This is a genomic window from Butyribacter sp., from assembly GCF_056818865.1.
Map to the genome: position 1 here is coordinate 1 of NZ_DBLYGC010000024.1, position 42,389 is coordinate 42,389.

General features: G+C 36.7%; 36 protein-coding genes. 6 read left to right on the forward strand and 30 right to left on the reverse strand.

Going from position 1 to position 42,389, the window contains the following annotated elements; all coding sequences use genetic code 11:
* Nucleotides 1-135: 135 nt before the first annotated feature.
* From ACZLXV_RS10965 to ACZLXV_RS10975, 3 genes are all read right to left on the reverse strand, one after another.
* Nucleotides 136-534 carry a hypothetical protein gene (locus tag ACZLXV_RS10965; RefSeq protein ID WP_482383451.1) on the reverse strand — a complete coding sequence of 133 codons (399 nt, stop codon included), beginning with the start codon at nt 532-534 and terminating at the stop codon, nt 136-138.
* Between the two features lie 206 nt (nt 535-740).
* Nucleotides 741-1,691, reverse strand: coding sequence for an L-lactate dehydrogenase (locus ACZLXV_RS10970; protein WP_022223454.1), 951 nt, complete (start codon nt 1,689-1,691; stop codon nt 741-743).
* 198 nt (nt 1,692-1,889) lie between these two features.
* Nucleotides 1,890-2,522: an endonuclease III domain-containing protein gene (locus ACZLXV_RS10975; RefSeq protein ID WP_022223453.1), complete on the reverse strand. Its 633-nt coding sequence runs from the start codon at nt 2,520-2,522 to the stop codon at nt 1,890-1,892.
* A gap of 242 nt (nt 2,523-2,764) precedes the next feature.
* Here ACZLXV_RS10975 and ACZLXV_RS10980 point away from each other — a divergent pair, with 242 nt between their 5' ends.
* Both ACZLXV_RS10980 and bioB read left to right on the forward strand, forming a co-directional pair.
* Nucleotides 2,765-4,111, forward strand: a complete 1,347-nt coding sequence (locus tag ACZLXV_RS10980; protein ID WP_022223452.1) for an MATE family efflux transporter — start codon at nt 2,765-2,767, stop codon at nt 4,109-4,111.
* Between the two features lie 229 nt (nt 4,112-4,340).
* On the forward strand, nt 4,341-5,315 hold the full coding sequence (gene bioB / locus ACZLXV_RS10985) for a biotin synthase BioB (RefSeq protein WP_482383452.1): 975 nt from the start codon (nt 4,341-4,343) through the stop codon (nt 5,313-5,315).
* 2 nt (nt 5,316-5,317) lie between these two features.
* On the opposite strand, the gene ACZLXV_RS10990 is transcribed toward bioB, so the two are convergent.
* The 3 genes from ACZLXV_RS10990 to ACZLXV_RS11000 all read right to left on the reverse strand — a co-directional run bounded on the left by ACZLXV_RS10990 (nt 5,318) and on the right by ACZLXV_RS11000 (nt 7,993).
* Complete coding sequence (locus ACZLXV_RS10990; RefSeq protein ID WP_482383453.1) at nt 5,318-5,530, reverse strand: hypothetical protein; 213 nt, start codon at nt 5,528-5,530, stop codon at nt 5,318-5,320.
* A 279-nt stretch (nt 5,531-5,809) separates the two neighbouring features.
* Nucleotides 5,810-6,799, reverse strand: a complete 990-nt coding sequence (locus ACZLXV_RS10995) for a nucleotidyltransferase family protein (RefSeq protein ID WP_482383454.1) — start codon at nt 6,797-6,799, stop codon at nt 5,810-5,812.
* A 27-nt stretch (nt 6,800-6,826) separates the two neighbouring features.
* Complete coding sequence (locus ACZLXV_RS11000) at nt 6,827-7,993, reverse strand: class I SAM-dependent methyltransferase (RefSeq protein ID WP_482383455.1); 1,167 nt, start codon at nt 7,991-7,993, stop codon at nt 6,827-6,829.
* A 180-nt stretch (nt 7,994-8,173) separates the two neighbouring features.
* Here ACZLXV_RS11000 and ACZLXV_RS11005 point away from each other — a divergent pair, with 180 nt between their 5' ends.
* Nucleotides 8,174-8,998, forward strand: a complete 825-nt coding sequence (locus ACZLXV_RS11005; protein WP_482383456.1) for a DUF4866 domain-containing protein — start codon at nt 8,174-8,176, stop codon at nt 8,996-8,998.
* Here ACZLXV_RS11005 and ACZLXV_RS11010 read toward each other — a convergent pair.
* The 5 genes from ACZLXV_RS11010 to ACZLXV_RS11030 all read right to left on the reverse strand — a co-directional run bounded on the left by ACZLXV_RS11010 (nt 8,966) and on the right by ACZLXV_RS11030 (nt 14,753).
* Nucleotides 8,966-10,294, reverse strand: a complete 1,329-nt coding sequence (locus ACZLXV_RS11010; RefSeq protein WP_022223446.1) for a threonine/serine exporter family protein — start codon at nt 10,292-10,294, stop codon at nt 8,966-8,968. The genes ACZLXV_RS11005 and ACZLXV_RS11010 overlap by 33 nt on opposite strands.
* Before the next feature lie 55 nt (nt 10,295-10,349).
* Nucleotides 10,350-11,180 (reverse strand): NYN domain-containing protein, encoded by an 831-nt coding sequence (locus ACZLXV_RS11015; protein WP_022223445.1) that lies wholly within the window; start codon nt 11,178-11,180, stop codon nt 10,350-10,352.
* A gap of 29 nt (nt 11,181-11,209) precedes the next feature.
* The gene (locus ACZLXV_RS11020; RefSeq protein WP_022223444.1) at nt 11,210-12,562 is read right to left on the reverse strand and encodes a uracil-xanthine permease family protein; all 1,353 of its coding nucleotides are present in this window, start codon (nt 12,560-12,562) and stop codon (nt 11,210-11,212) included.
* A gap of 30 nt (nt 12,563-12,592) precedes the next feature.
* Nucleotides 12,593-13,177, reverse strand: a complete 585-nt coding sequence (locus tag ACZLXV_RS11025) for a xanthine phosphoribosyltransferase (RefSeq protein WP_022223443.1) — start codon at nt 13,175-13,177, stop codon at nt 12,593-12,595.
* A 220-nt stretch (nt 13,178-13,397) separates the two neighbouring features.
* Nucleotides 13,398-14,753, reverse strand: coding sequence for a L,D-transpeptidase family protein (locus ACZLXV_RS11030; protein ID WP_482383457.1), 1,356 nt, complete (start codon nt 14,751-14,753; stop codon nt 13,398-13,400).
* A 300-nt stretch (nt 14,754-15,053) separates the two neighbouring features.
* On the opposite strand from ACZLXV_RS11030, the gene ACZLXV_RS11035 reads away from it, so the two are divergent.
* On the forward strand, nt 15,054-16,403 hold the full coding sequence (locus tag ACZLXV_RS11035; protein ID WP_482383458.1) for an MATE family efflux transporter: 1,350 nt from the start codon (nt 15,054-15,056) through the stop codon (nt 16,401-16,403).
* A gap of 44 nt (nt 16,404-16,447) precedes the next feature.
* On the opposite strand, the gene ACZLXV_RS11040 is transcribed toward ACZLXV_RS11035, so the two are convergent.
* From ACZLXV_RS11040 to ACZLXV_RS11075, 8 genes are all read right to left on the reverse strand, one after another.
* Entirely contained in the window at nt 16,448-17,521 is a 1,074-nt protein-coding gene (locus ACZLXV_RS11040; RefSeq protein ID WP_482383459.1) for an FUSC family protein, read from the reverse strand.
* 39 nt (nt 17,522-17,560) lie between these two features.
* Nucleotides 17,561-18,910, reverse strand: coding sequence for a putative ABC transporter permease (locus tag ACZLXV_RS11045; RefSeq protein WP_482383460.1), 1,350 nt, complete (start codon nt 18,908-18,910; stop codon nt 17,561-17,563).
* A gap of 233 nt (nt 18,911-19,143) precedes the next feature.
* Nucleotides 19,144-20,019, reverse strand: coding sequence for a TPM domain-containing protein (locus ACZLXV_RS11050; protein WP_367335486.1), 876 nt, complete (start codon nt 20,017-20,019; stop codon nt 19,144-19,146).
* A gap of 13 nt (nt 20,020-20,032) precedes the next feature.
* The gene (locus ACZLXV_RS11055) at nt 20,033-21,106 is read right to left on the reverse strand and encodes a TFIIB-type zinc ribbon-containing protein (protein ID WP_482383461.1); all 1,074 of its coding nucleotides are present in this window, start codon (nt 21,104-21,106) and stop codon (nt 20,033-20,035) included.
* 8 nt (nt 21,107-21,114) lie between these two features.
* Nucleotides 21,115-22,509 (reverse strand): SPFH domain-containing protein, encoded by a 1,395-nt coding sequence (locus tag ACZLXV_RS11060; RefSeq protein WP_482383462.1) that lies wholly within the window; start codon nt 22,507-22,509, stop codon nt 21,115-21,117.
* 82 nt (nt 22,510-22,591) lie between these two features.
* Entirely contained in the window at nt 22,592-24,715 is a 2,124-nt protein-coding gene (locus tag ACZLXV_RS11065) for a SulP family inorganic anion transporter (RefSeq protein WP_482383463.1), read from the reverse strand.
* A 35-nt stretch (nt 24,716-24,750) separates the two neighbouring features.
* On the reverse strand, nt 24,751-24,876 hold the full coding sequence (locus tag ACZLXV_RS11070) for a response regulator (RefSeq protein WP_482383464.1): 126 nt from the start codon (nt 24,874-24,876) through the stop codon (nt 24,751-24,753).
* A gap of 222 nt (nt 24,877-25,098) precedes the next feature.
* Nucleotides 25,099-25,371: a hypothetical protein gene (locus tag ACZLXV_RS11075; protein WP_482383465.1), complete on the reverse strand. Its 273-nt coding sequence runs from the start codon at nt 25,369-25,371 to the stop codon at nt 25,099-25,101.
* 260 nt (nt 25,372-25,631) lie between these two features.
* Between ACZLXV_RS11075 and ACZLXV_RS11080 the strand changes: the two genes are divergently transcribed.
* Nucleotides 25,632-26,426, forward strand: a complete 795-nt coding sequence (locus ACZLXV_RS11080) for a Cof-type HAD-IIB family hydrolase (protein ID WP_482383466.1) — start codon at nt 25,632-25,634, stop codon at nt 26,424-26,426.
* Nucleotides 26,427-26,500: 74 nt separating this feature from the next.
* Here ACZLXV_RS11080 and dsdA read toward each other — a convergent pair whose 3' ends face one another.
* Complete coding sequence (gene dsdA, locus ACZLXV_RS11085) at nt 26,501-28,261, reverse strand: D-serine ammonia-lyase (RefSeq protein WP_482383467.1); 1,761 nt, start codon at nt 28,259-28,261, stop codon at nt 26,501-26,503.
* Between the two features lie 187 nt (nt 28,262-28,448).
* On the reverse strand, nt 28,449-30,179 hold the full coding sequence (locus ACZLXV_RS11090; protein ID WP_482383468.1) for a glycoside hydrolase family 2 protein: 1,731 nt from the start codon (nt 30,177-30,179) through the stop codon (nt 28,449-28,451).
* Between the two features lie 233 nt (nt 30,180-30,412).
* On the opposite strand from ACZLXV_RS11090, the gene ACZLXV_RS11095 reads away from it, so the two are divergent.
* Entirely contained in the window at nt 30,413-31,219 is an 807-nt protein-coding gene (locus ACZLXV_RS11095) for a helix-turn-helix domain-containing protein (protein ID WP_482383469.1), read from the forward strand.
* 20 nt (nt 31,220-31,239) lie between these two features.
* Here ACZLXV_RS11095 and hcp read toward each other — a convergent pair whose 3' ends face one another.
* The 9 genes from hcp to ACZLXV_RS11140 all read right to left on the reverse strand — a co-directional run bounded on the left by hcp (nt 31,240) and on the right by ACZLXV_RS11140 (nt 42,278).
* Nucleotides 31,240-32,922: a hydroxylamine reductase gene (gene hcp, locus ACZLXV_RS11100; protein ID WP_482383470.1), complete on the reverse strand. Its 1,683-nt coding sequence runs from the start codon at nt 32,920-32,922 to the stop codon at nt 31,240-31,242.
* A gap of 230 nt (nt 32,923-33,152) precedes the next feature.
* Entirely contained in the window at nt 33,153-33,371 is a 219-nt protein-coding gene (locus ACZLXV_RS11105; RefSeq protein ID WP_022224603.1) for a hypothetical protein, read from the reverse strand.
* A 1-nt stretch (nt 33,372) separates the two neighbouring features.
* Nucleotides 33,373-33,606 (reverse strand): hypothetical protein, encoded by a 234-nt coding sequence (locus ACZLXV_RS11110; RefSeq protein WP_022224604.1) that lies wholly within the window; start codon nt 33,604-33,606, stop codon nt 33,373-33,375.
* 243 nt (nt 33,607-33,849) lie between these two features.
* Nucleotides 33,850-36,735: a leucine-rich repeat domain-containing protein gene (locus ACZLXV_RS11115; protein WP_482383471.1), complete on the reverse strand. Its 2,886-nt coding sequence runs from the start codon at nt 36,733-36,735 to the stop codon at nt 33,850-33,852.
* A 275-nt stretch (nt 36,736-37,010) separates the two neighbouring features.
* Nucleotides 37,011-37,262, reverse strand: a complete 252-nt coding sequence (locus ACZLXV_RS11120; RefSeq protein ID WP_482383472.1) for a heavy-metal-associated domain-containing protein — start codon at nt 37,260-37,262, stop codon at nt 37,011-37,013.
* Nucleotides 37,263-37,333: 71 nt separating this feature from the next.
* Nucleotides 37,334-39,580, reverse strand: coding sequence for a heavy metal translocating P-type ATPase (locus ACZLXV_RS11125; protein ID WP_482383473.1), 2,247 nt, complete (start codon nt 39,578-39,580; stop codon nt 37,334-37,336).
* A gap of 34 nt (nt 39,581-39,614) precedes the next feature.
* Complete coding sequence (locus ACZLXV_RS11130; RefSeq protein ID WP_482383476.1) at nt 39,615-39,944, reverse strand: metal-sensing transcriptional repressor; 330 nt, start codon at nt 39,942-39,944, stop codon at nt 39,615-39,617.
* A 279-nt stretch (nt 39,945-40,223) separates the two neighbouring features.
* Entirely contained in the window at nt 40,224-41,429 is a 1,206-nt protein-coding gene (pncB, locus tag ACZLXV_RS11135; protein ID WP_482383474.1) for a nicotinate phosphoribosyltransferase, read from the reverse strand.
* Nucleotides 41,430-41,861: 432 nt separating this feature from the next.
* Nucleotides 41,862-42,278 carry a YhfC family glutamic-type intramembrane protease gene (locus tag ACZLXV_RS11140; RefSeq protein WP_482383475.1) on the reverse strand — a complete coding sequence of 139 codons (417 nt, stop codon included), beginning with the start codon at nt 42,276-42,278 and terminating at the stop codon, nt 41,862-41,864.
* Nucleotides 42,279-42,389 lie beyond the last annotated feature (111 nt).

Consider the following 42,389-nt stretch of genomic DNA (forward strand, 5'->3'; position numbering starts at 1 on the left):
CAACGATTTCAAGCATTGTAGATTCTCGTGTGTTGCACTGATAAACCCTTTTTCTGCCGCCGAAAAGACTTTTTCGTAGACTGGAAGTGGCATTTTTTTATTCTGTGAAAGCACGGCAGCTTCCACAGTAAAGTATCATTTTCTGATTTCTCCTGTACTACCGTCACGGACATCAGAAATTGCTTCCATTTTCGGACTGCATGGTTTGGTAATATCAGAATTATCAATAACAATAACTGCATTTTCCTCGTTTATCTGTTTCTTAACCACCGAGATATAGTTTTTCATAACCGTTTCCTTTTGCTTAAAGGCAGACAAATTTCTTGAAAGTCTGTCAATGGTTTTCTTGAGTGTAATATTTTCGTTTAAAGAGCGGGCAATTTCGCTCAAATGAAGTTTGTTTCCTGCTAAAATACCATAAAGCATCTGTAAAAGAAATTTGCTTTGTGGTTGTTTCAATCCGTTTGAAATTTTTTCTGAGAAATTTGCTAAATTCCGTTTAATTTCATATCCTAATCTGTTATAATTAATCATGCAAAAACACTCCTTTGTTTTATTTGTTTTGTCGTGATTTAATTATAACATTAGTGCAGTGTTTTTGCTTTTTTATTTTGCAGATGATTTAGTTTCTCAAAAAAATGGGGAAACTCAAAATAACATTATATATACTATTGCTGTCTGCGTCTTAGACACAAACAGCAAAATACCATTAATATATGACAGTCACCGACATTTCTTATCTACTCAGCCTGTTCTAAAACTTCCTTAAGTGTTTTTGCAGAGTCTTTAAGCCTTTCTACTTCATCACTGCTCATGCTTATCGGAACCAATGTTTCGACACCATCTTTGCCGACTATTGCCGGCATACTCAGAACGACATCATCAATTCCGTATATACCATGTATCATACTTGATACAGGAAGTATTGATTTTTCATCTCTTACTATAGCTTCACAAATTCTCTTTACAGCCATTCCTATACCATAATAGGTAGCTTTCTTCTTTTCAATTATCTCATATGCACTGTTTTTAACCTGCTCGGCTATTGCACGCATATTTTTATCATGATTTATATGACCTCTCATCTCGCAGAAATCGTCAACTGCAATCCCCGAAACATTTGCACTGCTCCATACTGCAATTTCACTGTCACCATGTTCTCCTACGATAAATGCATGTACGCTCCTACTGTCAACAGAAAGATGTTCTCCAAGACGATATTTAAGTCTTGCACTATCAAGCACTGTTCCTGAACCAATTACTCTGTTCTCAGGAAATCCACTTGCTTTAAGTGCAACATTTGTAAGCACATCCACTGGATTTGATACTATTAGTAAAATTCCCTGACAATTCTGCTTTTTAATCTCTCCTATTATTGATTTCATAATTGCAGTATTCTTTTTTACAAGGTCAAGTCTTGTTTCTCCCGGCTTTTGAGCTGCACCTGCTGTAATAACAATAATTGCCGCATCCGCAATATCACTGTAATCTCCTGCATATATATTCATAGGTTTTGTAAACGGAAGACCATGCTTTATATCAAGTGCTTCTCCCTCGGCTCTCGCCCTGTCCGCATCTATAAGAACCATCTCCGAAAAAAGACTGCTCTGCATCAATGTATACGCAGACGTAGAACCAACAAAACCACAGCCGATTACTGCCACTTTTCTTATATTTACTTCTTTTACCATGATAAACCTCCTGTCATGCACACATATGTATGCATTTGCTGTTTTTATTAGTATTTTCATTAAACGAAAATAAAATACTAAATTTTTATCACCTGCATCATAGTAATACCACATTTTTCCTGTAATTTCCGTAACAAATGTTACTAATGATAAAAAATAACTATTTTGAATAAAAAAACACCGCAAATTTGCTACTTATTAAATCTTTTTCTTGCAAATATCTTCCAACACACATCTTTCACAATGCGGCATTGTCCTTGCCGTACAAATCTCACGACCATGCCATACAAGTCTGTGGCAAAAGTCACTCCCCTCTTCTCCCGGTATTATTTTCCACAATTCCATTTCAACCTTTTTAGGCTCTTTTATTCCGTCAACAAGTCCCATCCTGTTTACAAGGCGTATGCAATGTGTGTCAGTAACTATAGCAGGTTTCTTAAATACATCACCCATTATCAGATTCGCACTCTTTCTTCCAACCCCCGGAAGTTTTAAAAGCTCATTAAAATCATCAGGAACTTTACAATCATAATCGTCACGCAGCATTTTCATACATGCACTTATATCTCTCGCTTTGCTTTTTCCAAGACCACATGGTCTTACTATATCTTCAATATCTGAAACTTCCGCATCCGCAAGTGCTTCTACACTCGAATATTTTTCAAAAAGTCCTTTTACAACCACATTCACTCTAGCATCTGTACATTGTGCGGCAAGCCTTACACTTACCAGCAATTTCCATGCCTCATTATAATCGAGTGTACAGTCCGCATCAGGATACTCTTTTTTTAATCTGTCTATTATCTCTAAAGCACGCTGCTTCTTAGTCATTTGTTTTCCTCCGCTGTTACTGTTTTATATTAGAATATCTCAATTTTAGATAAGTATAATTCATTGAAAAATTACAGTCAACCGCATAATATATATTTAGATTTTCAAAACCAAATCTTGAATCCTGCTAATAATAATGTTAATATACTAATGCCACGGATTGCTTCATTATACTTATATTACATTCAGACAGAGTTTCAAAATTTGAAGCTCTTTTAAATTGCTTTTTAGGAGGTTTTATAATGACAAAAGATATGACTGAAGGGAACATATGGAAACATCTTTTTAGTTTTGCCATCCCACTGCTTCTTGGCAATCTTTTTCAACAGACATATAATATGATAGATACCGCAATTGTCGGACAATATCTCGGAGAAGAAAAACTTGCCAGTGTAGGAGCATCTTCAAGCGTTCAGTTTCTCGTGCTCGGTTTCTGTATGGGAATCTGCTGTGGTTTTGCAATTCCGGTATCCCAACATTTTGGTGCAAAAAATATTCAGAAAATGAAAGAAGCCATTTTTCATGCAGGCTTTCTCTCAATACTTTTCGCAGCGGTTATAACAACCGCCTGTGCTATTCTTTGTCCAAACATATTACATATTCTGTCTACTCCTGAAAATATTTTTGCCGATGCATATTCATATCTTTTCATTATATTTTTAGGAATACCTTTTACAATTTTATATAATCTCTTATCAGGACTGTTAAGAGCTGTCGGTGACAGTAAAACACCATTCCTTTTTCTTGTTTTCTCAAGTATTTTAAATATAATACTTGACCTTACGTTTATCATTGTTTTTAAACTAGGTGTATCAGGTGCGGCACTCGCAACAATAATGTCACAGGGTGTAAGCGGACTTCTCTGCCTTGTATATATAATAAAGAAATTTCCCATTTTGTGTATATCTAAAGAACACTGCCGTATAAAGTCAGATACAACAAAACAGATGATAGTGATGGGTGTTCCGATGGGACTTCAATATTCCATCACCGCTATAGGCAGCATGGTTATGCAGTCTGCAAACAACGGTCTTGGAAGTACATATATCTCCGGATTTACGGCAGGTATGCGTATCAAGCAGTTCCTTATGTGTCCTTTCGATGCGATTGCAACAGCAGCATCTACATTTTGCAGCCAAAACTTCGGTGCCGGAAATCTTAAGCGAATTAAAGAGGGTCTAAAAAAAGGTGTAACGATAGGTGTATGTTATGGGCTTATTTCAGGATGCATACTCATTCTTTTTGGAAGGACATTATCTTTATTGTTTATAAGCCGTAATGCAACAGCAGTTTTGGATGCATCGGGCAAATATCTTGCATGTCTCGGATGTTTCTTCTGGGCACTTGGAATACTAAATGTCTGCCGAATGAGTGTGCAGGGTCTTGGATATGCAGGCAGAGCTGTTTTTTCCGGTGCTGTTGAAATGATTGCGCGTATATTTGTAAGTCTCGTGTTCGTACCGATTTTCAAATTTAATGCAATATGTTTTGCCGACCAGACCGCATGGATTTTTGCCTGCCTGTATATTGTACCAACATGCCTAATATGTCTGGGAAAAATAGAAAAAAATCTTAAATCGGCTGAGTAAAAATATTATTACCGTTTACTGTTTACCATACAGTGTGATAATCAACCTTTTCCAAGCCTGTGTCAACCTTTTATTTTTAAAGGTTGACATTTCTTTTTGCTACCTATATAATAACACTTGTTACTGCTCTGATTTAATACTTTTCAAGCAGTACTCTAACTCACAAAAGAGCAGACTTTCTCTACAGTTTGCTCTATTTATTATTAAGACAAAAGAAAAGAGGCACATTATGGATTTAAAAAAACTTGCTGATGACATAATTAACGGAAAAAGGCTTACAAGAAAAGATGATTTGTCATTTTTTATCGACTGTGAACTTGATGCTCTTTTAGAAGGAGCTGATAAAATACGCGAATATTTCTGTGGCGATAAAGTTGACCTTTGTACGATAATCAACGGACGAAGCGGCAGATGCGGCGAAGATTGCAAATACTGTGCGCAGTCTGCTCACAATCACACAAATTGTGAAGTATATGACTTTCTTCCAAAAGAAAAAATACTCGCTGAGGCTCTTGCAAACGAAAAAGAAGGTGTTGACCGCTTTGCTATCGTTACAGCAGGAAGAAGCCTTTCTGGTGAAGATTTTGAAAAAGCTATAGATGCATATGAAACAATGCACAAAGAATGCAAACTTGATTTATGTGCTTCTCTTGGCTTTCTCACTAAAGAACAGTTCCACAGACTCCATGAAGCTGGCGTTACAAGCTACCATGACAATATAGAAACATCACGAAGGAACTTTCCGAATATATGTACAACTCATACATATGATGAAAAAATTGCAACTATCAAAGCTGCTCAGGAAGAAGGCTTTTGTGTCTGTTCAGGAGGCATAATCGGTATGGGTGAGACTTGGGAAGACAGACTTGATATGGCAGTTTCACTTGCCGAATTAGGTATCATGTCTATTCCTATCAACGCTTTGATGCCAATCCCCGGCACACCGCTTGAAAATCTTGAACAGCTCTCAGAAAATGACATATTAAGAACAATTGCATTCTTCAGATATATAAATCCTGAAGCAAATGTCCGTCTTGCTGCCGGACGTGCACTTATCACAAATGATGGTGAAGCTGCATTCTCTGGTGGAGCAAGTGCAACAATTACAGGAAATATGCTCACAACATCTGGTTCTACCATAGAAAGTGACAAAAAGCTGCTCTCAGGCATGGGAAGAGATGTCACACCTGAATACATGAAATAAAATCATTTTAACTTTATAGACATATAAACTTTTATCAAAATAGTAAAAAATTTAATATCCAAAAAGACAAAAAAGACCGTATACCCTCTACTTAAAAGGTATACGGTCTTTTTATTAACATCACCAAACATTCCCCACCAGCCATTGTCCCAGTGAATATTTATAATGACATACATCTCATCATTTAAACAATACTTGTCAACTTCCTTTGCCACAACTTTCACTTTTGTCTGAATGGTTTTTGATGTATACTTTTTAGCTCCTTTAACCTGATTTTTCTTGTAATCCTGCCCTTAAGTGCAAGTGTTTTGCCCTCCTACACAGTATAAGCGGCACTTTTAAAACTTACCCCTGCCTTTTTCGCCGCTGCAGCGGCCTGTTAATTTTTTATAGTTACTGAAACTAAACCTGTAATCATCATAGCTGTCGCTATAAAAATCGACAGCATCTTTTTAGAACTTCCTTTTCTCATACACTATCTTCTCCTCTCCTTTTTAACTTCTCAGGTCATTTTGAAACCTCGACAAATGCTCATACGGAAGAATCTGTCTTCCTCGATAAAGACCGCAGCCATCATTTATAAGGCTATTATTTACAGCTGCAAACATATTCACATCAAGTTTTGAAAGTTCAAGCTGCTGAAGTTTCATACCTCTTTCATAAGCCTCATCAAAATAAATACATTCACCTTTTGGAATCATGTCCCTTCTTGCTCTTTCATGCTCCTGCTTTTTTTCATATCCCAAATGATTTGCCGGTCCTATCTCTGCATTGTCGTCCATAGTTTTTGTTCTAAGCTGTACTTCCATAAAACAGCGTGCAATGTTATCAAAAAATGTGATGTGAAGTGATTGGTACTCACTGCTTTTGTCATCTGATATATAATCTCTGTAATATGGTCTTACGTCATCGTCAAGCAGTTTTGAATGACTCACTGCCACACCTCTTGCTGGTTCTGCCGTAAAACCTCTTTCCTCCAAAAAACCAAGAAGAATATTTGCTATCTCATACAAAATTTTTATCTCTTGTTCATCCTTATCCTCTCCCTGCTTCAAATGACATTTAGGCATTGAAATAACAATTCTGTACGCTATTATATCCCTAAAACAGCTTAATTTGTTTTTGAGGTCCGAAACAGGCGGAAATTTCCTGTTTTTCATATAATAATCATAAATATACTCAACAATATAACCGTTGAACTTTTCCTCGGCACGAATCAAAGACTTTATACGACCTTTAAATGTAAAGGCAAGATATGGATACTCCTTTGCCATGTACATATAAAAGTCTCTTATCTTCTGTGACTGTACCGTCAAAAATTCATTGTGTTCAAGAAGCTCCAAAATCTGTACAAGAAAATTGCAATGCATCATATCTACTTCATTGCGTGTTTCTTTCGCATCTTTTCTCAAATCTTCAATATACTTCTGTATTATACGAAAAACCGTATCTCCTGAATACAAATAATCATTTAATGTAATCATTTTATCCTCATTTCCACCTTATAAAAATCAGTACCACCTTGTCATTGGTAATTCGTTATTTACATCATTTGTAAATACAATCTGATGCAGGTCTATTATACCATTCATAAAGGTTGCGGCACAAGCACAAAGATAAAGTTCCCACATTCTTGCAAACTTTTCGTCAAACATTTCAACAACTTCTGCTCTGTGCTTTTGAAAATTTTCATTCCAGCAGAGAAGTGTTCTGTTATAATGTCTTCTAAGACTCTCAACATCAACAGTATAAAATCTCTGCTCTCCTGCAATCTGAATAATCTCTCTGAGGCTTGGAATAACTCCGCCCGGGAAGATATATTTTTTAACCCATGCATCTCCAGGATATTCCTTTAATGCACTGATAAAATGCAAAACGAAAATTCCACCCGGTTTTAAAACACTCTTGACGCACTGCATAAATTCCTCATAGTTTCCTCTTCCAACGTGTTCTATCATTCCAACACTTACAACCCTGTCAAATTTTTTATTAAGTTTCGGTAAATCCCTGTAATCAAGCAGTTTTACCTCAAGTCTTTCTGAAAGTCCCTCATCTTTGATACGCTGTTCAAATTTTGCCTTCTGTTCTTTGCTAAGTGTTATTCCAACGCCTTTTATCTTGTATTTCTTTGCAGCCTCTATAAGAAGAAATCCCCATCCGCATCCTATATCGCACAATGTCATATTCTCTGAAAGATTAAGTTTTTCCAATATTCTGTCAACTTTATTGCACTGTGCCTGATACAAGGTATCATTATCATTTTTAAAATATCCACATGAATAACTTAATGTTTCATCAAGCCACATTTTATAAAAATCATTACCTATATCATAATGTGAGGAAACTTCCTTTTTCTGATTTGCCTTTGATTTTGATGTAAATATAATATTTTTCAGCTTTTTCTTATCTGTAGAGAATTTCCCCATCTGTCCCAAAAACATATTGAGAGCCGTATATAAATCGCCTTCAATCTCTATATCGCCATTCATATACGCCTCTCCTAATGTAATTGATGTACTTGTAAGCATATCCGTCATTTTGGGTACCTTGTTTATCTTTACGGTAAACACAGGTTCACCATCTCCAATCATATGCTCCCCATCTTCCAAAATAATCCTGAAAGGGTTCGCATCAAACTTCTCCATAAATTTAATAAATTCATTTTCTACAAGCTTCATAACTTTTTCCTCCTATTGATTATTTCAAAAAAAAATTCTATCACTACAAAATTTGAATTTCAAGTCTTTTCACATATATACCATATACATATTCGTTATATAATATATACTTTTTACATATATCCTATACTCAATTATACTTAATATAGATATATTTTATTTTTAAAGGAGGCTGTTACTATGTCAAAAAAAATAAACACTATTAAAAAAATTCCAAAAGAAGAAGCCGTTGAACAGATTTTTGAAAAAATTTTATCATCTCCAATCGCCTGTGAAAAATTAAGTGATGTTTTTTATGAACATATATCTATGGATAATCTTACGATTGATGAAAATTCACAGAGGTTTACAAACATACTTTTCTCTTCATATAAAACAGGTGACATTAGCGGTCTGCTGCTTGAATTATGCCAAAGAAGCATGCTTGATCTGCTCCGTGAAGCCTACCTCATCCCAAAAAGATTTCACGGAAAAGCCGGAAAAAATCCTGCATTACTCACAGATGCTGATGGTATGCTCTTAAAAAACATAAAATCAGATATTTCACATCATGAATTTTCAAAATTTCAGGAAATCCAAAAGCAGCACATCCTTGCCCCACGTTCAAAACTTTTTCTTGCGGATGGCTATGATATTGAAAGAACTTATACTGATAATATGGAAATTGACGAAAAACTTGCCAATGGCAAAAGAGGCATTCTTATATTATATGCTCTTCCTGACACAGCTGCATTGGGTCTTAAAGAAGCAGAAGCATATGCAATCATATGGGATACTTTTCAGGAAATTCAAAAGTGTGCCCCTACCGCTATGGTCTACTACGGACAGGAAACAGGACTTAAAAATGAGCAAAAATATGATGAATTGGGTGTTTTGCTTCCAATTCATCAATTTAAAAACCATATGCTGCATCATCTTGAATGTATTGACGGAATTGTACTTTCATGTCGTGAAAATATGTTTAAAAATTCATCATGTACAATACCTGAAGGTTTTATCAGTTAATATTCTAGCAAATATAAGTCCAAGCGGCAATGCAAGTATAATTAGCATGGCTGATGCAAACCATGATGCCGATGTTACAAGCGACATTATTCCAAGATTATAAACCGCACGATACAAATAAAGTCCCGGTACCATTATAACAATAGACGGTACTGTTATGGATATTCTCGGATATCCAACTCTATTCTTTAAAGCAGATGCCAGAATTCCGGCACAAAATGCTCCGATAAACGCTGCAGCTGCCGGAGGCATACATGCCAAATCAACAAGTTCAAGACGAAGTGTATTTGATATTGCTCCAATAACAGCCGCTGCTGCTGCAAGCACAACCGGACTGTTAAACATTATTGAAAATCCAAAGACACCGCAAAAACTCATTATCAATCTAAGGAAAAGATGCAATCCCACAGACATTTTGAGCACTGGAAAATCAATCGGTTTAAGATTTAGCAGCAATGCCATTATCCATGCCGTAATCGTAGCAACAATAATTATAACCAGTGCATATACAAGTCTTTCAATTCCCGACCTCATATCAAGCTTTGCCAAATCAATTCCACTTGTAATAAACGGAAATCCCGGAATTATAAAAAGCATGGAACAGATATATCCAGCCTGATGCTGAAGTGAAATATTAAAAATCTCTTCTGCCACTCTCAACATTCCCGTATAAACAAGGCATGCTGCTGCCACAGATGAAACAATACAAAGGAATAAAGTAAAATGATGTTTTGCGAGTTTGCATCTTAAAAAATTGCCAACACCTGCTCCCAAAAAAGCTAAAAGCATTTCAACAGGTCCGCCGCCAAGTAAAAATGTAAAAGCACTGCATGCCAATGCCGCAGCAAATCCAAGTGCAACAGGCGAATAAAGTCCATGAAGCTTCTCTATTTCATCAAGATGTGCATGAAGTTCTTCACCTGTCATATTCTCACCTTTTTTTTCAAAATCAATTACAAAATGCTCAAGTCTGTTCAATTTTGAAGTATTTACCCCTGTATTTGTAAGACATAATGACTGTGAAAAACAGTCATGACCATCAAAACAGGTATAATCAATCGACATAAGTCCAATATTGACTGTACATGTTATCCCAAGTTTCGTAGCTATTGTATTCATAGAACTTCTGACACGCCATGCACCGGTTCCGCACGAAAGCAGCATAAGACCTGTTCTTCCTATTACAGACGCTTTTTCTGTAAGACTTGCATTTACAATAGGTGTTTTTCCCATACTGCCTGCATAATCATGCCAATATATCTCCATATGATTTGATGGAATACTTTCTTTTGACATAAACTCACTTCCTCTTTTATGTAATTATTTCTTCACAACTTCTCAAAAATGTGCACTATTTCTTTTCATCAAGACTTATATAAACAACTTTATGTACACCGTCAGGTGCATTCTCTGATTCTACCCTGAATCCGTCAATTTTCCGCATCATCTGTGTCATATTGCTAAATTTATAATTTCTTGCATCAAATCCTGAAAATCTTTTCTTAAGTACATTGCCGAGTGTCGCAAGATTTACTCTCTCACTGTCCAATGTTTCAATGTAAGAGGATATATATGAAGAAATTTCCGACAACTCAGGAATGCTTATCTCACTCTCATCAATTTCTTCTTCGTCCTCATCATCCAAAAATTCCTCTTCATAAAGTTCTTTTTCTAATATATTTTTATTTGGCTTTTTATCGTTCTTTGCATCTTCAACATTACTTTCATCAGGCTTTGAAGTTTCCTCTTCCGTCTGATAAATAAGATTCAGTATCTTAAATTCATCACAAGCCTTTGCAAGAGCTTCTTTAGTCTTTGACTCACCCATCCCGATAACTATCTTTCCGGATTCTTTAAGCCTGTATACAAGTTTTGTAAAATCACTGTCACTTGATGCAATGCAAAATATATCAATACTGTCCGAATGAAGCAAATCCATAACATCTATAGTCAGAGCCTGATCTGCTATACTTTTGCCGCTTGCATAGGAAATCTGCAAAACAGGCATTATTCCCTGTTTTGGCATAACCGGATACCATCTTTTTGTATTTGGAGAATTAACGGAACCATACAGTCGGAAAACTTTTATATTTCCATACTGTAATGCCTCCTGCTTTATACTCTCTGCATATTTTGCAGAAATGTTATCTCCGTCTATCAATACTGCAACCTGTTTTTCCATAACTTTCCCTCACCCTCTTGTTATTCAAATTATTCTCCCGGTCTTGTAACTTCCATGTCTTTTGGCAAAACCAGATTTAATATTATCGAAACAATAAACACTACAGCCACACAATTCTGTGCAAAAACAGTCTGCACTATCTGTGGGAAAATTTTAAATAAATCTTCACACTGTGTAAATCCAAGTCCGACACTAAGCGACAATGCAGCGATAACAATATTTCTCTGTGAAAATCCACATTTGCTTATCATCTGCAGACCGCTCACAACAATAGTTCCAAACATCATTATCGTACAACCTCCAAGTACAGCTTCAGGAAGTGTTGAAAGAATGGCACCGAAAGCTGGGAATATACCTGCAATTATCATTATCACTGCTCCTGTTGCAATGGTAAATCTGTTTACAACTTTTGTCATAGCAACAAGTCCTACATTCTGACTGAACGATGTAATCGGAAGACAGCCAAACACTGATGAAAGTGCACTTACAAATCCATCACATGCAATAGAACCTGATGTCTCTTTTTCAGTTGCATATCTGTCAAGTCCCGAAGAAGCAAGCGCCGAGGTATCTCCTATAGTTTCCGTTGCCGAAACTAAGAATATCAGCACTACCGATACTATGGCATCGGCTCTGAATTCCATTTTAAACGGCATAAGGTGTGGTATTGCTATAATCCTCATATCACTTAATGAAGAGAAATCAACAACTCCCATTATTAATGCCACTATATATCCAACAATCAGACCAAAAAGAACTGACAACTGTCTGTAATACGATTTTGCAAAAATATGAAAAAGTATACAGCATAAAAGTGTTATCGTTCCAAGAATCCAATTCTGTGCTGAACCAAAATCTTCACTGCCGCTTCCTCCTCCAAATGAAGTCGCACCAACCGAAAGCAGAGAAAAACCTATCGCCGTAACAACACTTGCCGAAACTATCGGTGATATTATCTTAAGCCAGTATTTTGCAAACAGTCCCAGAGTTCCCTCTATAATACCGCCGACAAGCACTGCACCCATTATCGTTCCATAACCGTACTTTGCACCAATGAAACACAAAACCGATACAAATGTAAAACTGATTCCCATAACTATAGGAAGTCCTGAACCGATTTTTCTGAAAATCGGAAACAACTGAATAAGCGTTCCTATTCCGGCAATCAGCATTGCACTCTGAATAAGTGACGCTATATTTTTGTCACTGATACCACTTGCCCCGCCGACTATGAGAATAGGAGCAATATTTGCAACAAACATTGCAAGAATATGCTGTAAACCAAACGGAACAGCCTTTAATACCGGAACAGTTCCATCCAGTTTGTAAATATTATCAATTGAAGCCTCATTTTTATTTTTATCTGATATCTTATCGTTCATCTCATTTTTTCTCTATTTTATTTTTCTGTTTTAAGCCTGCTCACGAAAAACAACTGAACCGTCAGATGCATCCATGCTTTCAACAATTGCAAGTGATTCAAGCTGAAAACCCAGGTTTCTTATTATCTTTCCACCCTGCTGGAAACCTTTTTCAATAGCAATTCCGATTCCCTCTACTGTTCCGCCTGCCTGTGAAACAATAGAAATAAGTCCCTGTAATGCACATCCATTTGCAAGAAAGTCATCTATAATAAGAATGTGATCATCAGTATTTAAAAATTTCTTTGACACAAGAACCTGATTTTTACATTTGTGAGTAAATGACTCAACTTCCGCATTATAAACTTCTCCGTCAATGTTAACACTTTTTGACTTCTTTGCAAATACAACAGGAACATCAAAACATTCTGCCACGATACAGGCAATTCCAATGCCAGAGGCCTCCACAGTAAGGATCTTATTTATCGGCTTATCTGCAAAACGCTTCTTAAACTCCTCACCCATCTGTTTAAAAAGTTTAACATCCATCTGATGATTCAAAAAACTGTCAACTTTTAAAATATTTCCTTCCTTTACAACGCCTTCTTTTACTATTTTTTCTTCAAGAAAATTCATAGTTTCAATTCCTTTCTTTGTTGTTCCATAAAAATAAAAAAGCTTTGCCATTCACATTTTAAATGTGAACAATCGACAAAAAAGCAGCAGTAATAATACTGCCACTTTTTAGTCTATCACAGATTTTAATTCTCAACAACAATATTTTGTTAATGAATTATTTTTATATTTTGCTGTGTTTAACACTGAAATTGAAATAAACTATTTACATTATCACCATCTATGAAATAGCTCCGCCTGAAGCAGTCCCGGCTTTTTTAACAATATAAATTGTATATTTAGCCTGATTTCCCGCCTCATCCTTCACTGTATAAACAACTTCATATCTGCCTTCAATATCTGTAGACTTTATCTTGATATTTACATCAGAAACTTTAAGCTTAGTATAATTGTCACTTACACCACTTATAAATCCACCGCAGTAATCGTCATTTATAACTGCATCAGCTTCTGCCTCATACTGTGCACCGTTCTTGATTCCTAAGATTACAGGTACTTTTTTATCAATATAAACTTTTGCTGTTTTCTTAGCTTCATAGCTTTCTCTCTTTGCAATATAAGTCACTCTGTATACATTCTTCTTAAGTTTCTTAAATGTAACTTTTACATATTTTGCATCAAGTTTTATGCCTTTTTGTGTAATAACTACATTTTTAAGAACGGTCTTCTTTGTCATTTGGCTCTTTGATTTAATGTATATATTCTTAACCTTTGAAATCTTTGGTGTAGCTCTCTTTGCCTTAACCTTGATTTTCACTGTTTTAGAAACGGCTTTTCCTGCCTCATCCGTAATTGAATATGTAACCTTGTAAACTCCCGGATTTGATGTGTTTACTTTCCTTACAATTTTACCATTTAATTTTATGCTTGTACTAAGCAGATATGTTGAATCTTTTCCAACAGTGTTTACTGCCTTAATACCTTTTTTTACCTTATACTTTGAACCGTAAGCCACTGTTTTTGACTTTGCACCCTTTATAGAAGGCTTCTTGCTGTTCCAAGGGTTTCCGCTGCTCCAAACGTCTGACGGATCCCAACCTGTACTTCCGCTTATTTTTACGGCCTTAGGCTTTCCAAGAGGACCCGGATTTGATGAATTATATATAATAACACTGCTGCCTGACGGAACATTGTCATAAATCCACTTTGCATCGGCTACCATAAGTCTCACACATCCGTGTGAAGCAGTCGTTCCAAGTTTATTGTACTCTTTAACTGCCAAAGAAGATGGTGTTCGTCTGTAATACCAAACTGAATGGAACAAAAAGCCTCTTGTAATTCTTGTACAATACTGTCCGTAACATGGTCCGTTTAATGTGTGCCAGCGCATCTTCTCTCCGAGCGGAAATGTTCCTATAGGAGTGGCATTTCCGGCTGAACAAACCATTGCCTTGACAGGTTTGAGTTTTCCGGAAGATTTTTTTTCGTAAATTGTCACACAATTCATCTGCTTATTAATCTTAATGACATATTTTTTTGATGCTGCATCAGCATTTGTACTTTCCTGAAAAGAAAAACCAATGTTGAAAGCAAGCATTAATGTAAGTAAAAAACTAAAGACTCTTTTTTTCTTCATTACTTATTCCTCATTTCTTTCTTAAATATATTCTGTCTTTTTAAAGACACTTTCTCATTATATCAAAAAAAATATACATATACCAGTTTATCATTGACATTTCGTCAAATAACTTGTATAAATTTCCATCTGCTGCGTTGTCATCAAAGCAGCTACAGCGAAAATAATTCGTAAAAAATGTACTTTATTTTTGAAATAAACTGTGCTAGAATATAAAATCGTTGCAAAAAATTATATATGATGCAAGGCTCAAAAAACCTTTTGAAACAAACATCATTATATAGGAAGAGAGGAGATAAAATGAGTAGATTAAAATTAGGCGGTTCAAAAGACCTCACAACCGGTAATCCAATGAAACTTATACTTAATTTCGGCGTTCCTCTTCTGTTTGGAATGCTGTTTCAGCAGTTTTATAATATGGTCGATTCTATAATAGTAGGTAAACAGCTCGGTGTTGATGCTCTTGCAGCTGTCGGCTCGACAGGTTCAATAAATTTTATGGTACTTGGATTCTGTATAGGAATATGTAACGGTTTTGCCATTCCTATAGCTCAGGCTTTTGGTGCAAAAGATACCAATCGTCTGAAAAGTTATATTGCTAACTGCGTATGGTGTTCACTTTTGTTTGCAGTAGTTCTTACTATTATAATAGGTATTCTGACAAAAGATATTCTCACTGTCATGAGAACTCCGTCAAATATCTTTGATGATGCTTACATATATATATTTATTATTTTTATGGGTATTCCTGCTACCATACTCTACAATATGGTGTCAGGTATTCTCCGTTCACTCGGTGACAGTTTTACACCTGTAGTTTTTTTGATTTTTTCCTCTATATTAAATATTGTTCTTGACCTCATTCTCGTAAAGAGAATGGGTGTAAGCGGTGCAGCAATTGCCACAGTCAGTGCACAGGCTGTTTCAGGAATAATATGCCTTTTCTATACAGTCAGGAAATACAAACATCTTGACTTTAGTAAAAACGACTGGAAGATTTCACCAAAACATATACTTCAGCTCTGCAAAATGGGTATTCCTATGGGGCTTCAATATTCAATAACTGCAATTGGAAGTGTTATATTACAGACTGCCGTAAACAACATGGGTTCAACTATAGTTGCCGCAGTTACGGCAGGAAGCAGAGTCAGTATGTTCGTATGCTGTCCTTATGATGCAATGGGTTCAACCATGGCTACATACGGAGGACAAAATAAAGGTGCTGCTAAGTATGACCGCATTGACGAGGGACTCAAAGCCTGCATAAAACTTGGTATTATCTACTCGCTTACGATACTTGTTTTTATGATTTTCTTCAGCAGGTATCTTGCTCTGCTCTTTGTAAGTAGTAAAGAAACTGCTCTTATAAATAAAATTTCAATGTTCCTGATAGGAAATGCTCTATTTTATGTGCCGCTTGCCCTTGTAAATATAGTTCGTTTTATGATTCAGGGAATTGGTTTTCCGGGATTTGCAATACTCGCAGGAGTTTGTGAAATGATAGCACGTTCCATTGCAGGTTTTGTACTTGTACCGATATTCGGATATATCTTTGTTGTACTTGCAAGTCCCCTTGCCTGGATTTGTGCAGATATGTTTCTGCTTCCTGCCTACAGATATGTAATGAAAAAAAGCCGGGGGAATGTATAAACATCCCCCGTAAAATTCTGATATTCTCTTGTCCGCAATAAAAATTATATTCCACCTGCATCTTCACTTACATTTTTTCTATTGTCAGTAATCTGTGCAAACCAGCCAAATAATTTTGTACATAATATTGTATATGCCGATCCCAATACATTTGCTCCTATCCTAAGCATTACTGCCATCGGCATTCCAAAAATACCTGATGCAATAGACAAGGCACCAAATGTATTAAAGACAGTCTGCCATGCATATCCTGCTGAATAGCCAACACCTATTCCTCCTATCATTCCGATATACGGATACATCGACTTTGGAAGGACAAAATAAAGTCCCATAAATATCAAACATCCTACAACATTAAAGATTCCCCTGTCAGGAGCTCTCTTTATGCCATCGCTTTGGAATGGAAGACATACCGACATACATGCGATTCCTGCCCACATAGCTCTAGGAATCCCTAGAAGTGACATAATAAGCATCGCACTTGATACAATCACAGAAAGTCTTACATACCATCTGCTTCTTGCTGAGTGAATATTAAATTCTTTGAATAAATCAATAAATTTTCTTTGATATGGACGATTTCTCTGATTTTTATAAAAGATAAACATACATAAAACCATTCCAAAAAATAAACCTGCTACACGAAGTACGTATGTACGACCGGTCACATCATATCCCTGCAGCAAAAGATACCCCAATACAAATGTAGAGTGATTATACATTATAACATTGTGACATCCTAAAATCATCAGCAATAATATGCAGATTACATTTACCACAAATGCCGGTATCGGTGCAAGGGTATTTGTAAATCTTGGTCCCGCCATAAGAATCAAAAATATACCTGCTATTGAGATAAGACCATGTGTCGTTTTTATTCCAAAATCTGCCTGTCTCAGCACAAGCACTGCAAGAAGTACAGTAACACCTACAACACTATTATCACTTCCTGTAATTTTTGTAAACAGAGTTACCACTGCAACACAAAATACCATAACAAGATATACCTTAAAATTGTATATCAATATATGTCTCAACTTTTCTTTTTTATCCTGTGTGGATTTTATAAGCTGCTTTGAACCAACCGAACTCAACTGTAATTCCTGATAAAATGTCATAATAACCTCCATTTCTGCAATTTTTTTTGCATGTTAAATTTATTTCTGTTTTGCATTTGGATAAATTTTCTTCATCTTTGCATCATCATAATGTTTATCCATCCATTTCTGCCACGATTTTAAATTTTTATCTAAGACCTTCACATTGCTGCTCTCTGTCTGTTCTGACTGCATCACTTTGTTTTCCTTACTTCTTTCATCATATCTTACAAGTGCCATGCACGACACAAATATATTGCAAACCATAAACACAAGCAGACACCATGTAACTGCCTTTCCAAACTTGACCGGTATCTTTTCTATAACCATTTCAATTTTTGGAAAAAACTTTTTAAACCATATCACGGCTGCTATCCCCCAGAAAAAACAATATAACAGATTTATTCTGCCGCCAAGATTAAACGGAATCCCACTGTAATCCCAAAAAACTTTTCCGAATACAATCTCCGTAAAAACACTGCACAGATATTCATAAGCACCGCCAAGAAGTGTCCCTGTCAAAAATAAAAAACTCTCACTTCTGTCTTTATATTTGTATAGAAACAATGTAACCAATGCAAGCGCAAGTCCCCAGACAATACTGAACGGTCCCCACACTACACTGCTCCTGCTCATCCATATTCCCGCCGTAACTCTGCAAAATATCGTCTCCGTAACATCTCCTAAAAACGCCCCAACTATAAATAGCAGTACAATTTTATAGAAACAACATCCACCGGCAAATACACCATCATCGCCTTTTTTTGTTTCCTCAGTCTTTACGGCTTTTGGATATGCTTTTCTTATTCTTCTTTCTATTAAATTGTTTATCTTCCTTTGCAGACCAATACTTACTCTGTCAATTCCTGCATCTGCCGCCGCCCATTTTTCCGGATTTCTGCTCTTTCCACTCAAAAGCACAACTGACGCAAAAATATCGATAAACATTACCACTATCAAAGCTAACAGCAATACTTTCATAAAAATGTGTGGTAATATTTTTAACAGAAAAATTATAAACCTGTTTCCAAAACGAACCGCTATATAGCCAAGCAATCCCCAAAAAGCTGATGCTGAGACGCATATATACCCGTCAAGATTTCTCTTTCGCTTTGAATAATCCCACCATCTTTCATGAAATACCTTTTCTATCAGATGACCGCTTATCCACTCTGCTACAGTCGCATAAACCGCTGCGAACAAAAGCAGCCATATACCACTCAGCTCCTGCAAACCTACAGACATAAGCACCACGGTAATTCCATATATGACACAAAACGGTCCATTCACAAGTCCTCTGTTTGCAAACTTACGCTGTTTTAAAGTTGTTGCCGCTGTTTCTAATACCCATCCCAGAAATGAGTAAACAAAGAAAATCCACAACAATTCATACCCCGTAAAATATTTCATTACTTTTCCTCCATTTAATTCACTATGTAAGCAGCAAGAAACTATATACCAAATTTCAAAAAATGTCAAATCAAATTGTAAAAATATTCATTATGAATGTAGGAGATGAAAGGCTGAACTGTTATTTATGCATTTTAACGCAAAAATTGATATAAACTTTCCGTCTGTCGAAAAGTCTATACCAATCTCTGCTTTAAATAATATTGTGGTCAAAGAGTTCTTGGCTCCCTGCTTTAAAAACTTCCGCCGCCACCTCCATGTGTACTTCCACTACTGCTCGTATGCGTCGTACTTCCTCCCGAAGAAACCCCGTCATCTTTTGGCTTTGCTGTTTTTGTTACACTTGAATACATAAAAATGTCTTTTTCACTTGTAAGTCTAAACGAATCTTTTTTTATGTACTCTGTCGCCGTTTTCTTAGGTTTAGCCGTATTCATCCTGAATCTCATTATTGCAACACTGATACCTGCTATGACAAGCGCTATAACAAAAGCTATAATTTCCAATATAACATAATCTGCTTTTTCCATATAAGGATTGTCAGTATCATACGGCTTACCGTCTTTGTAGGCATGCACAAAGTCGATAGACATATCCAGAAATTTATCAGATGCATCAAAATACTCTCCATCGGATAAATATGGTTTAATCTCATCTTTTATGCACTCTATGCCATAATCTGTAAAAGCTTTAATTGCCGCACCTGTTGTAGAAATATGATATTTTCTGTCACCCTTACTTACAAGAAAAAGCACACCGCTCTTTTCACTGTCTATTCCGTAACCGTTATAATCATAATAGTCATCCGCATAATCCTGTGCACTTTTTCCATCCAATGATTTAACTGTTAAAATAACAACATCAAACTTTTCTTTCTGAATCTCTTTTATTTTTTCACTTAGTTTTTTCTCATCAGATGCACTTATAAGACCTGCCTCATCTATCACATAGCTTTTCTCAGCTGCACTGCTTATTGAAAAATCAACTAAAAATACCATAATGCAGACAGACACAACAAGAAACATAAACTTCTTCAATGAAGATAATTTTAAGTTTAAATTTCTCTTCAACGCTGTGCTAATAACGCTCTCTCTAAATTTATTTTCCATGCTTTATCCCCTCCTATATCCAGACAAATATCTGTAACACGGCAAATACAGCCGCTGTTATTCCAAAAAGATACTTAAAGGCTTTGCTCTTATCTATAGGAAGTTCTCCGACAATTTTTCCTGTCTGGCCATTCATGGCAAATGTGTATATCTTATCTTTGTATTTCTTGCTGAGCAGCCATACCGGTAACATGGTATATTCTGCTTTTCCGTTTTTTACATTTATCCTGCTGCTTTCAGCGAAAACCGACTCATATCCATGAACGGTATCACGAAACCTGTCTTCTGTACTCCTTTTCACGCGTTCATTCGCTCTTGGTGCACTCGCATCAAGAGAAACATCATATTTATCGGCATAATAACCTGAAAGATATTTTTCTGAAAACTCCACAAGCTGTTTATAATTAAACGGCTCTATCGAATCCATATATGCATCATCCATCTTACTTGAAGCATCGACAGGTATTTTTTCAAACGACAGTTTTCCCTTTCTTTTTAACATATAATGGTCAGTTTTCGTATAATCATAATTTGAATCACTCCAAAAATGTGTCCTGTTCGCTTTATATGTAATATCTGCATCGGCATCACAGTCAAAAAGCCAAAATGGGACATACACCCCCTTTATGCTGTCAATATGCTTTTTATTAGAAAATTCTTTTGGCAGCAAACTCTTTCCCTTATAAAATTCTTTTAATCTTTCTTTAGCAGTTTTCTTATCCATTTTAAATGGAATAATATATTTTGGTCTGTTTACTCCTGAAATATTTTCGGTAAGAATTGTCGGACTGCCACAATATACACACTCTGTAGCAACTGAATTTTCGTCACCGATAATCTCTCCGCCACATGACTGGCATATATGAACCTTCATGCCATTCAGTTGAATTTCTTCCTGCTCCTGTTCTTCCTCATTCCACGCTGCATTTACTTCCTGAACTTTTTTATTTTCTTCCTCAAGAATTTCTTTTAACTGTGCTTCTGTGAAAGTATTGTCGCAATACTCGCAAACAAGCTCCTGTTCTTTGCTTCCCCACACAAGAGCAGCACCGCAGCAAGGGCATTTATAAGCTATTGTATCATCCATAATTAACCTCATTTCTGAATATCATTGTCATCAAAAGGATCTCCGCACTCAGGACAAAATTTCGGCGGGTTTTTAGGATCCTCAGGCTCCCATCCACATTTATCACATTTGTAAAGAGGTGCTTCTGCCGGTTTCTTTGCACCACATTCCATGCAGAATTTTCCTTTGTTTACCGTGCCACAGCTGCAAACCCAGCCCTGTACAGGCTGAGGCTTAGGTTTACCACACTCAACACAGAATTTTCCTGTATTTGATATTCCACATTCACATACCCAGCCATTTGAAACTTCATTTGAAACTGCCGCATTATTCTGCCCCGGCTGCCCTGCCTGTGCTACAGACCTCTGTTCCTGTGCTGCCAGCTGCTGTGCCTCATTTTGCTGCTGCATTCTCTGCTGCTGTCCCATCGCAAAAAGGCTCTGTGCATCTGTTCCCATTGAATTTTGAACCATTCCCATTCCCATAAATCCTGCCATCGCTCCGTTAGGATTAGAAGCCGCCGCTTTCATGGCTTCGCCCTGCGCACCTACAAGCGTTGCCGCCGTCATATTCGGATTTTGTAAAACAGCTGTCTTTTGAAGCTGCTTAATCATTTCCTCATCCTCTTTTGATGCGGTAACAGAATTTATGCCAAAAGAAGCTATCTCAATACCTCTAAGGTCTGCCCATTTCTTTGAAAGAACAGCATTCAATGCATCTGCTATTTCCATTGTATGGCCTGGGAGTGCACTGTAACGTATACCCATATCTGATATTTTTGCGAATGCCGGCTGAAGTGCCGTGAGAAGCTCTGTTTTAAGCATACTGTCAATTTCGCTTCTCTCATATTCTTCCTCAACATTGCCACATACATTTGTATAGAACAATATAGGATTTACTATCTTATATGAATACTCACCATTGCATCTGATTGAAATATCAACATCAAGACCTATATTATTGTCTACAACCCTGAAAGGCACCGGATTAGGTGTTCCGTATTTATTTCCAATTATTTCTTTAGTATTAAAATAATATATCCGCTGGTCTTTTGCCGTATCACCGCCAAATGTAAAACGCTTTCCTATTGTGGCAAAAACCTCTTTTATTGATTTGCTGAGTTTTCCCTCAAATATAGACGGTTCTGTAGAAGTATCATACACAAACTCTCCGGGTTCCGAGCAAAGCTCAACTACCTTGCCCTGCTCAACGATTATCATGCATTGACCTTCATTTACTGCGACAACTGAACCATTTGTAATAATATTGTCGCTTCCTTTTGTGTTGCTGCTTCTTCCTGAAACTCTTTTTTGTCCCTTGCACACAAGTACATCTGCATCCATAGCTTCACAATAAAAATATTCTTTCCACTGGTCTGCCAAAGTTCCCCCGACAGCACCCCCCATTGCTCTGATAAGTCCCATAATTTTCTCCTTTCATCTTTCATAAAATTCTTTTTATTTATTAAGTTTATGATGCACCGGTCAAATTACCTTTTGACCCTCATCAGCACTCATCTTTCCTGCTACGCAATTTCATAACAAGTTCGTAAACCTCAGGTCTGCGCTCTTTCAAATGTTCATCAAGAATATGACGTCTCTCTTTAAATCGCTTGGCAAGTTCCGGATGCTGCGATGCAATTCTCTCATAAACTTCTGTTCTATGTTCTTCAAGTTTCGCTGCAAGCGTCTGCTCATCTTTACCCGATATATTTACAATCTCTTTCAAATGCTCTTCAAGATGTTCAAGCCATTCATCCTGGTCAAGCTCCTCCATATGTGTCCACAAACCATGTAATAATTTCTCTACATCTCCATTTTCATTCTTAAGCTGTTTTATCTGATTTGCTATCTGCTTCTCGATTTCCTCCTCCGCATGCCTGCCAAATGCCCATACAAATTCCTGTACACGGTTATCCGCCCTCTTTTTAGAAACGCTTATCTCGTCGTTATCTATTCCACCCTCCAACGGATACGGGCGGTTTATCTCCATATCTTTTAATGCAATATGTATTGTTCTTCTCGCACATCCTGCTTCTACAAGATAACCTATGCCCAGTTTCCTCATTTGTTCATTCAAATCTGCAATATGCTCAGTTATATAAAATTTTATTTCCTTTTCTTTCAAATTCTTATATAATATTGCAAGTCTGTCTGCCGCCGTTATATCAATACTTCCGATAGCACTGGCATCAATAATAACCGCCTTTGTGTCATCTTTTATGTTGTCCTCTATATCTCTCTGTAATATCTGCACATTGGCAAAGAAAAGATTGCTGCTGAACCGATAAATAATCACACCCTCTATAGCATGTATCTGACTGCTTTCCTGCAAATCACGAAAATGTCTGTGTCCCGGCTGTATTCCCAAAAAACATCTTGCAGGTTTGGAAGTACGGATTATCATTTCAGAGAAAGACAATATTATTCCGATAAGAACTCCGTTTATCGTTCCCAGAAAAAGTACACCCATAAATGCACCGACAAAAATCATGCATTCTGTCCTGCTCACTTTCCACAAACGGAATGCCAATTCAAATTCTGTTGCTCCCGCCAGTGCAGAGATAACAATGGCTGTAAGTATCGGAACCGGAAGATAACCAATAAAACCTGTTCCGAATAGCAGCAAAAGCATCATTGAAATTCCTGCCACAATTCCCATAAGCTGTGTCTTTCCCTGATACTGCTCACCCATTGCTGTTCTTGATACCGAACCGTTTATAGGACAGCATCCCGTAAATGCTGCTGCAAGATTTCCCATTGAAAATGCGAGTATTTCCTGATTGTCATTTATCCTATACCCGTTTTTCTGTGCAAAATTATTTTCTGCAAGAAGTGTTTCCGCAAGAATAACAACTGACACTGACAAACTGACGATAATTACATCTCTTAACGGCAATACGGAAAAATCCGGCAAAGTCCACTGTGGAAGTCCTGTATTTACTTTGTCAAGAGTCTTTATTCCATATTCTCTTATTGGCAAAAAATATGTCATAACCGCACCCACTCCCATAAGCACTACAGCCATAGGAAACTTTGGCACAATCTTCTTAGATACAGACAATATAATCAATGCCAAAACTCCAAGAATTACAGACGGTATATTTATATTATGCATAGTCTCTGCAATATGCTCTGCAAGTTCAAAAAACTCACCTGTCCCGGCAGAACCGCCAAGTAATTTTGGAAGCTGCATCAATATTATTGTAGTACATATCCCCGTAATGAAACCTCCCATAACAGGAGCTGATATGTAATTGACAAGCTTTCCCGCTTTCATGATATAAAAAGCCAAAAGCCACACCGCTACAAAAAAGGTAATCAGCGAAACTGCTTTTAATGCCTTATCTGAACCGCTTTCTATGCCAAATCCGATAAGTGCAGAACCGACAAGTGCTGCCGGAGCCGCATCTACACCAAATACAAACTGCGGTGATGTAGACAATAAAGCAAACATTATAATAGGAAATACCGAACCATACAGACCGTAAACAGCCGGCAGTCCCGCAATCTGTGCATACCCCATTGAAATAGGTATCGAAACCGCCATAATAATAATTCCGGTGATTACATCTTTTATAATGTTTTCTTTTTTATAACTACGCATAGTCTTTGCCAATTCCAGTTTCATATCATCATTCCATTTCTTTTTATAACTTTAAAAACTTATTCACTACAGCACTTCGCAATAGTCTCAATAACCATATCCATCCGAAGCGTTTTTTCCAGATGCTCATTCATTCCTGCCGCAAGACATTTTTTCCTGTCTTCCTTAAATGCATTGGCTGTCATTGCAATAATAGGAATTTCCTTTGCATCAGGACGTTTTAATGCCCTGATGTTTCTTCATCATCAACATTTTCTTCCGGCGACGCTATCCTAAAAGGAATTGTAAGAACAAAATAACATCAAAAAACTTTGACCGATTATAGTATAACATATAATAATCATCCAAAGTTAGATAACATCCTTAAATTTCTAAAATATCCTTTAGTTTTTAAATTATAAACTCTACTAAATTCCCTCATTATAAACTTTGTTTATAGACGCCTGCGCTTCTTCCATTTCATGTTTTTTGCGAAATCTTTCGCGGTCCTCTAAAATCGCCAGCATTTCGTCAATGACCATTTCCTCACTCAGATAATTTATTCGATAAAGATAACCAAGCATTCTTGTTGCCGTATAGTCCGTATTCATATACTTAAATGCTATCTCCTTGCAAAGCTCCTCATGAAATCCCCTTTTTAATAATTCTTTATATAATGTATTGCTTTTTTCTGATGCCATTACTAAATCTCCTTTCCACATGATTTATTTATCCCCTGTTCCTTCTATTAACAATATATAAAGGAAGTGCTAAAAAAAGCATTGCCCCTACTGTCTTTCCCAGTATAACAGGAACTATATCAGAAATAAACCGGTATAACTCCGGGAAAATTGAAAAAGCAACACTGATTCCATTGCATAACTTATGTTTCTAATATATAATTGCATTGGTCTATATTACATTATTTAATTTTAAAATTTAGAAATGAGGTTTTGTTTTTATGATAAAATTGATTGCTACTGATATTGACGGCACCCTTGTTAAAGATGGCACTCTTATAATAGACCCTGAATATATGACTGTAATAAGTAAACTTATCGATAAGGGAATTATTTTTACTGTATGTTCAGGCAGACAGTTTTCCAGCGAGCAAAAACTTTTTGCTCCTATCAAAGACAAGTTAATGTATATCACTGACGGTGGTACTGTTGTGCGTACACCGGACAAGATTTTAAAAACTTACCCCATGTCGGCTGCTCTTTGGAAAGATATGTGCCGCATGGTAAGAGACGAACTTCCCGCATGTGACTATTTTGCCGCAACTCCTGACCTTTGCTATGCTGAAGACGGTGCAAGCCCGATTTTTCACAGACTAAGAGATTCTTATGGTTTTGAAATGCGTGAAGTTTACGACCTTACAAAACTTGAAAAAGATGACATTATAAAGTTCACTGTCTACCATCCTACCGCATGTGAAGAACTTTGCTCCCCTCACTTCATTCCGTCATGGAAAGACAAAGCTCATGTCACTTCTGCCGGAACGGAATGGGTTGACTGCAATACAATCGGTATAAGCAAATGGACTGCAATTTCATTTTTGATGTGCAAATACAATATCTCCCCCGATGAAGTCTGCTGCTTTGGTGACAATTTAAACGATATTGAAATGCTTAAAAATGCCGGTATAAGCTACGCCGTATCAAATGCACGGCCTGAAGTTATCTCAGCTGCAAAACATACATGTGCTCCTTATACCGAAAACGGAGTATTGCAGGTGCTTAAAAGTTTCTTATAAGTTATTAAAGATAGAAAATAGACAAAATCAGAATTCGATTTTGTCTATTTTAAATTCATGTAATTTCAACAAACTTATTTCCCAAATCCGTTTTTTGCTTCCTCCGCATACTTCACTGCATTTTTTACATTCGCCTCAAGTTCTTCATCCTTTATTTTCCTAACAACTTTGCCCGGATTTCCAATCACCACCGAACCGTCAGGCACCTCAGTACCTCCTGTCACAAGTGTACCTGCTCCAATCAGACAATTTTTTCCTATCTTACATCCATTTAGTAAAACAGCTCCCATTCCTATAAGAGAACAATCCCCAATCTCACAACCGTGTATTATCGCACCATGCCCGACGGTTACTTTTTCGCCAATATAAACCGGATACCCCTCATCAACATGAATTACACAATTATCCTGAATATTTGAATTTCTTCCTATATAAATTTTATCTGCATCTGCTCTTATTGAAGCATGATACCATACATTAGCATTTTCAGCTAAAATAACATCTCCAATTACATCAGCACTTGGTGCGATATAAGATTCTCCTTTTATATATCTTTCTCTTTCTTCCCGTGGCACAAGTCCTCCCCCTGTTGCCCACACAATATGGGTCGCATCTTTCATCTGCTCTTTAAGTCCGTTTTCCCTAATATAATTTTTGCCTTCATCACTCTGCATAAGTTTTTCTGCTCCAAAAAATCCTGCACACGCTGACGGTTCTAAAAATATATTCTCCTTTTCATATACTTCCTTCAAATATGATAAAAGTCTCTCATCTTTAACCGTAAATGCTCCTGATAAAAGCGGATCCAGCATCTCACATACAAATCCAGACGGCCTTGCTACCGCAAGCCCATCCGCTATTGTCTTACCTGACAATCCCAAATCTTTTACTGATATATCATTCCATTTTTCGATTGCAAGTCCTGCCAAAAGACATGGTGCCTGCACAGGTTCTACAGTAAAACAATGGACACAATTTCCGAACATCTGCTTTAGGCCAAATGTTATTCCGCCCGGTGCACCGCCTACTCCACACGGAATATAGACAAACAACGGATGATTCTCATCAACTGATACTCCGTTTTTAAACAACTGCACTTTAAGTCTCATTGCCGCTGTCGCATATCCCATAAACAAGTCAACCGATTTCTCATCATCTATAAAAAAGCTGTATTCATCTTTTTCAGCTGCTTCTCTTCCTGCCTGAACCGCTTCCGTATAGTCAGTGTCATATTCAATCACCGTCACACCGTTGTTTCTAAGCATTTCCTTCTTCCACTGTTTTGCATCTGCTGCCATGTGAACAATGACTTTAAAGCCGAGCTTTGCCCCCATTATCCCGATACTTAGTCCAAGATTACCTGTAGAACCAACCTGAATAGTATATTTTCCGTAAAATCTTCTAAATTCTTCCGAGTCAATCTTTTCATAATTTTCTGTCGGGTGAAGTATTTTTTTATCTACCGCAAGAGTCTCAGCAATCTTAAGCACTTCATAAATCCCGCCTCTTGCCTTTACAGAGCCTGATATAGGCAGATTGCAATCCTTTTTCAGTAAAAGAGTCCCCTCTATCCCGGCTCCATTTTCATTTAAAAATTGTTTTGTTTTATCTATTTTTACAAGTTCAGATTCTATTATACCTTTTCTGTCTGCTGTTTCAGGAAAAACCTTTGCAATATAAGGCATAAAACGCATAAGTCTGTTCTGTGCAGCTTTAAGTTCAACAAAACCGTGACCGTTTATTTTTTCACGCTCACCCACGTTTTCTTTATATTGATTTATCCATACAGTCTCAATTCCATTTTTCAAATCATCAATGACATTATTACAACTCATTATTTATCCTCCAAAGTCACCTTTTGAACCATAACTTTACAACTTTTAATATTGCATGCTATCTCATATATGCTAAAAAGTCTACTGTACAGCAATGCTCTTGCTAAAAATTTCTTACTAAAGCTATTCCAAACAATTATAACAAAAAAACGTAATTACCTCAAATATGAAATTTTTCTTTACACTTTTACATTTTTTCACCAAAAATCTTCTTTACCACATTATATGCCAACTTCTTTCTTCTAAACTCATCCACAATTCCTTTATTATTCATTGTCCTTGGTCTTCCACCAAACCATTCGTCACTTATTCTTATATCACAGAACTGCCATATATAAACACCTATGCAGTCTTTATAGTCAAGAACTGCCGTAAGCTGTTTTTCAAGTGCTTTCGCCTGATATTCCTCAGTCCATTTTGAATCATAATTATTCCTATATCCATAAAGTCCACCTGCTCCTATTTCTGTTATCATAAATGGTTTTCCTGCTCCTTCTGTTTCATTCTGTACCCATTTATACAAATCATCAAGATACTCATCCGGTGCTGTATCATGATACCATAATGGATAAATATTGTATGAAACCACATCCGGTAGTCCCAAACATACATCCGTTTTAAATTTACAGCTTGCAAATGAACATGGTCTTGATGTATCAAGTTTTCTTATAATATCAAATTGTTTTTTATAGCACTCTTTTCCATACTCTGTCTCGCTTGCACATTCATTTAATATACCCCAGATATAAATTGATGGATGATTGTAATGCGCCGGTATCATTTCCTCTATAACTTTCTCAGCCTGAGGTTCAAAGTTAGGATTTCTCATATCTGCTTCACTTAATCCCCTTGCATGATTTTCTTCCCAAACCAATATCCCCTGTTCATCGCATATATCAAGAAAAATTTCATCATTCGGATAATGAGATGTTCTTATTGAATTTGCTCCCATATCTTTTATAAGTTCAATATCTGCTGCAATCGCAGCCATCGGAAGTGCACAACCAAATTGAGGATGATCCTCATGCCTGCAGACTCCTTTTATCCTTATTTTTCTTCCATTTAAATGAATCTCTTTTCCTGCTATTTTTATTTCTCTAAAACCAAATCTGTCAATAAAATCGTCAAAAGCATTTTTATCTCTTAAAAGTTTTACTTCTATTTCATATAAATTCGGCGTTTCCTGCGTCCACTCGCGCACACTTTCAAATTCTATTTCTGTTGTCACCTTATTTTGTCTTAAGGTATCAATATTTTCCAAAATGATATGCTTTCCTGCCGTATTTATTTCAATGTTAATATTTTCACTCTTATTCTTATCTATTTCTTCAGTTTTACTTTTCATTATATCATCTGAGCTGCTGTTTTCTGTTTCGCCGGCTACTCCTATATTTTCAATATAAATCTCTATCTTTGCTCTCCACTTATCATTTTCCTTATACGGTGTCACATGAACATTTTTAATATATACATCTGATATATTCTCAAGTACAACCGGACGGCTGACACCCCCATATGACATATAATCGTTTGGTATATGTAATGCACTCTTTTTGCTAAACCTGTTGTCAGCTTTTACCATCAGTGTGTGTTCACCATATGGCAAATTGTGGCATACCGTATCAAACGGCGTATATGCATTATAATGTTCTGTAATCTTTTTGCCATCCAGATATACTTCTGCTGTATGACTTACACCTTTAAATTCAATTCTTATATTTCCACCCGTTTCAAATGTAGTTGTATATTCCCCTTCTCCACGATACCCCGCAAATTTAGGATGACTCTCCCAGCAGCAAGGAGTTAAAACATTAAATTTTTCTCCTGCATACTCACCGCTGCAAGCCGAAAACTCCCAGTATCTTCCTGTTAATTCCTGCTGTTTTCTAATATTATGTGTTCTAAAAGTTCTTATCATCTTTTCAACCGCCTTTCATTTTGTATTGTAATATTATGAATGTTTGGGTCAAAAGGTATTTTGACCCAAACTAATGCCACGGATTGCTTCATTGCTATCTGTTTTTGACCCTTATATCATGTTATTTATTTTATCTGATTGACGTTACTTATTCTATGATTTATACTTATTAGAAATTGATATATTCTAATATCAAAAACAATTGTATTCACCATTGAAAGGAAAGAAAACGTATGATAAAAATATTAAAAATAGGCGAAAATGCCTTACATGATTCCACTTTTATCGTTAACAGACCACTTGGACATCCCGCTTATCTTTTGCTTTTAATTAAAACTCCATCATTATTTTTCATTAACACAGAATGTGGTTCCAGCAGCATTACTAACAATTATACCGATAAATGTTTTAATGCCATTCCCAAAAACTGTGCAGTGATATTTAAGCCCTATCAAAAACACCTGTACAAGGCTGATGAAAATGATTATATTGACTGCTGGATGCACATAGATAAGGCAACTCTTACATTCCCTGATACTTTCCCATTTGGAATGCCTGTCCCTCTTCACAACCCTGATAATTTCTATAATTTATTTCATCTGATTAATAGTGAATTTTATGGAAATACTCCACACAAAAACACCATATTAAATTCTCTTACCGATGCACTTATAAAAAAAATTATTGATGAAAGCAATATCTCAGCTTTTCCTGATATTTACTATAAACTTACATCTCTTCGTGAAAAAATATATTCCACTCCGCAAAATGACTGGAAAATAGATGATATGGCACAATCATTAAATATAAGCAGTGGTCATCTGCATAATACATATAAGCACTTTTTTCATACAACCTGTATTAACGATGTTATAAACAGCCGTATTCAGTCAGCTTGCGAACTCTTATCTTCGACAAATAAACCTATTGAAGAAATCGGCTTTCTCTGTGGCTACAAAAATACCGAACATTTTATAAGACAGTTTAAAAAATTCCAAAATATCACTCCGGCAAAGTACAGGAAAAATCTCCATAAATAACTTATCCCACTTAATAACTATTAACCAAAGAATATATCCATATCATTTTGAACAGTTGTAATCCCTGCAATATCAAATTTATCGACAAGTACATCCACTACTTCCGGACTTAAAAATGCCGGAAGTGTCGGCCCCAAATGAATATTTTTTATTCCAAGTGATAAAAGTGCCAACAACACAAGTACCGCCTTTTGTTCGTACCATGCAATATTGTAGATTATCGGAAGTTCATTTATATCATCAAGTCCAAATGCTTCTTTTAATTTCATAGCAATAACTACCAATGAATATGAATCATTGCATTGACCTGCATCGAGCACCCTCGGTATATCTCCTATCATCCCAAGGTCGAGTTTATTATATCTGTACTTTGCACATCCTGCTGTAAGTATAACTGTATCTTTCGGAAGTGCTTTTGCAAATTCCGTATAATACTCCCTGCTTTTTGCACGTCCATCACAACCTGCCATCACTACAAATTTCTTTATCGCTCCTGATTTCACAGCATCAACTACTTTATCTGCAAGTGCGACAACCTGTGCATGCGCAAAACCTCCATATATCTCACCATGCTCTATCTCTGTAGGTGGAGGACACTTTTTAGCATGCTCTATTATCTGGCTGAAATCTTTCTTTTCTCCATACCCTCCTGTAATATGCTTACAGCCCGGATAGCCTGTAGCTCCCGTTGTATAAAGTCTGTCTTTATAACTCTCCTTTGGTGGAACAATACAATTCGTCGTCATAAGAATCGGCCCGTTAAACTTTTCAAATTCTTCCTTCTGCTGCCACCATGCATTTCCATAATTGCCTACAAAATTAGGATACTTTTTAAATGCTGGGTATGAACAAGCGGGAAGCATCTCTGAATGTGTATACACATCAACGCCTGTTCCTTTTGTCTGCTCCAACAACATCTCCAAATCTCTAAGGTCGTGTCCGGATACAAGAATTGCAGGATTTTTTCTCACTCCTATATTTACTTTTGTTATCTCAGGATTTCCATATGCATCTGTGTTTGCCTTATCTAAAAGCTGCATAACCGCCACACCGTTTTTTCCAACTTCAAGCGCAAGCGACACCAGACTGTCCACAGACATATCATCATTCATTGTAGCCGCAAGTGCTTTTTGAATAAAAGCATCTATCTCAGGATTGTCCTTTAAAAGTGCATTTGCATGTTTTGAATATGCACCAATTCCCTTTATCCCATAGGTTATAAGACTTCTGAGCGAACGGATATTTTCATCCTCCGCTTGTACAATCCCCACTTCTTTTGCTTTTTTCTCAAATTCATTCTCATCACCGTTCCATAATGCTGCCTCGGGAAGTTCTTTTTTTTCATCATCCCCAAGTTTATTAAGGAGTCTTTCCTTTTCAAGTAAAGTGTCCTTAATTCTGTTCTTGATTGAAGTCTTATCAAAATTTGCATTTGTTATTGTTGTAAAAAGATTAAACGTAACTCTGTGATTAACATCATCGTCAACTGCAATTTTCTTTTCTCTTAATTTAGTGGTTACTGCCGAAAGTCCTTTAGTTACATATATAAGCAAATCCTGTATATTTGCCACTTCGGGAACTTTCCCGCACATTCCTGATACCGTACAGCCTTTATTTCCGGCTGTCTCCTGACACTGATAACAAAACATTTTTGTTTTTTTATCATTTTTTACGGTTTCCTTTTTCACTTCTGTCTGTTCCATATATTACCCCTTCCATAAACTCATTTCTTTAACTGCTTTTTAAACAGTTTTTGTTTTTTTACCCGGACTATTCTCTAGTGTATTATACTAACCCAAAACACCAGACAAATAATCCCTGTTACATTATCTTCCATTTACCAATAAAATATACTTCGCATTTACAGCAAAAAAGCAAAAAGACGAAATCTCTACATGATTTCGCCTTTTTGTTTTTTACTTTACCCCTATCCCTACTTTTTTATTATATCTTTCACATTCTCAAACAGTTCAATATCACTCTCTGTCACTTTCATATTTGAAGTAATCGGATTTTCCCCCGGTCTTTTTACCGTTATCTCTATAATTGTCCCGGCTTCTATCTTTCTTGAAAATATGTTTTTAACAAAAAATGCAAACTTGGGATGATTAGATAAAAATTTAAGCTTCATCCTTGTAAGTGAATTTAACATTCTATTCCTCCATTTTCTCTAATGTATTCATCAATGTCCCATCATTTCCTATTATAACCTCCATACCCTCATCAAGCTGCCGTTCATACATTTTGGCATCTTCCATTTCAACTATAGATTCCACACCATTTTCATCACCAAGATAGACTCTTACCATCGGTACATATCCATCCGGTCGTCCCTCACATCCAAAATCTGCTTCGACTATCTGTTTTATAATATATTTTTTACTCATTTTAAGATTCCTTTATTTTATCTTTTTTAATACAATCTTCTTGACCACATAGCCATAATCAGACTTTTTGTTTGCTGCCGACATAAAAACAATTTTTATCTTTTTCATAATAAAAGCACTCCTTCATTCTCATATATAAATTTAATAATTACAACATTCTCTCTCGCTTGCCCTTATACAAAAGCCGAACAATTATCTCTTCTTAATTGTCCGGCTTTTTAACAATCACTTTATATAAATATTCTATATTTTCTTTATTTTGACTTTTTTATTAAGACCTTTTTCCCTTAATAACTTTTTGTATGCAGAGTATTTACTCTTAGGAACTTTCACAACAACTTTTTTGCCGATTCCGCTAAATGCACCTTTCTTAACACCATCAACATCAAGTTTAGTTGATTTAATAGTAATCGTGTTCAAATTTTTACAATTTTTAAAGGCATTTTTTCCAATATCTTCAACATTCTTGCTCAGCGTTATGCTCTTTAATTTTTTACATTTTTCAAATGCACTTTTTCCTATAGAAGTTACATTGCTTCCAACTGTCACACTTGTGATTTTTTTGTTGTTCTTAAATGTATTGGCAGCTATGGCAGTAATTTTATAGGTAATTCCCAATACTTTTACGGAACTTTTTATCTTGACACTTCCCCCTACAACAGCCGTTGTTTTCTTGTACTCTACTGTCGGTTTTTTTGAATCTGAGCTTGTAACCCTGTAAATTGCCCCTGATGTATCACGGACACTTGTATCAACCGGCTTTGGCGTAACCTGTGACGGCTTTGGTGTCTCTGCTGGAGTCGCTGTCTCTGCCGGCTTCGAAGTAGGTGTCACTCCACTAGGCTGAATTACTATACTTGACTTATCAGTAATCTCCATTGAACCTGTACTGTCATAAAACAGCTTATGACATACTGTACATTCATAATATTCAATATTGCCTTCTGTTGTGTCAGTAGCCTCCACTCTCTCTATCTTTTTAAGAAAATGACCTGTTCTTGGAAGTTTTCCATATTCAAACTGTACACTGAATGCGGTATTTTTAAAATCAGCCATATAAAGTGCTTCACCTTCACTTTGACATGTAGCTTCCTGCAATGTTGTGCAAACACTCTGTGCTGTCTCTGTCACTTTATTATTGCACACTTTACATGTTATTGAAGCGTCACACCTCTTATGGTCTGATGACCAAGTGTATGTCGGTGTCTGTCCGTCAAATTTGTGACCTAATGCATCATATGTTTTAGGTTTAATTTCTGTTTTTCCTGCTGAATCTACATATGTCTTTCCACAATTTTTGCATTTATAATAAGCATCATTTCCTTTTTCTACACATGTTGCACTCTTTGCTGCCACATACTCTATATTGTGTCCCAATGCCGCTACAGATATATTGGTTCTCATAACGTCACCGCACTTGCTGCACACTGTATGACCTACACCTGCCGTAGTACATGTAGGTGCACTTTCTCCGGCTCCTGTATAGACAATCTTATTGTCCTCGACACATGCCTTTCTGCTTATCTTGACAGTTTTCGTTATAGTTGTATAGCTTGAAGCATCACTTCCTCCGTATGTTGCCGTAACCTCAACATTACCGCCTGCCGGAATCACTGTGCTTAATTTTGTTGAATCAAACTGCCATCTGCTTCCTGTACCCAAAACAGCAGTTGCCGCCGCACTTACAGTCTTTATTGTATTATCCACTTCAGTATCTTTAGGTGCTCCTGAAGGAATATCTCCCTTTCCAACTACAAATCCGGTATATGTAATTTTCTTCATAACACTGTCAAACGTATATGAAATGTCAACACTTGTAGTTCCAACTTTCAGTTCAGTTGCCTTTATATAATTTGTAACATCCTTCGACTTTCCGCTTTGGAAGTGCGCTGTTACTTTCAAACCACTTATATCAAAACTTTCTCCATATTTATAAGTCCCTTTTTGTAAAGTTCCGTCAGCAGTTATAGATGTCAATGTATCTCTGTCAACATTTACCCATACTTTTCCTGTAACTTCCGCATATTTACTTGTGTCTGTCGGTGTAAATACATAATCACACTGATTACTTCCGCTTCTGCCAAAATCAGTTGGCTTTAACTTCAATGTTCCCGGAACCGTAGTGTCTGTTCTTGTCAATGTAACCTTGTCATAACTCGTTGTAGGTGAAACTGTTCCTACACAGGTTACATTTCCGATAACCGGCTGCTGTTTAGGAGAAACCGGATCTTTAGTCGGTGCTGGTGTCGCAGTCGATGCTGTCGATGGCGAAACGGTTTTCTTCTTTCCGTATAAGTTAAGACTCACTCCATTTTGTGTAATATCCGTATATTTAAATGCAGTTCCTGTCATCTTTTCATCAGTATACCATGTATATTCACTATCTTTTCCGCTCGGGAAATTTTTTATATTATACGATGTACCATCATAAAAAGTTCCCTCAGCTATATCTTTTGGTATGTATTTATCTGTAGTGGCACTACCGCTTTCTGCCTTACCCTCACTGTCATAATAATGTTTTGTCATGGTAATGGTAACATCCTTTGTTCCACTTTCATCCTGTAACGATATCCCACCAAAATCTGTCGGACAAATACCATCTCCGAGATAGCACCATTTTGCAGGAGACTTTGAACCCTCAAATGCGTCAACTGCAATAGTACCTGAAGTCCCTATGATAATTGTGTCAAGTTTCTTCAAATTAGCAAATGCTTTACTTTTAATCTCACTAAGCGTAGGTGGTAATATTACCTCACTGACAGAATTCTTTTCGCTGATGCTTGAACCACTTGCAACATTGAAGGAATTCTTTCCTATAGAAGTAATTCCTTTATCTATTTCAATGACTTTTATGCCATCACTGCCTGTCGATGAAAGTCTGCTTTTCCACGGAGCAGCCCCACTGTCAAAATTAGGCATATCCCCATTTCCTTTTATCGTCAGTTTATTCTTTTCTATTGTATATGTAAACTCGCTCTTATTTCCGAACTTCCCTGTCTCAACTGCCGCACTCTCTGCCGCAAATGATGTCATCACAAAACCATTTCCGCTGTATCCTGACACAACCATTCCGGCTGCCAGTGCCCATGCCAAAATCCGCTTTCTCATACTCTTCTTTTTTCGATTCATATACTCTTCCTCCCTATAAAATCACTTTGCCTATGCAAAATTTGTTTATATTTTTTAATCCAAAAGGCGCACTGCACCCTGAGAACCTTAATACTACTATTATAATTTACCCCTTTTCACATGTCAACCAAACGAGAAAAAAAGTGACACAAAACGAGAAAAAAGTGACCAAAAACGCATTTGATTACTGTTCATACATACAGTGCAACAAACATTGTTTTTCGTCACTTTTACTTTATGATTTTTTATTTTTGTGATTTTTAGATAAACATTTTTTATTTAAAAAATCCAAATCCTTTTTTCTTGTATGGTTCTGAGTCTACCGATAATACTGTATATCCTGTTTCGTCTATAACAGCACGAAGCTTATCTTCATCTATTGCTTCCTCAGAAATTATTTCTGTTTTCTTCTTGCTGTGTGAAGATGATACCTTTTTTATATCAAATGATTTTCTTATAGCATCATTTACATGGCTCTCACACATTCCACACATCATTCCATCAATTCCTACTGTTGTCTTTATCATAGCTTTTTCCTCCTGTCTGCATCATTATCAATAAATATCTATTTTATTTATGATAATGAATGTCTATTGTTTTAATTTTTTATCTTTACAAAGTTTAACCTCAATGCATTTGTCACAACGCAAAAGCTGGATAAACTCATTGCCAGAGCACCAAACATCGGATTTAATGTCCAGCCGAATATCGGTATCCAGACACCTGCCGCAAGCGGTATTCCGATAATATTATATATAAATGCCCAAAACAGATTTTCATGAATATTTTTTATTGTATATCTGCTGAGTCTGATTGCTGCCGGAACGTCACTTAATCTGCTCTTCATAAGAACAACATCTGCCGCATCCATAGCTATGTCGGCACCTGCACCGATTGCAATTCCTACGTTGGCTCTCGTAAGAGCCGGTGCATCGTTGATTCCGTCTCCAACCATTGCAACTTTTCCCTGATTCATAAGTTCTCTTATCACACTTTCTTTTCCATCAGGAAGAACACCTGCTATTACCTCATCAACTCCTGCCTGTGCTCCTATTGCATTTGCAGTTCTCTCGTTGTCACCTGTAAGCATGACAACCTTAATTCCCATATCTTTTAAATCTCTGATTGCTGCCGGACTGTCTTCTTTTATTATATCTGCTACGGCTATAATACCACACACTTTATCATCCTGCATAAAAAGAAGCGGTGTTTTTCCTTCCTCTGCAAGCTTTTCTGCCCTTTTGCCAAATTCATCCGATACTTCTGCCTGCTCACTTATAAATTTAAAACTTCCTCCTGTAATCCTGTTTCCATTATATGATGCCGTAAGACCATTTCCAGGAAGCACTTTGAAATCTTCTAAAGCATCTGCTTTTATATTTCTGCATTCCGCCTCATTAACAATAGCCTTTGCCAACGGATGTTCGCTTTTTATCTCAAGAGAATATGCCAGTCTCAACAAAGTTTCGTTATCATATTCTCTCATCGGAATTATATCTGTTACTCTAGGTTCTCCCTTTGTTATCGTACCTGTTTTGTCAAGTGCAACTATTTTTATCCTGCCCGTTTCTTCAATTGAAACCGCCGTCTTAAACAAAATACCGTTTTTTGCTCCCACACCGTTTCCTACCATAATCGCAACCGGTGTAGCAAGTCCGAGTGCACAAGGGCAACTGATAACAAGCACTGAAATACCTCTGGCAAGTGCATAACCGACTTCTTTTCCTGCTATAAGCCATACGATTGTCGTTATGATTGCAAAAATAATGACAACAGGAACAAATACACCTGATACCTTGTCGGCAATTTTTGCTATCGGAGCTTTTGTTGCAGCCGCATCACTAACCATCTTTATAATCTGTGATAATGTTGTATCTTCTCCAACTCGTGTTGCCTCACATTTAATAAATCCCGACTGGTTTATCGTAGCCGCCGATACCATATCTCCGACTTCTTTGTCTACAGGAATGCTTTCACCTGTAAGTGCGGATTCATTTACGGCACTGCCGCCTTCTGTTATAACCCCGTCTACAGGAATACTCTCACCCGGTTTAACAACAAAAATATCTCCTTTTTTCACACGCTTTACAGCAACAGTTTTTTCCTCGCCATCTTTTACTATTACTGCCGTTTTAGGTGCAAGGTCCATAAGCCCCTTGAGTGCATCTGTTGTTTTTCCCTTAGAATGTGCTTCAAGCATTTTTCCCACTGTTATAAGTGTAAGAATCATTGCCGCAGACTCAAAATAAAAATCCATCATATAATCCATGACAGCTTTCTCATCCCCAGCAGCCTGTGCTCCCGTCATGGCAAATAATACATACACACTCCACACAAACGATGCCATTGAGCCCAGTGCTACAAGCGTATCCATATTAGGCGAACGATTTATAAGACCTTTAAAACCATTTATAAAAAAATGCTGGTTTATTATCATAATAATCGCCGCAAGAATCATTTGTAAAAGTCCCATAGCAACATGATTTCCATCAAACCACTTAGGAAGCGGCCAGCCCCACATCATATGTCCCATAGAAAAATACATTAAAACAACTAAAAAAACTATCGAAGCTATAAGACGTTTTCTAAGTACAGGCGTATCCGTATCTTCAAGTCCTGCCTCTGCCGCCTCTGAGCTTTCATTTTCACCCTTCAATGACGCTCCATATCCCGCCCGTTTTACAGCAGATATAATAGTCTGTGCATCCGCATCACCTTCAACACCCATTGAATTTGTCAAAAGGCTGACTGCACATGAAGTCACACCGGGCACTTTCAAAACGGCTTTTTCTACACGGGCACTGCAGGCAGCACAGTGCATTCCCGCAACTTTAAACTGTTCCATTTTATCCTCCATTTCCCATAATTTTTCAAACTATTTATTTCATAAGCTTCTGCAATGTCCCCATCAGCTCATCTACAACCTCGTCATTTCCCTCTCTTATGTCTCTTACAACACAAGAATGAATATGATTTGACAAGAGTTCCCTGTTAAATGCGTTTACCGCCGCACTCACAGCTGCTGATTGTATAAGTATGTCATTACAATAAGCATCATTTTCAATCATTTTCTTAATTCCACGAATCTGCCCTTCAATACGGCTAAGGCGGTTCATAAGTTTCTTTTTGTCCGTCTGGGCACGCTCAGTTTTTTTTGTATTGCCGCAGCAACAGCATTTTTTTTCTGAAGTATCGGCAATATCAGGCATTTCAATATCATTATCCCCAGCTATCTGATTTTGTTCCATATATAATAAATCACCATTCCTTTCAAAATGTTTGTAAATTTCCGGTTTTTATTTAAAACAATAACACAATACCCCCACAAGGTATATATCACGTTTTTCATAATATATACCTTGTGGGGGTATCTTGTCAAGAATGTATATTGATACTTTTTATCATTATATTTTTGTATTTTTTTTTCTTGTGTGGTTATGGCTTAACTGCTTAACACATAAATTTATTTTGCACACTTTTCTGTCTTTTTACTCGTTTTTCATTCTCCAATCAATACATCTTTGCAGATAATCGACATATTCCGGATTCTGGCACATTTCTTTTCCATGAGTATCAGATATTTTTGCAACATCTGTCGCATTGCACTTTGTAACTTTCATAACAATATTAAGTGCATCAACATCCGTATCGTTTGAAATGTAAGTTCCTATTCCAAATGCAACTTTTATTTTCCCTTCAAAATGTTTTCTTATCATATCCGCACGCTTAAAATCTAGACTGTCACTAAACAAAAGTGTTTTCATCTCCGGGTCAATACCTAGATTTTTATAGTGGGCTATCATTTTTTCTCCCCATTCTACAGGGTCTCCGCTGTCATGACGCACTCCACTGAAAAGAGTTGCATATGTCAATTGGAAATCTCTCAAAAAACAATCTGTTGTAATTGTGTCGGTAAGTGCCGTTCCGTTTAACACACCGTACTCTTTTACCCATGCATCAAGTGCATACCAGTTTGAATATGCCGGGTTATGTTTTTTATTTCCCTGACCTGAACACATAATCCATTCATGTGCCATTGTTCCGACAGGTGTAAGTTTATGCTTCTTTGCAAGATACACATTTGACGTTCCGACAAACACCGACTCTTTTGTTTTGGCACTGTTTAATTCCTCGATAGCATACTCCTGTGCCTCTGCTGAAAGTCTCCTGCGAAGTCCAAATTCCGAATAATTGCCAAGTTTGTAACCACCACTCTCAATCATCCACTTTTTCTCAAGAAGTCTCTCTTTAAAGCTTTTAAGCAGACTTTCATAATCGTATGCCATTCTAAAATATACTTCATTCACAATCGCAAGTGTCGGTATCTCATACATTGATGTATTTAACCATGTCCCTGCTGTCTCTATTGAAAGTCCTCTGTCTCCGTCAGTTGTAATCGAAAAATCCTCATACCTCGGCTGCCATAATCTAAGGAAATCAACATATGAACCTTTTATCCATTTTATATTGTCTAAATATTCCAATTCTTCCTCTGTAAATCTGAGCTTACAGAAATTTTTAATCTGCTCCCTTATCTCTTCTACCATTTCCTCCGTAAAATAAACATACTCGTTTCTGCATTTAAATGTCCATGTCGTTTTATAATCGGAAAATTGATGATATATTGCCTGTCCCATTGAAAATTTATACATATCCTGTTCAAGCAATGATGTAATAATCGGATGTAATCTCATTTTGAGCCTCACTTTCACTTCTGTGCATTCTTTGCATCAAAAAAATACCCTGCAGCCGCGCATTCCTCCTGCACTGGTCTAAATGTAAATAAAACAGAGATGCCAGCTATACATTATAAAAATGATATAACATTTTAACAACGCACTCGTTTTGAACAGGGTACTTTTTTATTTTACGCTATAAAGCCTAATTATTCAAGAGGTACAGTTACATTCATTTCATTTTCAATCATTTTCATAGTTCTTTGTTCTCCTTTTCGATAAATATTTTGGGCAATGCACCACAACACAGCGAAAACTCTGCTTAATAAGTTATTTGTACTAACCTGTGGTTATGTATTGAATTATGGGTTTTGGGTAACAAAAAACACCGTATTTCTACGGTGCGTTCTGTCAGATATATTCTGTTTTATGATAGCAGAAAACTGGAATTCACAGTTCTTCCATCCTTCCCATCTTCAGCGCCATAACAAGAGTTCCGGCTGCCATCACAAAGACACCAATTTCAATCACATAGATGGGAAGAAGCGCTGAACCTGCCACGGCAAAGAAGTCCACGATAAAATGAATCCCATATGCAAGAACCGCTGTAAAAGCCGCGTACACATAGTAAAGCCATGGCCTGCTCTGTGCGTTCAGTCCGCAGAACTGAATGACAAGAACATGCAACTGCTGCTCCAACAGCATGGTAAACAGCAGATAGGTTCCTGCTCCGATAAAGAACGAGGAAATCCTTGCCTTAAGCTTCACCCTTCCTGCAATGAACAAAGCAATCGGTACCCCCATTGAGAGGACAACGGAGCAGATAACTCCCGCTATCGCCAAACCTGATATTGTGTTCAATTCCATCTTTATACCGCCCTGATTCTCAAAAAATTCCTTTATTGTATTTGAACTGTCCATACAATATAAAGCCTAATCCGACAATAACTGCTGGAAGAATGATATAATCTATAATTA

What these genes read in the sequence shown, in the direction of transcription:
- ACZLXV_RS11110 (WP_022224604.1), bottom strand. Translation starts at nt 33,606, where the DNA reads ATGAGTAAAAAATATATTATAAAACAGATAGTCGAAGCAGATTTTGGA.
- ACZLXV_RS11015 (WP_022223445.1), bottom strand. Translation starts at nt 11,180, where the DNA reads ATGGAAAAACAGGTTGCAGTATTGATAGACGGAGATAACATTTCTGCA.
- ACZLXV_RS11050 (WP_367335486.1), bottom strand. Translation starts at nt 20,019, where the DNA reads ATGGAAAATAAATTTAGAGAGAGCGTTATTAGCACAGCGTTGAAGAGA.
- ACZLXV_RS11125 (WP_482383473.1), bottom strand. Translation starts at nt 39,580, where the DNA reads ATGGAACAGTTTAAAGTTGCGGGAATGCACTGTGCTGCCTGCAGTGCC.
- ACZLXV_RS11105 (WP_022224603.1), bottom strand. Translation starts at nt 33,371, where the DNA reads ATGTTAAATTCACTTACAAGGATGAAGCTTAAATTTTTATCTAATCAT.
- ACZLXV_RS10980 (WP_022223452.1), top strand. Translation starts at nt 2,765, where the DNA reads ATGACAAAAGATATGACTGAAGGGAACATATGGAAACATCTTTTTAGT.
- ACZLXV_RS10965 (WP_482383451.1), bottom strand. Translation starts at nt 534, where the DNA reads ATGATTAATTATAACAGATTAGGATATGAAATTAAACGGAATTTAGCA.
- dsdA (WP_482383467.1), bottom strand. Translation starts at nt 28,261, where the DNA reads ATGAGTTGTAATAATGTCATTGATGATTTGAAAAATGGAATTGAGACT.
- ACZLXV_RS11025 (WP_022223443.1), bottom strand. Translation starts at nt 13,177, where the DNA reads ATGAATTTTCTTGAAGAAAAAATAGTAAAAGAAGGCGTTGTAAAGGAA.
- ACZLXV_RS11010 (WP_022223446.1), bottom strand. Translation starts at nt 10,294, where the DNA reads ATGTCAAAAGAAAGTATTCCATCAAATCATATGGAGATATATTGGCAT.
- ACZLXV_RS11075 (WP_482383465.1), bottom strand. Translation starts at nt 25,371, where the DNA reads ATGGCATCAGAAAAAAGCAATACATTATATAAAGAATTATTAAAAAGG.
- ACZLXV_RS11065 (WP_482383463.1), bottom strand. Translation starts at nt 24,715, where the DNA reads ATGAAACTGGAATTGGCAAAGACTATGCGTAGTTATAAAAAAGAAAAC.
- ACZLXV_RS10975 (WP_022223453.1), bottom strand. Translation starts at nt 2,522, where the DNA reads ATGACTAAGAAGCAGCGTGCTTTAGAGATAATAGACAGATTAAAAAAA.
- ACZLXV_RS11045 (WP_482383460.1), bottom strand. Translation starts at nt 18,910, where the DNA reads ATGAAATATTTTACGGGGTATGAATTGTTGTGGATTTTCTTTGTTTAC.
- ACZLXV_RS11060 (WP_482383462.1), bottom strand. Translation starts at nt 22,509, where the DNA reads ATGGGACTTATCAGAGCAATGGGGGGTGCTGTCGGGGGAACTTTGGCA.
- ACZLXV_RS11130 (WP_482383476.1), bottom strand. Translation starts at nt 39,944, where the DNA reads ATGCCTGATATTGCCGATACTTCAGAAAAAAAATGCTGTTGCTGCGGC.
- ACZLXV_RS11070 (WP_482383464.1), bottom strand. Translation starts at nt 24,876, where the DNA reads ATGACAGCCAATGCATTTAAGGAAGACAGGAAAAAATGTCTTGCGGCA.
- pncB (WP_482383474.1), bottom strand. Translation starts at nt 41,429, where the DNA reads ATGAGATTACATCCGATTATTACATCATTGCTTGAACAGGATATGTAT.
- ACZLXV_RS11095 (WP_482383469.1), top strand. Translation starts at nt 30,413, where the DNA reads ATGATAAAAATATTAAAAATAGGCGAAAATGCCTTACATGATTCCACT.
- ACZLXV_RS11120 (WP_482383472.1), bottom strand. Translation starts at nt 37,262, where the DNA reads ATGATAAAGACAACAGTAGGAATTGATGGAATGATGTGTGGAATGTGT.
- ACZLXV_RS10970 (WP_022223454.1), bottom strand. Translation starts at nt 1,691, where the DNA reads ATGGTAAAAGAAGTAAATATAAGAAAAGTGGCAGTAATCGGCTGTGGT.
- bioB (WP_482383452.1), top strand. Translation starts at nt 4,341, where the DNA reads ATGGATTTAAAAAAACTTGCTGATGACATAATTAACGGAAAAAGGCTT.
- ACZLXV_RS11035 (WP_482383458.1), top strand. Translation starts at nt 15,054, where the DNA reads ATGAGTAGATTAAAATTAGGCGGTTCAAAAGACCTCACAACCGGTAAT.
- ACZLXV_RS11000 (WP_482383455.1), bottom strand. Translation starts at nt 7,993, where the DNA reads ATGAAGCTTGTAGAAAATGAATTTATTAAATTTATGGAGAAGTTTGAT.
- ACZLXV_RS10995 (WP_482383454.1), bottom strand. Translation starts at nt 6,799, where the DNA reads ATGATTACATTAAATGATTATTTGTATTCAGGAGATACGGTTTTTCGT.
- ACZLXV_RS11055 (WP_482383461.1), bottom strand. Translation starts at nt 21,106, where the DNA reads ATGGATGATACAATAGCTTATAAATGCCCTTGCTGCGGTGCTGCTCTT.
- ACZLXV_RS11080 (WP_482383466.1), top strand. Translation starts at nt 25,632, where the DNA reads ATGATAAAATTGATTGCTACTGATATTGACGGCACCCTTGTTAAAGAT.
- ACZLXV_RS11040 (WP_482383459.1), bottom strand. Translation starts at nt 17,521, where the DNA reads ATGACATTTTATCAGGAATTACAGTTGAGTTCGGTTGGTTCAAAGCAG.
- ACZLXV_RS11030 (WP_482383457.1), bottom strand. Translation starts at nt 14,753, where the DNA reads ATGAAGAAAAAAAGAGTCTTTAGTTTTTTACTTACATTAATGCTTGCT.
- hcp (WP_482383470.1), bottom strand. Translation starts at nt 32,922, where the DNA reads ATGGAACAGACAGAAGTGAAAAAGGAAACCGTAAAAAATGATAAAAAA.
- ACZLXV_RS11115 (WP_482383471.1), bottom strand. Translation starts at nt 36,735, where the DNA reads ATGAATCGAAAAAAGAAGAGTATGAGAAAGCGGATTTTGGCATGGGCA.
- ACZLXV_RS11020 (WP_022223444.1), bottom strand. Translation starts at nt 12,562, where the DNA reads ATGAACGATAAGATATCAGATAAAAATAAAAATGAGGCTTCAATTGAT.
- ACZLXV_RS11005 (WP_482383456.1), top strand. Translation starts at nt 8,174, where the DNA reads ATGTCAAAAAAAATAAACACTATTAAAAAAATTCCAAAAGAAGAAGCC.
- ACZLXV_RS11140 (WP_482383475.1), bottom strand. Translation starts at nt 42,278, where the DNA reads ATGGAATTGAACACAATATCAGGTTTGGCGATAGCGGGAGTTATCTGC.
- ACZLXV_RS11090 (WP_482383468.1), bottom strand. Translation starts at nt 30,179, where the DNA reads ATGATAAGAACTTTTAGAACACATAATATTAGAAAACAGCAGGAATTA.